At 38.8% G+C, this 57,671-nt stretch carries 49 protein-coding genes, 1 tRNA gene, 1 riboswitch and 1 other annotated feature (2 of these 52 cut by a window edge); of the genes, 44 read left to right on the top strand and 6 right to left on the bottom strand.

The features are described 5' to 3' along the window. The 4 genes from TY15_RS04660 to TY15_RS04640 form a co-directional block, all read left to right on the top strand. Nucleotides 1-284 carry the final stretch of an electron transfer flavoprotein subunit alpha/FixB family protein gene (locus TY15_RS04660; protein WP_040207727.1) on the top strand. 694 nt of this gene lie to the left of the window's left edge, so the window shows 284 of its 978 coding nt (coding positions 695-978); the start codon falls outside the window, past its left edge; the stop codon is at nt 282-284. Nucleotides 285-462: 178 nt separating this feature from the next. Continuing rightward, nucleotides 463-777: a thioredoxin gene (gene trxA, locus TY15_RS04655; RefSeq protein WP_040207728.1), complete on the top strand. Its 315-nt coding sequence runs from the start codon at nt 463-465 to the stop codon at nt 775-777. A 140-nt stretch (nt 778-917) separates the two neighbouring features. Then, nucleotides 918-2,690, top strand: coding sequence for an excinuclease ABC subunit UvrC (gene uvrC / locus TY15_RS04650; RefSeq protein WP_040207729.1), 1,773 nt, complete (start codon nt 918-920; stop codon nt 2,688-2,690). A 70-nt stretch (nt 2,691-2,760) separates the two neighbouring features. Continuing rightward, a riboswitch (Lysine riboswitch) is annotated at nt 2,761-2,938 on the top strand. Between the two features lie 168 nt (nt 2,939-3,106). Next, nucleotides 3,107-4,321 carry an aspartate kinase gene (locus TY15_RS04640; RefSeq protein WP_040207731.1) on the top strand — a complete coding sequence of 405 codons (1,215 nt, stop codon included), beginning with the start codon at nt 3,107-3,109 and terminating at the stop codon, nt 4,319-4,321. A gap of 55 nt (nt 4,322-4,376) precedes the next feature. On the opposite strand, the gene TY15_RS04635 is transcribed toward TY15_RS04640, so the two are convergent. After that, the gene (locus TY15_RS04635; RefSeq protein ID WP_392391360.1) at nt 4,377-4,829 is read right to left on the bottom strand and encodes a YslB family protein; all 453 of its coding nucleotides are present in this window, start codon (nt 4,827-4,829) and stop codon (nt 4,377-4,379) included. A gap of 425 nt (nt 4,830-5,254) precedes the next feature. Between TY15_RS04635 and TY15_RS04630 the strand changes: the two genes are divergently transcribed. From TY15_RS04630 to yihA, 19 genes are all read left to right on the top strand, one after another. After that, entirely contained in the window at nt 5,255-5,866 is a 612-nt protein-coding gene (locus TY15_RS04630; RefSeq protein ID WP_040207733.1) for a succinate dehydrogenase cytochrome b558 subunit, read from the top strand. Between the two features lie 95 nt (nt 5,867-5,961). After that, nucleotides 5,962-7,713: a succinate dehydrogenase flavoprotein subunit gene (gene sdhA, locus TY15_RS04625; protein ID WP_040207734.1), complete on the top strand. Its 1,752-nt coding sequence runs from the start codon at nt 5,962-5,964 to the stop codon at nt 7,711-7,713. A 21-nt stretch (nt 7,714-7,734) separates the two neighbouring features. Then, nucleotides 7,735-8,496 carry a succinate dehydrogenase iron-sulfur subunit gene (gene sdhB / locus TY15_RS04620; protein WP_040207735.1) on the top strand — a complete coding sequence of 254 codons (762 nt, stop codon included), beginning with the start codon at nt 7,735-7,737 and terminating at the stop codon, nt 8,494-8,496. A gap of 194 nt (nt 8,497-8,690) precedes the next feature. Beyond that, complete coding sequence (locus TY15_RS04615; RefSeq protein WP_040207736.1) at nt 8,691-9,272, top strand: class D sortase; 582 nt, start codon at nt 8,691-8,693, stop codon at nt 9,270-9,272. Nucleotides 9,273-9,466: 194 nt separating this feature from the next. Beyond that, on the top strand, nt 9,467-9,691 hold the full coding sequence (gene gerE / locus TY15_RS04610; protein WP_007087335.1) for a spore germination transcription factor GerE: 225 nt from the start codon (nt 9,467-9,469) through the stop codon (nt 9,689-9,691). A gap of 432 nt (nt 9,692-10,123) precedes the next feature. Further along, nucleotides 10,124-11,983, top strand: coding sequence for a PAS domain-containing sensor histidine kinase (locus tag TY15_RS04605; protein ID WP_052353696.1), 1,860 nt, complete (start codon nt 10,124-10,126; stop codon nt 11,981-11,983). 205 nt (nt 11,984-12,188) lie between these two features. After that, entirely contained in the window at nt 12,189-12,638 is a 450-nt protein-coding gene (locus tag TY15_RS04600) for a MarR family winged helix-turn-helix transcriptional regulator (protein WP_040207738.1), read from the top strand. A 15-nt stretch (nt 12,639-12,653) separates the two neighbouring features. Then, on the top strand, nt 12,654-13,448 hold the full coding sequence (racE, locus tag TY15_RS04595; protein WP_040207740.1) for a glutamate racemase: 795 nt from the start codon (nt 12,654-12,656) through the stop codon (nt 13,446-13,448). 258 nt (nt 13,449-13,706) lie between these two features. Beyond that, on the top strand, nt 13,707-14,762 hold the full coding sequence (locus TY15_RS04590) for a GerMN domain-containing protein (RefSeq protein WP_040207741.1): 1,056 nt from the start codon (nt 13,707-13,709) through the stop codon (nt 14,760-14,762). Between the two features lie 152 nt (nt 14,763-14,914). Beyond that, nucleotides 14,915-15,670 carry a ribonuclease PH gene (gene rph / locus TY15_RS04585; protein WP_040207743.1) on the top strand — a complete coding sequence of 252 codons (756 nt, stop codon included), beginning with the start codon at nt 14,915-14,917 and terminating at the stop codon, nt 15,668-15,670. Nucleotides 15,671-15,682: 12 nt separating this feature from the next. Beyond that, entirely contained in the window at nt 15,683-16,297 is a 615-nt protein-coding gene (locus TY15_RS04580) for an XTP/dITP diphosphatase (protein WP_040207744.1), read from the top strand. Then, entirely contained in the window at nt 16,290-16,802 is a 513-nt protein-coding gene (locus TY15_RS04575) for a metallophosphoesterase (protein WP_040207745.1), read from the top strand. Before TY15_RS04580 ends, TY15_RS04575 begins: the two co-directional genes overlap by 8 nt. A 107-nt stretch (nt 16,803-16,909) precedes the next feature. Next, nucleotides 16,910-16,986, top strand: a tRNA-Arg gene (locus TY15_RS04570). Between the two features lie 187 nt (nt 16,987-17,173). Then, entirely contained in the window at nt 17,174-18,190 is a 1,017-nt protein-coding gene (locus TY15_RS04565) for a tetratricopeptide repeat protein (RefSeq protein WP_040207746.1), read from the top strand. 168 nt (nt 18,191-18,358) lie between these two features. Next, the gene (gene tig / locus TY15_RS04560; RefSeq protein ID WP_040207748.1) at nt 18,359-19,636 is read left to right on the top strand and encodes a trigger factor; all 1,278 of its coding nucleotides are present in this window, start codon (nt 18,359-18,361) and stop codon (nt 19,634-19,636) included. A 460-nt stretch (nt 19,637-20,096) separates the two neighbouring features. Next, entirely contained in the window at nt 20,097-21,356 is a 1,260-nt protein-coding gene (clpX, locus tag TY15_RS04555) for an ATP-dependent protease ATP-binding subunit ClpX (RefSeq protein ID WP_040207749.1), read from the top strand. A 143-nt stretch (nt 21,357-21,499) separates the two neighbouring features. Beyond that, nucleotides 21,500-23,167 (top strand): ATP-dependent protease LonB, encoded by a 1,668-nt coding sequence (gene lonB, locus TY15_RS04550; protein ID WP_040207750.1) that lies wholly within the window; start codon nt 21,500-21,502, stop codon nt 23,165-23,167. Nucleotides 23,168-23,412: 245 nt separating this feature from the next. Beyond that, nucleotides 23,413-25,740 carry an endopeptidase La gene (gene lon, locus TY15_RS04545; RefSeq protein WP_040207751.1) on the top strand — a complete coding sequence of 776 codons (2,328 nt, stop codon included), beginning with the start codon at nt 23,413-23,415 and terminating at the stop codon, nt 25,738-25,740. Further along, on the top strand, nt 25,737-26,318 hold the full coding sequence (gene yihA / locus TY15_RS04540; RefSeq protein WP_040207752.1) for a ribosome biogenesis GTP-binding protein YihA/YsxC: 582 nt from the start codon (nt 25,737-25,739) through the stop codon (nt 26,316-26,318). Before lon ends, yihA begins: the two co-directional genes overlap by 4 nt. Before the next feature lie 71 nt (nt 26,319-26,389). On the opposite strand, the gene TY15_RS04535 is transcribed toward yihA, so the two are convergent. After that, complete coding sequence (locus TY15_RS04535; protein WP_040207754.1) at nt 26,390-26,878, bottom strand: LiaI-LiaF-like domain-containing protein; 489 nt, start codon at nt 26,876-26,878, stop codon at nt 26,390-26,392. Nucleotides 26,879-27,155: 277 nt separating this feature from the next. On the opposite strand from TY15_RS04535, the gene hemA reads away from it, so the two are divergent. From hemA to ysxE, 8 genes are all read left to right on the top strand, one after another. Further along, nucleotides 27,156-28,499, top strand: coding sequence for a glutamyl-tRNA reductase (gene hemA, locus TY15_RS04530; RefSeq protein ID WP_040207755.1), 1,344 nt, complete (start codon nt 27,156-27,158; stop codon nt 28,497-28,499). Nucleotides 28,500-28,511: 12 nt separating this feature from the next. Further along, nucleotides 28,512-29,345, top strand: coding sequence for a cytochrome c biogenesis protein (gene ccsA / locus TY15_RS04525; RefSeq protein WP_040207756.1), 834 nt, complete (start codon nt 28,512-28,514; stop codon nt 29,343-29,345). 15 nt (nt 29,346-29,360) lie between these two features. Then, nucleotides 29,361-30,299, top strand: coding sequence for a hydroxymethylbilane synthase (hemC, locus tag TY15_RS04520; protein ID WP_040207757.1), 939 nt, complete (start codon nt 29,361-29,363; stop codon nt 30,297-30,299). Then, nucleotides 30,293-31,078, top strand: coding sequence for a uroporphyrinogen-III synthase (locus TY15_RS04515; RefSeq protein WP_040207758.1), 786 nt, complete (start codon nt 30,293-30,295; stop codon nt 31,076-31,078). The genes hemC and TY15_RS04515 overlap by 7 nt, the downstream gene beginning before the upstream one ends. A 55-nt stretch (nt 31,079-31,133) precedes the next feature. Next, nucleotides 31,134-32,114 (top strand): porphobilinogen synthase, encoded by a 981-nt coding sequence (gene hemB / locus TY15_RS04510; RefSeq protein ID WP_040207759.1) that lies wholly within the window; start codon nt 31,134-31,136, stop codon nt 32,112-32,114. 25 nt (nt 32,115-32,139) lie between these two features. Then, nucleotides 32,140-33,426, top strand: a complete 1,287-nt coding sequence (hemL, locus tag TY15_RS04505) for a glutamate-1-semialdehyde 2,1-aminomutase (RefSeq protein ID WP_040207760.1) — start codon at nt 32,140-32,142, stop codon at nt 33,424-33,426. A 142-nt stretch (nt 33,427-33,568) separates the two neighbouring features. Next, nucleotides 33,569-34,672 carry a stage VI sporulation protein D gene (spoVID, locus tag TY15_RS04500; RefSeq protein WP_040207761.1) on the top strand — a complete coding sequence of 368 codons (1,104 nt, stop codon included), beginning with the start codon at nt 33,569-33,571 and terminating at the stop codon, nt 34,670-34,672. An 89-nt stretch (nt 34,673-34,761) separates the two neighbouring features. Continuing rightward, entirely contained in the window at nt 34,762-35,799 is a 1,038-nt protein-coding gene (gene ysxE, locus TY15_RS04495; RefSeq protein WP_040207762.1) for a spore coat protein YsxE, read from the top strand. A gap of 20 nt (nt 35,800-35,819) precedes the next feature. Here the strand turns inward: ysxE and TY15_RS04490 are convergent, their stop codons facing one another. After that, nucleotides 35,820-36,011 carry a hypothetical protein gene (locus TY15_RS04490; RefSeq protein WP_040207763.1) on the bottom strand — a complete coding sequence of 64 codons (192 nt, stop codon included), beginning with the start codon at nt 36,009-36,011 and terminating at the stop codon, nt 35,820-35,822. 160 nt (nt 36,012-36,171) lie between these two features. Further along, nucleotides 36,172-36,404, top strand: a binding site (T-box leader). A gap of 50 nt (nt 36,405-36,454) precedes the next feature. On the opposite strand from TY15_RS04490, the gene TY15_RS04485 reads away from it, so the two are divergent. The 4 genes from TY15_RS04485 to TY15_RS04470 all read left to right on the top strand — a co-directional run bounded on the left by TY15_RS04485 (nt 36,455) and on the right by TY15_RS04470 (nt 45,287). Further along, nucleotides 36,455-39,097: a valine--tRNA ligase gene (locus TY15_RS04485; protein ID WP_040207764.1), complete on the top strand. Its 2,643-nt coding sequence runs from the start codon at nt 36,455-36,457 to the stop codon at nt 39,095-39,097. A gap of 66 nt (nt 39,098-39,163) precedes the next feature. After that, nucleotides 39,164-40,486: a bifunctional folylpolyglutamate synthase/dihydrofolate synthase gene (locus TY15_RS04480; RefSeq protein ID WP_040207765.1), complete on the top strand. Its 1,323-nt coding sequence runs from the start codon at nt 39,164-39,166 to the stop codon at nt 40,484-40,486. A gap of 69 nt (nt 40,487-40,555) precedes the next feature. Continuing rightward, nucleotides 40,556-42,274, top strand: coding sequence for a sensor domain-containing diguanylate cyclase (locus TY15_RS04475; protein ID WP_081799333.1), 1,719 nt, complete (start codon nt 40,556-40,558; stop codon nt 42,272-42,274). Nucleotides 42,275-42,455: 181 nt separating this feature from the next. Next, complete coding sequence (locus TY15_RS04470; protein ID WP_040207766.1) at nt 42,456-45,287, top strand: vWA domain-containing protein; 2,832 nt, start codon at nt 42,456-42,458, stop codon at nt 45,285-45,287. Between the two features lie 45 nt (nt 45,288-45,332). Here the strand turns inward: TY15_RS04470 and TY15_RS04465 are convergent, their stop codons facing one another. The 3 genes from TY15_RS04465 to TY15_RS04455 are packed head-to-tail and all read right to left on the bottom strand — an operon-like array spanning nt 45,333 to nt 48,422. Then, entirely contained in the window at nt 45,333-47,366 is a 2,034-nt protein-coding gene (locus tag TY15_RS04465; RefSeq protein WP_142305392.1) for a hypothetical protein, read from the bottom strand. Between the two features lie 14 nt (nt 47,367-47,380). Further along, nucleotides 47,381-47,953 (bottom strand): PilW family protein, encoded by a 573-nt coding sequence (locus tag TY15_RS04460; protein WP_040207768.1) that lies wholly within the window; start codon nt 47,951-47,953, stop codon nt 47,381-47,383. Next, nucleotides 47,937-48,422 (bottom strand): type IV pilus modification PilV family protein, encoded by a 486-nt coding sequence (locus TY15_RS04455; RefSeq protein WP_040207769.1) that lies wholly within the window; start codon nt 48,420-48,422, stop codon nt 47,937-47,939. Before TY15_RS04455 ends, TY15_RS04460 begins: the two co-directional genes overlap by 17 nt. A 288-nt stretch (nt 48,423-48,710) precedes the next feature. Between TY15_RS04455 and TY15_RS04450 the strand changes: the two genes are divergently transcribed. The 9 genes from TY15_RS04450 to pilM form a co-directional block, all read left to right on the top strand. Then, nucleotides 48,711-50,096: a hypothetical protein gene (locus TY15_RS04450; protein WP_040207772.1), complete on the top strand. Its 1,386-nt coding sequence runs from the start codon at nt 48,711-48,713 to the stop codon at nt 50,094-50,096. Between the two features lie 78 nt (nt 50,097-50,174). Then, complete coding sequence (locus TY15_RS04445; protein WP_040207773.1) at nt 50,175-50,945, top strand: PRC-barrel domain-containing protein; 771 nt, start codon at nt 50,175-50,177, stop codon at nt 50,943-50,945. 19 nt (nt 50,946-50,964) lie between these two features. Then, nucleotides 50,965-52,323, top strand: coding sequence for a G5 domain-containing protein (locus TY15_RS04440; RefSeq protein ID WP_040207776.1), 1,359 nt, complete (start codon nt 50,965-50,967; stop codon nt 52,321-52,323). Nucleotides 52,324-52,344: 21 nt separating this feature from the next. Further along, a complete protein-coding gene (locus TY15_RS04435; RefSeq protein ID WP_040207777.1) occupies nt 52,345-54,006 on the top strand; it encodes a GspE/PulE family protein in 1,662 nt (553 codons plus the stop codon). Nucleotides 54,007-54,017: 11 nt separating this feature from the next. Continuing rightward, nucleotides 54,018-55,058, top strand: a complete 1,041-nt coding sequence (locus tag TY15_RS04430) for a type IV pilus twitching motility protein PilT (protein ID WP_040207778.1) — start codon at nt 54,018-54,020, stop codon at nt 55,056-55,058. 1 nt (nt 55,059) lies between these two features. Next, nucleotides 55,060-56,265 (top strand): type II secretion system F family protein, encoded by a 1,206-nt coding sequence (locus tag TY15_RS04425; RefSeq protein WP_040207779.1) that lies wholly within the window; start codon nt 55,060-55,062, stop codon nt 56,263-56,265. Between the two features lie 104 nt (nt 56,266-56,369). Further along, nucleotides 56,370-56,798, top strand: a complete 429-nt coding sequence (locus TY15_RS04420; protein WP_040207781.1) for a prepilin-type N-terminal cleavage/methylation domain-containing protein — start codon at nt 56,370-56,372, stop codon at nt 56,796-56,798. A 10-nt stretch (nt 56,799-56,808) separates the two neighbouring features. Beyond that, complete coding sequence (locus TY15_RS04415) at nt 56,809-57,549, top strand: prepilin peptidase (protein WP_040207783.1); 741 nt, start codon at nt 56,809-56,811, stop codon at nt 57,547-57,549. 12 nt (nt 57,550-57,561) lie between these two features. Continuing rightward, nucleotides 57,562-57,671 carry the beginning of a type IV pilus biogenesis protein PilM gene (gene pilM / locus TY15_RS04410; RefSeq protein ID WP_040207784.1) on the top strand. Its footprint extends 883 nt past the window's final position, so 110 of the gene's 993 nt are visible here — the first part of the coding sequence; the start codon lies at nt 57,562-57,564; the stop codon falls past the right edge of the window.

Genomic DNA, 57,671 nt, shown 5'->3' with positions numbered 1-57,671 from the left:
CTGTCGGTGCTTCACGTGGTGCTTGTGATGCTGATTATTGTGACTACTCCTTACAAATTGGCCAAACAGGCAAGGTAGTTACACCTGATCTATACATTGCCTGCGGTATTTCTGGTGCTATTCAGCACTTGGCGGGGATGTCCAACTCCAAAGTGATTGTGGCAATCAACAAAGATCCAGAGGCTAACATTTTTAAAGTTGCGGATTATGGAATCGTAGGCGATTTGTTTGAAGTTGTCCCATTATTAACAGAAGAGTTTAAAAAACTTAAAGTTCACTCATAATAGAATGAGGAAAAGATAAAAAGCGAGCTACCGTTTTGCTCGCTTTTTATCATGGATTTACATAGAATACTTACTGTCATAATGGGGAAATTATTTGCGAGACATATTATTAGCATGATATGACACACAAATGGTATACTTTCCGTAGTATTTCAGTATTCATTAGGAGGGCAATAAAATGGCTATTTCACATGTAACAGATCAAAATTTTGCAACTGAAACAGGTTCAGGCCTTGTACTTGTAGATTTCTGGGCGCCATGGTGCGGACCTTGTAAAATGATAGCTCCAGTTCTAGAAGAACTTGATGTTGATATGGGCGATAAAGTGAAGATTACAAAGCTTGATGTGGACGATAACCCACAAACAGCCGCTAACTTCGGTGTTATGAGTATTCCAACATTATTGGTATTCAAAGATGGCGAAGTGGTTGATAAAGTAGTTGGCTTCCAACCAAAAGATGCCTTAGCAAGTGTCTTAGAAAAGCACGTATAATCTTTCTAAAATATAAAAGCCTTAGCTAGAATTCGTTCTGGCTAAGGTTTTTTGTATTTACCAAACTCTCCTACTTCCCTTTATTGGTCATTTGCTTTAGAATTTTAACAGATATTATATGACGGATGGGAGTGGCCGGAATGAATGAAAATATTAAGCAAAAACTGACATTGCTGCCTGATCAGCCTGGCTGCTATTTGATGAAAGACCGTCAGGGGACGATTATATATGTTGGGAAAGCAAAGGTATTAAAAAACCGCGTTCGTTCTTATTTTACTGGGTCACACGATGGTAAGACACTAAGACTTGTCAATGAAATTGAGGACTTTGAATACATTGTTACCTCTTCTAATATAGAAGCCTTACTTCTCGAGTTAAATCTGATTAAAAAATATGACCCAAAATATAACATCATGTTAAAGGATGACAAAAGCTATCCGTTTATCAAATTGACGGCAGAGCGGCATCCGAAATTGATCATTACGAGAAAAGTAAAAAAAGATAGGGGTAAGTATTTTGGTCCATACCCCAATGTCGGGGCAGCAAATGAAACAAAAAAGCTGCTCGACCGAATTTATCCGTTACGAAAATGCTCCACCTTGCCTGACCGTGTCTGCCTGTACTACCATTTAGGACAATGCCTGGCACCATGTATCAATGATGTGAGCGAAGCACAATATAAGCAAATGACCGACGAAATTACACGTTTTTTAAATGGCGGCTACAAGGAAATTAAAAAAGAACTCACTGAGAAAATGATGGCTGCTTCGGAAGAACTTGATTTTGAAAGAGCAAAGGAATTTCGCGATAAGATTGTCCATATTGAGACCATTATGGAAAAACAAAAAATAACCATGACCGATTTTACTGACCGTGATGTTTTTGGTTATGCGGTTGACAAAGGTTGGATGTGTGTCCAAGTCTTTTTTGTCCGTCAAGGAAAGCTCATTGAACGGGATGTCTCGTTGTTTCCTATCTATAATGAACCAGAGGAAGAAATCTTAACGTTCCTGGGCCAATTTTATGCAAAAGCAAATCACTTTAAGCCAAAGGAAATTCTGATTCAGGACGAGGCAGACCTTCAGATGGCGGAGCAGCTCCTTGAAGTTAAAGTCTTGCAGCCACAGCGCGGGCAAAAAAAGGATCTCGTTAAAATGGCGATAAAAAATGCGAAAATTGCTTTGAATGAAAAGTTTTCTCTCATTGAAAAGGATGAGGTAAGAACAATTAAAGCAGTTGAAAATCTTGGAGAACTGATTGGCATTTATACACCACATCGGATTGAGTCATTTGATAACTCTAACATCCAGGGGACAGATCCCGTTTCGGCCATGGTTGTTTTTATTGATGGTAAGGCAAATAAGCGGGAATACCGAAAATATAAGATAAAATCAGTTCAAGGCCCTGATGATTATGAGTCCATGCGAGAAGTGACGCGAAGAAGATATACACGGGCGTTGAAGGATGATTTACCGTTGCCGGATTTAATTATTATCGATGGTGGCAAGGGGCATGTGGAGGCCGTACGAGATGTCCTTGAAAATGAATTAGGCTTGGATATCCCCTTAGCAGGACTCGTAAAGGATGAAAAACATAGAACTTCACAGCTACTGTATGGGAATCCGTTGGAAATTGTTCCGTTAGCGCGTAACAGTCAGGAATTTTATTTATTGCAACGAATTCAAGATGAGGTGCATCGCTTTGCGATTACGTTTCACCGGCAAATTCGTGGGAAGAGTGCCTTTCAATCCTTGCTCGATGATATTCCAGGCATTGGAGAAAAACGAAAGAAATTATTACTAAAACATTTCGGTTCGGTGAAAAAAATGAAGGAAGCTAGTTTCGAGGAATTTACTGCTCTAGGTTTACCCTCCGCCGTTGCAGAAGAATTAATGAATAAACTTCGTTCGTAAGGATTGTCAGAAAAAATAGAACATGCTATAATAGGTGAAAATTTAAATTACTATCACTTTATAGTACTAAAGTGAAGGTAGAGGTGCGAGCTTCAAGAGTAGTGGTTCTGAGGAGGATGAGCTTCGAAGATGGATCATGAAAGGGGATGTTCGCCGAAGTAATAAAAGTCTCATTTCTTTTATTGCTGGTTCTGTATTAAATAAATGCAGGATTGTCAAGACGATTGTCTTGGAGAGCTATCTTACGTTATTTGTACAGGAATTTATTTCTTCGTGTTCAAAAAGCAATGAGATGCCCTTCTCATTGCTTTTTTTATATGAAAATGAAAGAGCACATATAGCGAAGTGCGTTAACCGATTGGTGCCTTTACCTAAATAGTTGTTTGAGTTGAAAGTAATCGAAAGTAGGGGAAGAGATGGGTTTAGTAGTCCAAAAATTCGGAGGAACCTCCGTAGGTAGTGTGGAGAGAATATTAAATGTAGCAGCATGTGTAAAAGAAGAAACAGAGCGAGGGAATAAGGTTGTGGTGGTCGTGTCGGCAATGGGGAAATCTACCGACCAGCTTGTCAGTCTTGCAAAAGAAATTTCCGATCAACCAAATAAACGAGAAATGGATATGCTTCTTTCGACAGGAGAGCAAGTAACCATCTCCCTTTTGTCCATGGCCTTAAATCAACAAGGGCTAGATGCTGTTTCCTATACAGGCTGGCAGGCAGGAATCTTAACTGAACCTGTTCATGGAAATGCCCGAATTGCAAAAATCAATACAGAGGCTATTCAATCACAGCTCACAGAAGGGAAGGTTGTGATTGTTGCCGGATTCCAAGGAATTACAGAGGACGGTGAAATCACCACGCTTGGACGGGGTGGCTCTGATACAACAGCCGTTGCGCTAGCTGCTGCATTAAAAGCAGATAAGTGTGATATTTATACAGATGTTACCGGGGTATTTACGACCGACCCAAGGTATGTGAAAAAGGCACGAAAATTATTGTCAGTTTCTTATGATGAAATGCTAGAGCTTGCTAATTTAGGTGCGGGTGTACTTCATCCAAGAGCAGTGGAGTTTGCTAAAAACTATCAAGTACAGTTAGTTGTACGTTCAAGCATGGAAAAAGTAGACGGAACAGTCATAGAGGGGGAAGCAACAATGGAACAAAATTTAGTGGTGCGTGGGGTTGCGTTTGAAGATGAAATCACAAGGGTTACTGTCTTAGGCCTTACGAATTCATTAACAAGTTTATCAACGATTTTTACGACCTTAGCGCAAAATCATCTTAATGTAGATATTATTATCCAAAGCACGACAGAAGGAGGAACCGCTAATCTATCCTTCTCTATCCATACGAATGACTTGCTTGAGACAGTAAAAGTTCTTGAAGAAAATAAAACAGTACTGGGGTACGAACAGCTCGATGCAGAAAATAAATTAGCAAAGGTATCAATTGTCGGTTCAGGTATGATTTCCAATCCAGGAGTGGCCGCGAAAATGTTTGAAGTCCTTGCTGAAAATAATATCCAAATAAAAATGGTTAGTACATCGGAAATAAAAGTATCCGTAGTTATCGAAGAAAAAAATATGCTAAAAGCAGTAGAAGCCCTACACACAGCATTTGAACTAGGCGAATAGGAAAAATGGTGTCAGGCACCAAAACGGGTGCCTGACACCATTACTAACAACATGATTAAACGGGATCCTTTGTATCCCATTTAACTGTGAATTGAACTTTGTTCGACTTTTTGACAGGATGTTCAAAGGCTTCGGCGATGACTTCTTTTTGAAGTTCAATTTGCTGAGCAAGGAAACCTGCTTCAAGCTGGAAAAAATGTTCCGCTTTTGATTTCACCCGTGAGACAAGCAGAGGAGTGGTAAGTTCAATTTCAATTTCATTTTTTGCTTCTTTTTTTACTACTAGCTGCCCCCAAGAGGCATTGGAGAAGAATTCAATAATTTGATCAAAATCAGCTAAAGGAAATTTTCGTGCTAGACGCTTGCCCGCCCAATATAAGATTTCTGGAGTATCTTTCCCTAGAATCTCAGGTAAAAGGACTTCCCTGATTAATTCATAACCGAATATCGATATGGTTCGTGGTTCAGCATCATTCATAGTGACATTAACGACTGTACTTTCTTTCACATGTTTCCCCTCTTTCTATCATTCTATTATATACAATTTAGATAAAGTTTCAGTATGTTTTCCTTGGTGAAAACTTTATTATAGTACAATATTTACACCTATCTACCATCATAATTATCTTTTCCATTAATGTACAAAAATTCAACCGTAAGATGTTGGAAATAAAATGATTAATATTGGATGGATTGCAAATATAAACCAATGATATTTTAAATAGAAGCAGGTCTATTACAATATCAATATATTTTAAAAATTTTCTTTTTTTACTAAAGTTTGTGTATCCGTTTTCTTGACGCTCTAAAAGGATGGGAGTAAAATGGACATGTCACATTATTGTCACAGTGATGCTAGGTTAAGAATCTTTAAGGGGAATAAAAAGGAAGAAACTTAACATCATTTTTTTTAAATTAAAGGGGGGTAAAATAATGGCAGGGAATCGAGAGTTTGTTAATCGCAGATTACATTCATTGCTGGGAGTCATTCCAATCGGAGTATTCTTAATTCAGCACCTTGTAGTTAACCATTTCATCACAGGAGGACCGGAGTCCTTCAATAAGGCTTCAGATTTTATGGGGAGTCTTCCATTTAAAATTGTCCTAGAAACCGTAGTGATCTACTTACCATTGTTATATCATGCAATCTATGGACTTTATATTGCTTTTACTGCAACCGGCAATGTCAATCGCTTTAAAACCTACAGAAACTGGATGTACATTTTACAGCGTATAACAGGAGTTCTAACATTAATTTTTATCGCATGGCATGTATGGCAAACACGTGTGGCCGCAGCCTTTGGTTCCGAAGTTTCCTATGATATGATGCATGATATTTTGTCATCACCTTTTATGTTCGTCTTTTATCTTGTTGGTATACTTTCAGCAATCTTCCATTTTGCTAATGGATTATGGTCATTCCTTGTTAGCTGGGGAATCACAGTATCACCTCGGTCACAACTGATTTCTACATATGTAACAGTCGGTATTTTTGTTGTTCTATCAATTATTAGTGTTCAAACACTGATTGCATTTGCTTTTTAATAGAAAACGAATGTATTTATCTAAATATTCAATGAAATAAAATGTTTTATTAGTCGGAGAGTTATTGTAATTTGGATTAAGGGAGTGAGTCACGAATGGGTAAAGGTAAAGTGATTGTAGTCGGCGGCGGTTTGGCCGGCTTAATGGCTACCATCAAGGCTGCAGAATCAGGAACACCGGTAGAACTGTTTTCTCTTGTTCCGGTGAAACGTTCTCACTCTGTTTGTGCCCAAGGTGGTATTAATGGAGCAGTAAATACAAAGGGTGAAGGGGATTCCCCGTGGATTCACTTTGACGATACGATTTATGGCGGAGACTTCTTAGCCAATCAGCCTCCAGTAAAGGCAATGTGTGAAGCAGCACCTGGGATTATTAATCTATTTGACCGGATGGGGGTTATGTTTAATCGTACGCCAGAAGGTTTACTAGATTTCCGTCGCTTTGGTGGTACACAGCATCACCGTACAGCGTTTGCGGGTGCAACTACAGGACAGCAATTACTCTATGCTTTAGATGAGCAAGTTCGACGCCATGAAGTAGACGGACTTGTTACGAAATATGAGGGCTGGGAATTCTTAGGCGCTGTTGTTGATGATGATGGCGTTTGTCGTGGAGTTGTGGTCCAAAATCTAAAAACGATGGAAATTAAATCATTTGCCGCAGATGCTGTCATCATGGCAACAGGCGGCCCTGGAATTATTTTTGGTAAATCTACTAACTCTGTTATTAATACAGGCTCTGCTGCATCAATCGTGTATCAGCAAGGCGCTTCCTATGCAAATGGCGAGATGATTCAAATTCATCCAACTGCCATCCCTGGTGATGATAAACTCCGCTTAATGAGTGAATCAGCACGTGGTGAAGGCGGTCGTATTTGGACATATAAAGATGGTAAACCATGGTACTTCTTAGAGGAGAAATATCCTGCTTATGGTAACCTCGTACCTCGTGATATTGCCACACGTGAAATTTTTGACGTTTGTGTTCGTCAAAAGTTAGGAATTAATGGAGAAAACATGGTATTCCTTGATTTATCACACAAGGATCCACATGAATTAGATGTAAAACTAGGTGGAATCATCGAGATTTATGAAAAATTCATGGGTGATAATCCACGAAAAGTTCCTATGAAAATATTCCCTGCTGTTCACTATTCAATGGGTGGACTTTGGGTTGATTATGACCAAATGACGAGTATTCCTGGTCTATTTGCTGCCGGTGAGTGTGATTATTCACAACATGGTGCGAATCGTCTTGGGGCAAACTCCTTGCTTTCTGCAGTATATGGAGGAATGGTTGCTGGTCCCAATGCTGTCAAATATATTGAGGGACTTGAAAAGAGCTCTGAAGCTATTTCTTCTACAGTGTTTGATCGTCATGTGAAAGAGCAGGAAGAAAAATGGAATTCCATTATGTCACTAAATGGTACTGAAAATGCATATGTACTTCATAAAGAACTTGGTGAATGGATGACAGATAATGTAACGGTTGTTCGCTACAATGATAAACTTCTCCAAACGGATGAAAAGATTCAAGAACTTCTTGAGCGCTATCAAAATATCAACATTAATGATACATCAAAATGGAGCAACCAAGGTGCAGCATTCACAAGACAATTACAGAATATGCTTCAACTAGCACGCGTTATTACGATTGGTGCATACAACCGGAATGAGAGCCGAGGTGCTCACTATAAACCTGACTTCCCGAAACGGAACGATGAGGAATTCTTAAAAACAACAATGGCAAAATTTGTTGATTCTAAATCTGCTCCTGCCTTCCATTATGAAGAAGTCGACATCTCGTTGCTTAAGCCTCGTGAGCGCGATTATACTAAAAAGCACTAATAGAGAGGGGAGTAGGTTAGAATGTCTGAAAAGAAAAATGTGACTTTTATCATTACACGTCAAGATAGCCCGGATACTGCTCCTTATGAGGAGAAATTCGAAGTACCTTACCGTCCAAATATGAACGTTATTTCGGCGTTAATGGAAATTCGTAAAAATCCCGTAAATGCGAATGGACAGGCTTCTACCCCAATCACTTGGGAAATGAACTGTCTGGAAGAGGTTTGTGGTGCATGTTCAATGGTGATTAACGGCAAACCGCGTCAATCATGCTCGGCACTAGTTGATCAATTAGAGCAGCCAATTCGCTTAGCACCAATGCGAACATTCCCTGTTGTTCGTGACCTTCAGGTTGATCGCAGCAGAATGTTTGATTCTTTGAAAAAAGTTAAAGCTTGGATTCCAATTGATGGAACGTATGATTTAGGTGCAGGACCACGTATGCCTGAGAGAAAACGTCAATGGGCATATGAGCTTTCGAAATGTATGACATGTGGCGTCTGTTTAGAGGCTTGTCCGAATGTAAACAGCAAATCCGATTTTATGGGACCAGCAGTATTTAACCAAGTTCGTTTATTTAATGCTCATCCAACTGGTGAGATGAATAAGGCCGAACGTTTAAATGCGTTTATGGAGGATGGCGGTATGCAAGGCTGTGGGAACTCCCAAAACTGCGTGCAAGCATGTCCGAAAGGGATTCCTATTACAACCTCTATTGCAGCTGTAAACCGTGATGCTACTATGCAAGCATTTAGAAACTTCTTCGGAAGCGATCAAGGGTAAGAGATAAGCGAAAGTGTCTTGACTAGGGGCGCTGGAGCAAGACAAGTGATAAGCGAAATACTTTTAACCCTCCTTTTCTACAAAATAAAAGGAGGGTTTTGTCGTTATATAAAATAAGAAATTTAATAGTCCATTTGTGTGCCATTTGGTATACTTAAAGAAAATGTCCCTATGAAAAAGGAAGGTACTTGATAGTGAAAGCTAAGCTACCCCTGTTTATTATTTTGCTCGGACTTATTCTATTGGGTGTTGGATTGTGGCAATACGTTGATATGAAAGTACAAACAAAGACCTCGCTCAAGCATGCAAAGGAACTAGTCTCTAAACCACTGGGTGATAAACAAATAAATTCTAAAGAAAAAGCTGCTCCTCCAGAAATGGGTGATACAGTTGGACTATTAACCATCCCCAAGATTAAAGCGGAATTAGCGATCGTTGAAGGGACAGATCCAGATGATTTGGAAAAGGGAGTAGGCCATTACAAAGGCTCTTATTTTCCTGGCGATAAGGGGCAAATTGTTTTGTCCGGACATCGAGACACAGTGTTCCGTAAACTAGGCGAATTGGAAATAGGTGATTCACTCAAGATAAAAATGACGTATGGTTCCTTTACCTACGAGATCACCCATACAAAAATTGTAAAGTCTGACGACACCAGCATTATTACCTTACAAAAACAAGAGGAAGAATTGATCCTCACCACCTGCTACCCTTTCCGTTATGTAGGAAATGCGCCAAAACGATATATTATTTATGCAAAGTTGAAAAGTTCCTAAGCTGATGGGGGCTTTTTGTTTTTGAACAATCCAAAAAAGTGGGAATAGGATCTATAATTTTTTAGGTAAAATCAAACTCCAAATAGTAAAGTAAATATAGTCACTACATTTAGATCGTTTACATAAGATATGTTGACTAAATTTATACCCACCCCACGATTCATTACTGGCGAAGGCAAGGAGGGTTACAATACTTGAAGGAGAATGATTATAATCACAAGCCATTACTCACCAAACGAGAACGAGAAGTATTCGAACTTTTAGTCCAAGACAAAACAACGAAAGAGATCGCTGGTGAACTTTTTATAAGCGAAAAAACAGTAAGAAACCATATTTCAAATGCGATGCAAAAGCTTGGTGTTAAGGGGCGTTCACAAGCTGTTGTAGAGCTCCTTCGAATGGGAGAGCTAGAACTTTAATGATGATCGGCCTCCGAGATTTTGGAGGCCGGTTCATATTTCAATTAGGAAAATTCACAGGTTGATTTTCTATACCAATTGCTTTTTAGTGAAAAAAAGAACTTTTTCATCATAATAAGAAAAATCAGACGCCACTGATTGGATGGAAATTGAATATTTCTTACATAACTGAATGGAAAATAGTAGAAATATATTGAAAGTTTCCTCAGTAAAATTTACAATTGAAGTTAGGTTAAAAGAAAAATAGCATTTTCCTAATAAATTAATGATTCTTTTGGCATCTAATAAATACATATTAATCTGGCAAATTATATTAGAATAGAAGTGAATGAAACTTGTTTGAGCTAGACACAAGCCAAGATGGGAGTCTTTCTCATCTTGGCTTTTACTATTTCGTATATAGAATGGTTAGAAAGGAATTGATTGAGAAAGATGAACGGTTCTGTTGAGGCAATCAAAAATGAGAAGAAAGTGCTTTTATTAGATTATGTAGATGAAAATCTTGGTAAATATAAAACACTGTTCACTTCTAATCAAGACAGTATATTTACTGTAGATATCGAAGGAAATTTAGTTCAGGGGAATCCCGCCTTCGAAATGATTTCAGGATATTCAACAGAAGAAGCAAAACAACTAAAGTTACAATTACTATTTCCGCTAGATCACGTAAATAAGGTATTCCATCATTTTCATAAAGCAGTACTAGGCCAATTTGAAAATTTTGATTGTAAGATGACCAATAAAAGTGGACAGTTAATTGATCTTAATATAACAAATATCCCAATTAGTGTGAATGATCAAATCGTCGGAGTTTGTGCGGTTGCAAGGGATATAACCGAATTGAAGCGTCAGAAACAAGAGCTACGAAAAGTAGAAGAGATGCAACGCATCTTAACAAACAATGTCCTTGATCTGTTTATTTGCACTAACTTACAAGGGGAAATTCTTTATGTGTCTCCTTCGTGTGAACATATCCTAGGCTATACTGCGGAAGAAGTTCTCCAACAAAATTGCTTTTCCTTCCTCCATTTGGATGATACGGAAAAGGCAGTTATCAATTGTAAAAAAGTACTTGGCGGTATGGAAAATCGCAGGGGTAGTTATCGGATCCGGACAAAAGGCGGGGATTATATTTGGGCGGAAACCCTTAGTAAGCCAATTATTGATCCTGACACCCGTCATGTATTAGAGGTAGTAAGTGTGGTTAGGGATATATCAGAGCGACTGAAAGTTGAAGAAGAGCAGAATAAGCTCGAAGATACATATCGGGATCTCGTTGAATATTCGCCAGATGCAGTTATGATCGCTAGAGATAATGAGATTCTTTTTATTAACGATACAGGGGCAAGATTATTAGGAGCAATAAAAAAAGAGGATATTTTTAGCAAAAAAATAAATGAAATTATCCATCCTGACTATCATGAAATTGCAAAAGAACGGATTGATATCGTGACAAGTGGGGAAGTAACAAATTTCTTCGAGTACAAATTGATTCGACTAGATGGAACAATATTTGTAGCAGAAGTAAAAGAGATCCCTACCTTTTACCAAAATGAACCCGCAAGGCATATTATTATGAGGGATATTACAGAAAGGAAAAAAACGGAAGAATTATTACTTAACTCCGAAAAATTAAATGTGGCTGGACAGCTAGCTGCAGGTATTGCTCATGAAGTGCGAAATCCTCTCACTGCAATAAAAGGATTTCTTCAGTTAATGGAGACACAATTTGCGGGTAAACAAGACTACTTTGAGATTATTCAGTCAGAGATGGATCGGATAGAACTTATCCTTAGTGAGTTATTAGTCCTTTCAAAACCACATGAGTTAAAATTTGAAACAGTCGATTTAATTTCGCTTATTGAGAGTGTTAAAACATTAATTGATACACAAGCTATTCTGAATGGCATTCAAATAGAGACGATTCATACTTGTAAAAATCTTATTATAAAATGTGATAAGAATCAGTTAAAACAAGTTTTTATTAATATCTTAAAAAATGCGATTGAGGCCATGCCTGATGGAGGTCTCATCACTATTGAGTTGAAAAATTACAGTTTTAATAAGATAAAGATATTAGTTAAAGACACTGGAAAGGGCATGCCGCCTCATATATTAACTCGTATCGGAGAGCCATTTTTTACAACAAAGAAGGATGGGACAGGCTTAGGGATTATGATTTCTAAGCAAATTATCGAAAATCATGATGGAACGATTCATTTTTGGAGTGACAAAAAGGGAACAATGATCGAAGTAATATTACCGATGGCGAAGCGGGAGGCACTTAAATAAATTTCAAGAGAATCAGAGGCAGGGGGAACCGGTATCCGAAACAGGTACCGGTCTTCCATGTCTTCAATTGGACTTCATTTAATAGATTCAGCTTGAAATTTTGGCGAAAAAAGTGGAAAATAAGGACAGGCAATAAGAGTAATTCAGTTGGTCTTGTTGTTTTTTAGTTAGTCAAGTGGAACCTATTAATAGGGGTGTTAGATAAATGGAACTAGAAAATTCACAAAAAGTATCTGTAGATATTTTTGCCAATATTGAAAAGGATTTACGTTATATATCCGGAATTATCAAGCAAAAGGGTCGAGAAATGTTAAGTCATTATAAGATTACTCCTCCCCAATTTGTAGCCTTACAATGGCTTTTTGAAGACGGTGATATGACAATTGGTGAGCTTTCGAGTAAAATGTTTTTGGCTTGTAGCACGACAACTGATCTTGTAGACCGAATGGAGAAAAATCTATTGGTTGAACGGGTTAAGGATCCAAATGACCGTCGCGTTGTTAGGATTCACTTGCTTGAAGAGGGGAATAGAATCATTGATGAAGTCATTAAAAAGCGTCAAGTCTACTTGGAAGAAGTGTTAAAAAACTTCTCAGCGGAGGAAATGAAACTCCTCCAACTTAACTTGATGAAGTTACATCAGGAAATGCGTTAAAAAGAGGCGAGATTTTTGAAGCAACCAATAGGAGTTATCGATTCTGGAGTCGGTGGATTAACCGTCGCCAAAGAAGTTATAAGGCAGCTTCCAAATGAGAAAATTATCTACTTGGGAGATACTGCACGCTGCCCGTATGGTCCAAGAACAAGGCAGGAAGTAAAGAAATTCACATGGGAATTGACTACGTTTTTATTAGAAAAACAGATTAAAATGCTGGTAATAGCCTGTAACACTGCAACGGCAGCTGCTCTAGATGAGATCCGGAAGGAATTGTCCATCCCGGTTATTGGGGTCATTAATCCTGGGGCACGGGCGGCCATTAAGCGGACGAAGAACTATCGAGTAGGAGTTATTGGTACTGTAGGAACGGTTAAAAGTGGCGCCTATGAAAGGGCTTTGAAATCTCTTAATAGTCGTCTATTTGTCACTAGTCAAGCTTGTCCGAAGTTTGTTCCGCTAGTGGAGAGCGGTGAATATAATGGACCAATTGCCGAAAGAATTGTCAGTGAAGCGCTGAAGCCGTTATTGGATCAGAATTTAGACACATTAATTTTGGGATGCACCCATTATCCTTTGCTTGAGCCACTAGTTAAAAATGTTATGGGTGACGGGGTTCATGTGATCAGCTCAGGTGACGAAACGGCACATGAAATAAGTGCTATACTCCAGTACAATGGACAACTTGATACATGCGAAGAAGAGCCAGAACATGAATTTTTCACAACAGGCTCAAAGTCCATCTTCTCAAAAATAGCATCACAATGGCTCGGTGTTCCCATAAGCAACGTCGATAGTATAAAATTATAGCCATACCTAGAGCTCTGATTAACAAGATCGGAGCTCTTTTTATTGTAGAGCCCATCCGTGGACATTGTCCTTCACAGAAGGACGATGTCCACGGATGGTGCCTGACACCATTTGTAACTCTACTAATCTAACTAACTGGTTTTTCCTATCTTTTTTGAAATTTTTTTATTTTTATTCCGTTTTTCTTGCATCTCGCGGTCTAATTTCTCTTAAGGCTCGTATACATGATAGTACAAACTGTCTTAGGGGGGAATTTATGTGATTAAAAATAAAGTGAAAATCATTGGGGTGACGGTGCTAACTTCAACTGTGCTCCTTTCAGGATGCGGGTTGTTTGGTGCTGAAACACAAAAGAAAATTGATCCGCCAAAAACGGTTTCAGTTGCGGAGGAAAAAGCTAGCAAAGAAACAACGGCGAAGGAAAAGAGTGAGGTTGAAAATACTGTAAAAACAGAACTTTATTTGATCGATAAGGATGGATATGTGGTACCCAAAACGTTAGCACTTCCAAAAACCACTGCTGTCGCAAAGCAGGCCCTTCAGTATTTAGTAGCCAATGGTCCGGTCACGGATATGCTCCCGAATGATTTTAGAGCAGTCCTCCCCGAGGATACGGAACTTTCTGTTGATATCAATAAAGACAATGGCGTAGCAACTGTGGACTTTTCTAAAGAATTTAAAGACTATAAACCCGAAGATGAACAAAAGATTCTCCAGTCTGTCACATGGACTCTAACTCAATTTGATGGTGTCAAGTCAGTCAAACTAAAAATGGATGGTCATGAACTAGCAGAAATGCCTGTTAGTGGCACCCCAATTAGTGAAAACCTATCAAGAGCGACAGGTATCAATATTGATACAACCGATGTCGTTGATATTACCAATACAAAACCAGTAACGGTCTACTATATTGGTGGTGAAGAAGGTTCCTATTACTATGTCCCAGTCACACGCAGGGTTAGTAATAATGAAAAGGACCCATATGTTGCAGTCGTCAATGAACTGATTAATGGACCAAGTTCAAAATCTACGTTAGTATCTGAATTTATGTCGGACGTAAAACTACTGGAGGCTCCAAAATATCAAGACGGTACAGTAACTTTGAACTTTAATGAAAATGTCTATGGTAGTTTTGAAGAAAAAGAAATTTCTCAATCATTGCTAGATACACTTGTCCTGTCATTAACTGAACAGCAAGGGGTCGAAAAAATTGCCATTCAGGTAAACGGCAAGGCTGAAATAAAGAATGACAAAGGGAAAAAATTAACTGAACCAGTTACTCGACCAGAAAAAGTAAATACAGGTAGTTTTTAAAAAAAATTTTTTGTTATACTATATAGTGTCAATGAAAGAGGTTGGCTTGAAGGCCGCCTCTTCTTTATTTGTAAAAGGGCAGAGCGCGGCCCAAAATGGTGGATGAAGAAATGATTCAAATAGGAAAACAGATTACTAAAGGAGGTAGTTTCTTGAGGGTTGATGGAAGAGAACCATTACAATTAAGACCCATACATATTGAAACAAATTATTTAATGCATCCAGAAGGTTCTGTCCTTATTTCTGTAGGGAATACAAAGGTAATTTGTACGGCAAGCATAGAAGATCGTGTACCACATTTTATGAGGGGTGAAGGGAAAGGCTGGATCACGGCAGAATACTCGATGCTGCCGCGGGCAACTGCGTCGCGAAATATTCGCGAAGCCTCAAAGGGAAAGGTCTCCGGACGAACAATGGAAATACAGCGACTGATTGGTCGTGCCCTTCGTGCGATTGTCGATCTTAGTGCAATAGGTGAAAAAACCGTTTGGATCGATTGTGATGTGATTCAAGCTGATGGTGGTACACGGACGGCCTCGATTACAGGTGCATATGTGGCGATGGTCTTAGCCCTAAATGGACTTGCAGAGAAAAAGTCATTTTCAAAGTTTCCGATTACCGATTATTTAGCCGCCACAAGTGTGGGGATGCTTACAGGCGGCAATATCGTCCTGGATTTAAACTATGCTGAAGATTCCAAGGCAGAAGTTGATATGAATGTGGTCATGACAGGATCAGCTGAATTTGTCGAATTACAAGGTACTGGTGAAGAAGCCACCTTTTCCTATGATCAGCTTCAAGGTTTGCTACATGCTGCGCAAGAGGGTTTAATGGAGCTGTTTGAACAGCAGAAAACGGCACTTGGTGAAGAAATTATAAAAAAAATAGAGATAAGAAGAAAGAAATAAGAGGCGATTAGAATGAAAGAAGTTATTATTGCAACTAAAAATTCTGGAAAAGCAAGGGAATTTGAGCATATCTTCGCGTCAAGAGGGATTGAGGTCCGGACATTACTAGATTACCCTGAAATTCCCGAGGTGGAGGAAACCGGAAGTACCTTCGAAGAAAATGCTATTCTAAAAGCAGAAGCGGTAGCTCGGGCCCTCAATAAGATGGTCATTGGCGATGATTCAGGTTTAATCGTGGACGCTCTCGAAGGGAGACCAGGCATATATTCGGCCCGATATGCAGGCGAACCGAAGAATGATCAGAAAAATACAGATAAAGTACTGTCTGAATTGGCAGGTGTTCCTGTGGAAAAGAGAGCGGCTAGGTTTTATTGTGCTTTGGCGGTTGCGATACCCGGTCAAGAAACAAGGACGGTCTCAGGCACTTGTGAAGGTCTGATTCTCGAAGAGCGTCATGGAACAAATGGTTTTGGATATGATCCGGTTTTTTATGTGCCGGAAAAGGGGATGGCTATGGCAGAGCTGTCATCTGATGAAAAAAATAAGATCAGCCACCGTGCCCATGCTTTAGTGAAACTTGATTTGATCGTAGATTCGATTGTTGAAGGTGCTGAGCAGAATGGCTAAGGTACTAATTATTAGTGATAGTCATGGATTGACGAGAGAACTCGTGGACATTAGGGAAAGACATTTACAAGAAGTAGACTTACTGATTCATTGTGGTGATTCACAATTGATGCCAGATGATAAAGCCATTTCCGGATATTTAACCGTCATGGGAAATTGTGATTTTGAAAGCAGCTATCCACTCGAAACGATTTCAGAGGTTGAGGGAAGAAGGTTCTTTATTACCCATGGACATCGCTATTCGATTAAATCTACTTTAATGAATGTAAAATATAAAGCAGAAGAAGTAAATGCCGATATCGTCTGTTTTGGTCACTCACATATTTTAGGTGCAGAAGTGATAGATGGAAGATTATTTTTAAATCCAGGCAGTATTCGTCTGCCGAGAGAACGACTAGAAAAAACGTATGTTATCCTTGAATTACTGGACAAGAAAATCAAGATGACAGTTTTTGAAGTAAATGGTCGGGAAATAGCGGCTTTGGCACGGGAGTTTGTATTGTAACCATGGTGGGGGATTGCCCCGCCAGGTTACTTAAAATAATCACCTAAACCTGTTGACTTCTAGACATTAGGGTAATATAATAAATCTTGTCTTTGATAATTAATAATGTCCCAGTAGCTCAGCCGGATAGAGCATACGCCTTCTAAGCGTACGGTCGGGAGTTCGAATCTCTCCTGGGACGCCATTATCTTGTATCAGTTAATCTACATACCAAAATTTCAACTCACCTATAAAGGTGAGTTTTTTTTATAAGATAAGCGTATAAATTTTGACTTTGAGAATTGTCCAGCTCCAGGCGCCATTGGTGAGTTTTCTTTATTATTCCATTATGTTACACTATTTCTCAATGACATACTGAAGGACGGATTCTTATGAAAAAACGGGAACAAGTAAAACGAAAAGATAATCTGATTTTCTTTCCCGGACTTGACAAGAGATTAGCAGACAAAGGTCTTGAGAGCCTTGAAAAGAAAAAATTTAATGAAGCCATTCCTCTCTTAGAGGAAGCGCGAGAATTGGATCATGATAATGATAGTATTTTAGTCGGGTTGGTTGTAGCCTATTTTGAAGCAGGTTCATTTAAAAAAGCGAAAGTACTTGCAAACGAACTTTTATTAAGAGGGGTTGGCGACTATTTTCAAATGGTTGATCTTTATCTGACAGTACTTATTCAACTTCATGAATACCAGGAAATTGTATCGACGATTGAAGCATTAAAAGAAGAAAAAGAGATACCACCTGAAAAACATGATCATTTTTTAACAATCTTACAATTTAGCCAGCGAATGGCGGACAATCATCCCTCATTAGTAGAAGAACCTACGCCGGAGGTTCAAGCATTACATCTATTTACGGATAAAAGCCTTAATGAGCAAATGCTCTTAATTGCCGGTTTGGCAGAGAAAAATATCCGACCCTTTGTAGAAGAAATAGTGGATTATTTAAAAGCGGATACAGGTCACCCCTTTTTAAAAACGATGCTGCTGACACTTCTTAAAGAACAAGAAATTGATAGAGAAATAGTGGTAAAAAAGTTTGCATTAGAAGAAACGGTCAATCCTATATTACTTCCTGAGGTAAGAGTCCAGCCAAGAATCATAGAGGTAAAAGCGTTACTTGCGGATCAATTGGAAAGTACAAATCCAGGACTGTATGAAAATACGCTTGGAATGATCGAACAGACTTTTTTTATTAGTTATCCGTTCGAATTAGAACCAAAAGCAGCTACTTCATGGGCGGCAGCCTTCCATTTACTTGCTCATGAATATATGGGAATGGACCAAGAAATTAGTAGGATGGCAATTAAATATGATGCTGATACGCAGGAAATCATCCAAGCCAAGGAGCAAATCCAGGTAATTGAGAAAATTTCTTACCCTAATATTTAGGTCTCGCTGTTGAAAGAAAGTAAACCTATGATATAATGTAGGGGTTGCATTGTGTAAAAAACTATCTTTTACATTAAAAAAATGGAAAAGTGGCTTGATGGACAAGCCGTATTCCGACTCAAATTCGTTACGAATGAAATGAGAATAGATTTGTTGGAGGGAAAAGGAATGACAGCAAAATGGGAAAAGTTAGAAGGGAACCGCGGCGTTCTTACAGTTGAAGTTAGTGCAGAAAAAGTAAACGAAGGCTTAACTGCAGCCTTTAATAAAGTTGTTAAACAAGTAAATGTTCCAGGCTTCCGTAAAGGTAAAATGCCACGTGGAATGTTTGAAAAACGTTTCGGTGTAGAATCACTATATCAAGATGCAATAGATATCCTACTTCCTGAAGCATATGGAGAAGCGATTGATGAAACTGGTATTGAGCCAATTGATCGTCCTGATATCGACGTCGAGCAAATCGAAAAAGGCAAAGCATTAATCTTCAAAGCAACTGTACAAGTAAAGCCAGAAGTAAAATTAGGCGACTACAAGGGATTAGAAGTTGAAGAATTAGAAGTTGCTGTAACAGACGAAGATGTTGCAAATGAATTGAAAACAATGCAAGAGCGCCAAGCTGAGCTAGTAGTGAAAGAAGAAGGCACAGCTGTTAATGGTGATACCGTTGTTCTCGACTTCGAAGGATTCGTTGATGGCGAAGCATTCGAAGGCGGAAAAGCTGAAAACCACACACTTGAACTTGGATCAGGTTCATTCATCCCTGGTTTTGAAGAGCAATTAGTTGGAGTTGCAGCTGGGGAATCGAAAGAAGTAGAAGTAACTTTCCCTGAAGAATACCATGCGGCAGAGCTTGCAGGCAAACCAGCTGTGTTCAAAGTAACTGTTCATGAAATTAAAGGAAAAGAACTTCCTGAGTTAGATGACGAGTTTGCAAAAGACGTCGATGATGAAGTTGAAACATTAGACGCCCTTAAAGAAAAAATTAAAACTCGTTTAGACGAAAGCAAAAAGCATGAAGCAGAACATCACCTTCGTGATTCAGTTGTGGAAAAAGCTGCTGAAAATGCAGAAGTTGAAATTCCTGACGTAATGGTTGACACTGAAGTGAACCGTATGCTTCAAGAGTTTGAACAACGTTTACAAATGCAAGGTATGAATCTTGAACTTTACTTCCAATTCTCTGGTCAAGACGAAGCTGCGCTACGTGGCCAAATGAAGGAAGAAGCTCAAGGTCGCGTTAAGGTGAACCTTACTTTAGAAGCGATTGCTAAAGCTGAAAACCTTGAAGTAACAGAGGAAGATGTAAATGCTGAGTTAGAGAAAATGGCTGGCATGTACAATATGACTGTTGATACAATCATCCAAGCACTTGGCGGCGTTGATGGTATCATAGGAGATCTTAAACTTCAAAAAGCTGTAAACTTTCTTGTTGAAAACAAGAAATAATGAATAAAAAAACAAGGCGCGATAAAAATCGTGCCTTGTTTTATACATATTTTTCAATTACATATTATAATAAGGACAGGGAATCCTTTTTAATAACTAGCTGCAACATCTAGCGGTAATTTGAGTTACAGAATAAATTTTTGCGAGTTGCGCTTTTCTTTTAAAAAGGAAGGAAAAAACGCTTACGATATCGAATAATAATTTCCATAAGATGTTTTAGATTTATTATTCAATATAATGGTTAAGATGAATGGGTACATATGTTTATTAATTGACTTACACAAACAAAAAAAGAGAAAATGAAAACATAATGATCTAAAGCGTTTTATTTCCAGTCCCTAGGTTTTATGTGTTACAATGCAAAATACATACCAATGAGCAATGAGAAAAAACTCGGACTTTGTTTGTGTAATTCACGAGCTTCACAAGGGTTTTAACACGTTTTGAGAGGGTGAAAGGATTGTTTAAATTTAATGATGAAAAAGGGCAATTAAAGTGTTCCTTCTGTGGGAAAACACAGGATCAAGTTCGTAAACTAGTTGCAGGGCCGGGAGTATATATATGTGATGAATGTATCGAGCTGTGTACTGAAATCGTTGAGGAAGAACTTGGTACGGAAGAAGAAGTAGAATTTAAAGACGTTCCAAAGCCAAAGGAAATCTGCGAAATTCTTAATGAATATGTAATCGGTCAGGACCAAGCGAAGAAATCGCTGTCTGTTGCAGTTTACAACCATTACAAGCGCATCAATTCTAATAGCAAAATTGATGACGTAGAACTTTCAAAAAGTAATATTTGTATGATTGGACCAACTGGTAGTGGTAAAACATTATTAGCACAAACATTAGCGCGGATTTTGAATGTACCGTTTGCGATTGCGGATGCTACCTCTCTTACTGAAGCAGGATATGTTGGTGAAGATGTAGAAAACATCTTACTTAAACTAATTCAAGCTGCCGACTATGATGTAGAAAAGGCCGAAAAAGGTATCATTTATATCGATGAAATTGATAAAATTGCTCGTAAATCTGAGAATCCTTCGATTACAAGAGATGTATCTGGCGAAGGTGTTCAACAGGCCTTATTAAAAATTCTTGAAGGTACGGTTGCAAGTGTTCCGCCTCAAGGGGGAAGAAAGCACCCGCATCAAGAATTTATCCAAATTGATACAACGAACATTTTATTTATCTGTGGGGGAGCATTTGACGGTATTGAACCGATTATCAAACGCCGCCTAGGTCAAAAGGTAATTGGTTTTGGTTCGGATGTTAAGAAAGTGGAAGTTGATCAAAAAGAGCTACTTTCAAAAGTATTGCCTGAAGATTTACTTCGTTTTGGTTTAATTCCAGAATTCATTGGTCGTCTTCCTGTCATTGCTAGCCTTGAGCAATTAGATGAAAAAGCATTAATTGAAATTTTAACAAAGCCAAAAAATGCGCTTGTGAAACAATATCAAAAAATGTTGGAAATCGATGATGTGGAATTAGAATTTGAAGAAGGTGCATTAACGGAAATTTCTAAAAAAGCAATTGAGCGAAAAACAGGTGCTCGTGGTTTACGTTCGATTATTGAGGGAATCATGTTGGATGTTATGTTTGATCTTCCGTCACGTGAGGATATCACGAAATGTATTATCACAAAAGAGACGGTTTTAGAAAATAGTCTTCCGAAACTAGTGTTAGAAGATGGAACTGTTGTGGTCGAAGAAAAGTCCGCATAAGTATTGAAAAGACCTGGCTGATAAGCTGGGTCTTTTTGTGTACCCAGCCCATATGTTGTTTTTATATTTTATGGTTTATTCCGTGGTGATGCAGGAAATACTGATTAATATATATTTAGTATTTTGTTGCAGGAGGGAAAAGTATGAGTTGGACGGGGATTGCCTTATTTATACAGCTTTTTTTCGGGATTATCATTGGGCTGTATTTTTGGAATTTGCTGAGGAATCAGCGTACACAAAAAGTGTCCATTGATCGGGAATCCCGGAAAGAAATGGAACAGCTTCGGAAAATGAGATCGATATCTTTAACAGAACCATTATCTGAAAAGGTGCGCCCTACAAGCTTTAATGACATTGTAGGACAAGAGGATGGAATTAAATCTTTAAAAGCAGCATTATGTGGACCGAATCCACAACACGTCATTATTTATGGACCACCAGGAGTTGGTAAAACAGCCGCAGCACGCCTCGTGTTAGAGGAAGCTAAAAAGAATGTAAAATCTCCCTTTAAACCAGCATCTGTCTTTATCGAATTAGATGCGACAACAGCGAGATTTGATGAAAGAGGTATCGCTGACCCGCTTATTGGATCTGTACATGACCCTATTTATCAAGGAGCCGGCGCGATGGGCCAGGCTGGGATTCCGCAGCCAAAACAAGGAGCAGTAACCAACGCCCACGGTGGTGTTTTGTTTATCGATGAAATTGGAGAACTTCATTCAATTCAAATGAACAAGCTGCTTAAAGTATTAGAGGATCGGAAGGTTTTCCTCGAAAGTGCTTATTATCATGAAGAGAATAATCAAATTCCCACCCATATTCATGATATTTTTAAAAATGGACTTCCGGCAGATTTTCGTTTAATTGGAGCGACAACTAGAACGCCAAGCGAAATTCCTCCCGCTATTCGTTCCCGTTGTATGGAGGTATTCTTCCGTGATCTTAATCAGGAGGAGATTGTAACTGTTGCGAAAAAAGCTGCGGATAAAGTAAACATGCAAATAAATGAAACAGGTATTAACACCTTATCTACATATGCAAGAAACGGGCGTGAAACGGTTAATATGATTCAGATCGCTGCGGGATTAGCCATTACGGAAGACCGCAACTTTATTAAGGATGAGGATATAGAGTGGGTGATCCATTCCAGCCAAATGACTCCTAGAATGGAAAGAAAGATTAATGATATTTCACATGTTGGTCTTGTAAATGGGCTTGCGGTTTATGGGCCGAATTCTGGGGCACTGCTTGAAATTGAAGTAACAGTCATTCCAGCAAAAGAAAAGGGTTCGATTAATATTACTGGAATTGTGGAAGAAGAAAGTATTGGCGGTCAAGGGAAATCTATCCGTAGAAAAAGTATGGCGCGCGGTTCAATTGAAAATGTGATTACTGTATTGCGTTCAATGGGGGTGCCGGCAAATGATTATGACATCCATGTTAATTTTCCTGGCGGCGTGCCAATCGATGGACCATCTGCGGGAATTGCGATGGCGACAGGAATTTACTCAGCCATTTATAAAATTCCTATTGATAATACCGTGGCGATGACAGGAGAAATCAGTATTCATGGCAATGTGAAACCGATTGGCGGGGTATACCCTAAAGTAAAGGCAGCCCGTAAGGCTGGAGCCAAAACGGTCATTATTCCTGAAGAAAATATGCAAACCATCTTAAATGAAATTCAGGGAATCAATATTGTACCCGTTACCCATCTTCATGAAGTGTTTGAAATTGCATTAGTAAATGAATATCAAAAAATAGATGTTATTCCTGCTTCGGTTGAATTAACGAAAAAAGAGTCAATTTAACAAAAAAGCTTCGGTTTGTTGAAAAAACATTCCGAAGTTTTTTTATGAAAAAGTCGAGAGGTGCTATTTATGTTTTGGTCGAAAGAAAATTATATTATTGGGGAAAAATAATTATATTGAAAAAGAAATCAGACTCCATTCTCAAAAAATAGACACCTAAAAACAAATAAGATAGAATTGTACAACAAAGACTATTCTGCTTAACAGTGGAAAAACAGGATTTTTGCATGTGGAGGTGCAGTAATTTGGCGAAACAGAATGAATTGATCGTTCCCCTCCTGCCGCTTCGAGGATTGCTCGTCTATCCGACAATGGTTCTTCATTTAGATGTAGGCCGTGAAAGATCTGTGCAAGCACTTGAGAAAGCAATGGTGGATGACCATTTAATATTCTTAACCACTCAGAAGGATGTCTCGATTGATGAGCCTACCGCAGAGGACTTATACAAACTTGGAACATTAACAAAGGTTAAGCAGATGCTTAAGCTTCCAAATGGGACGATTCGAGTATTGGTAGAGGGCTTAAATCGAGCTGAAGTTATTTCTTTTTATGATGAAGAGGACTATTACTCCGTTAATATCGTTACCTATGAGGACCCTGAAACAAAAGATGTTGAGGATCAGGCCTTAATGAGAACGATGTTGGACTATTTTGAGCAATACATAAAGTTATCTAAAAAAATCTCTGCAGAAACCTATGCTTCTGTTGCTGATATCGAGGAACCTGGTCGAATGGCAGATATCATTGCATCCCATTTACCAATTAAATTAAAAGAGAAGCAAGAAATTCTCGAAATGATCGATATTAAGAAGCGAGTAAATAGTGTAATTAATACGATTCATAATGAAAAAGAAGTCCTTAATCTTGAAAAAAAGATTGGACAGCGTGTCAAGCGTTCGATGGAGAGAACACAAAAAGAATATTACCTTCGAGAGCAAATGAAGGCCATCCAAAAGGAACTTGGCGATAAGGAAGGTAAAACGGGTGAAATCGCGGATTTGACAAAGAAAATAGAAAATGCCGATATGCCTGAACATGCCTTAAAGGCCGCCATGAAAGAATTGGACCGTTATGAAAAGGTGCCAACAAGCTCAGCTGAAAGTGCGGTCATCCGCAATTATATTGATTGGCTTATTTCCATCCCATGGTCGAAAAAGACAGAAGATGACATTGATATTCTCCGTGCTGAAAAGATTTTAGACGAAGACCATTATGGACTTGAAAAAGTGAAGGAACGGGTCCTGGAATATTTAGCGGTCCAAAAACTGACCAATTCCTTAAAAGGCCCCATCCTATGTCTTGCAGGACCTCCGGGAGTCGGAAAAACAAGTCTTGCTCGTTCAATTGCTACCTCGCTTAACCGTAATTTCGTTCGAGTCTCTCTTGGTGGTGTTCGAGATGAATCAGAAATCCGCGGCCATCGGAGGACATATGTTGGAGCCATGCCAGGCCGAGTTATCCAGGGGATGAAAAAAGCGGGTACGATTAATCCTGTATTTTTACTAGATGAAATCGATAAAATGTCGAGTGATTTCCGTGGCGATCCTGCAAGTGCATTGCTTGAAGTATTGGACCCAGAGCAAAATCATAATTTTAGCGATCATTATATAGAAGAAACATACGATTTATCAAAGGTTATGTTTATCGCGACTGCTAATAATTTATCAACTGTTCCAGGTCCATTGTTAGACAGAATGGAGATCATTACGATTGCGGGCTATACGGAGCTTGAAAAAGTTCATATCTGTAGAGATCATTTATTGCCAAAGCAAATTAAAGAAAATGGGCTGACAAAAGGCACTCTCCAAGTCCGTGACGACGCCATTCTAAAGGTAGTTCGCTATTACACTCGTGAAGCAGGGGTGCGAAGTCTAGAGCGTCAAATGGCAACTCTTTGCCGCAAGACTGCGAAAATTGTTGTCTCTGGAGAGAAGAAGCGAGTTATTATTACCGAAAAAAATGTGGAGGAATTCTTAGGAAAATCAAGATTCCACTATGGAATGGCTGAGGCTGAAGATCAAGTAGGGGTTGCGACAGGTTTAGCTTATACAACTGTTGGCGGCGATACTTTGCAAATTGAGGTTTCTTTATCCCCTGGAAAAGGAAAACTTGTGTTAACCGGTAAGCTTGGTGACGTGATGAAAGAATCAGCACAAGCAGCTTTTAGTTATATTCGATCAAAAACACATGAACTTGGGATCGACGAGGATTTCCATGAAAAATATGATATTCATATCCACGTTCCTGAAGGGGCTGTTCCGAAAGATGGGCCATCAGCTGGAATCACCATGGCGACAGCGCTCGTATCTGCGTTAACCGGCCGACCTATTCGACGGGAAGTCGGTATGACCGGTGAAATTACTTTGCGTGGCAGGGTCTTACCAATTGGTGGATTGAAAGAAAAATCACTCAGTGCACATCGTGCAGGGCTTACTAAAATCATTATTCCAAAGGATAATGTGAAGGATCTAGATGATATTCCGGAAAGTGTTCGGAATGAATTAGCCTTTGTTCCTGTATCCCATGTCGATGAAGTTTTAAAGCATGCGTTATTAGAAGGAGACAACAGATGAAAGTAGTAAGTTCAGAGATCGTCATCAGTGCAGTGAAACCAGAGCAGTATCCGGAAACCGAGATTCCTGAATTTGCCCTTGCAGGTCGTTCCAATGTTGGTAAGTCTTCATTTATCAATAAGATGCTTAACCGAAAGGGACTGGCTCGAATTTCATCCAAGCCTGGAAAGACACAAACACTAAATTTTTATATTATTAATGAGATCCTTCATTTTGTCGATGTTCCAGGGTATGGATATGCGAAGGTTTCAAAGACTGAGCGGGCTGCTTGGGGGAAAATGATTGAGACGTATTTTACAAGACGTGAACAATTACGAGCGGTTGTCCTCATTGTGGACCTGCGCCATCCTCCAACCAATGATGATGTGATGATGTATGACTTTTTAAAGCATCATGAAATTCCTGTGATCATCATCGCTACGAAGGCAGACAAAATTCCTAAGGGGAAATGGCAAAAGCACTTGAAGGTTACTAAAGAAACCCTAGAGCTTGATCCAAATGACCATATCGTCCTGTTCTCTTCTGAAACAGGTCTAGGTAAAGATGAAGCATGGTCGATTCTTAAGAGTTATATGTAAACATAAGAAAGCCAGGTGCAAAATATGCGCCTGGCTTTACTATGTTTAAATGGATTTAAAAGATTGAGCTGTTATTTTTTCTTTTTTAGTAGAAAATATATACCAATAACGATTAGAAGTGCTGGCCAAAATTTCCAAATGAAATTCATCCCACTTTGGAGAAACCCTAGATATCCAGCAATTTTATCATAAAAAAGCATGAGTACAGAAATAATGAGGAAAAGGAATGCCTGGAATAGGCCATTATTCGTTTTTTGAAAACGAAGGAAAAATCCGACAGAAATGATGAGGATCAACATCCCAATCGTATTAGTGGGCCAAAAAGATACATGACCAGCAAGATGAAAATGAAGACCGAACCCCGTCATGATGACGCCAGGAAGAATGGCTTCGTATTCCCTTGCCGAAAAGCCTTGACCTAAAAAGGCGATACCGACTATAACGATTAAGGTAGGCCAAGAATAAAATTGTTGAAAAAGTGTTAGCTCAGTCTGCTGTAATAAAAAGTATGCTCCAAATCCAATTAGAATAATTCCTGGGAAAATCCGTTGATTTTTCATGAAAACACCACTTCCAGTAAGGTTCACTTGAATCTAGTCCGTTTTTTTGATACTGTACATAAGGAAGCATTTTGCCATATATATTTTATTATCGATTATAAATTTATTAAAGCAGTTTAGCTCTATCTAAGATAAAAAAGTCTGTAGATCGCGAGTTTCACTTTATCTTATCACATAGTTTCGTTTTCTGTTCACATTTTTCGAGCAAAAGTCGAATTTGCTCGTGATATAATTTTACTAGTTACTTTTGTAAACTTTTTGGGGGTGTATTAACTACATGCATATATTAGTCATCGGTATTAACTATAAAACTGCCCCTGTAGAAATCCGAGAGCGGTTAACATTCAATGAAAATGACCTTATGGATGCAATCAAAACGCTAAGTAAAAAGAAAAGCATCCTAGAAAATATTATTTTGTCTACATGTAATCGTACAGAAATTTATGCGGTCGTGGATCAACTACATACAGGCCGTTATTATATTAAGGAATTTCTGTCCGAATGGTTCGGAATTCCTCAAAAGGAATTCTCACCATTCCTATTTGTATATGAAGATGATGGTGCGGTTGAACATCTATTTAATGTGACCTGCGGACTTAATTCGATGGTTTTAGGGGAGACACAAATCCTTGGACAGGTCCGCTCAAGCTTTTTGTTAGCACAACAAGAAGAAACAATTGGATCGGTATTTAACCATTTGTTTAAACAGGCGGTTACCCTTGCTAAACGTGGTCATTCAGAAACAGATATCGGTGCTAATGCAGTTTCTGTCAGCTACGCGGCAGTAGAATTAGCCAAAAAAATCTTTGGTTCCCTTGAGAATAGACATGTGTTAATTTTTGGGGCAGGTAAAATGGGAGAACTAGCAGCTCAAAATCTGCACGGAAACGGCGTGAAAAAAGTTACCGTCATCAATCGTACCTATGATAAGGCCAAAGACCTAGCCAGCAGATTTAATGGGGAAGCAAGAAATATAGCTGAATTAGAGCGTTCTCTTGTTGAGGCAGATATTCTCATCAGCTCGACAGGTGCAAAAGACTTTGTCATTTCCAAAGAAATGATGGCAAAGGTAGAGAAAAAGCGGCGAGGCAAACCGTTGTTTATGGTTGATATTGCCGTGCCACGTGATTTGGATCCGAAGATTGCCGAACTCGAAAACGTCTTTTTGTATGATATTGACGATTTAGAGGGGATTGTGGAAGCAAATTTACAAGAGCGCCAAAAAGCAGCAGCAAAAATTATGCTCATGATTGAAAAAGAAATTGTCGATTTTAAACAATGGCTCGGTATGCTTGGGGTGGTTCCTGTTATTTCTGCACTTAGGGAAAAAGCCCTTGCCATTCAGTCAGAAACAATGGATAGCTTGGAGAGAAAACTACCAAACTTATCTGATCGCGATTTGAAAGTATTAAATAAGCATACGAAAAGCATTATTAACCAATTATTAAAAGATCCTATTTTACAAGCAAAAGAATTGGCAGCAAGACCGGATGCAAACCAAGCAATGGAATTCTTTATGAAAATCTTTAATATAGAAGAACTTGTTCAGGAACAACATTCGAAAATAGCCGAATCCAATTCGATAAAGGTTGGAGAAGTTCAGGCTTCTTTTCAGTCATAAGGGGTCCTAGCTATGTTTGACGTCTTTATGACAAGACTTCATGAATTAACGGTTGTTCTATATGCCTTCAGTGTGTTGTTATATTTTTTCGACTACATTCATCATAACCGGAAGGCAAACCGTATTGCCTTCTGGTTACTTGCATTTGTGTGGATTTTGCAAACGGTATTTCTATTTTTTTATATGACGAAAATGGGTAGGTTCCCTGTCCTAACTATCTTCGAGGGTCTCTATTTTTATGCGTGGATATTAGTGACATTATCAATTGTCATCAATCACTTATTACGTGTGGATTTTATTGTGTTTTTTACAAATATCCTTGGCTTTACCGTCATGGCCATTCATACATTTGCTCCAGTGCAATACTCATCCCATATTATGGCTAAGCAATTAGTTTCGGAATTACTGTTAATTCATATTACTATGGCTATTCTTTCTTATGGGGCATTTTCCCTATCGTTCGTATTTTCTTCCTTATATTTGCTCCAATATGATTTGTTGAAGAGAAAAAAGTGGGGAGCGAGACTGATCAGGCTGGCGGATTTAAATAAACTTGAAAAATCTTCTTACATATGTGCTGTTATAGGTGTTCCGATGCTCCTGCTTGCACTGATCTTGGGCTTACAGTGGGCTTTTCTAAAGGTTCCGGGAATGCCATGGTACGATATGAAAATAATTGGGTCATTTTTACTACTAACGGCCTATAGTATTTTTTTATATTTACGCAGTGTAAAAAATCTCTCAGGCAGAAATTTAGCATTGTGGAATACAGCATCATTCTTAATCGTTTTAATTAACTTTTTCTTATTTGGTCGATTATCATCATTTCATTTATGGTATGCATAACCTTAGGAGGCAATCATGAGAAAAATTATTGTGGGTTCTAGACGAAGCAAATTGGCTTTAACACAAACAAATTGGGTAATGGAGCAGCTTAACAAACTGGACCCTAATTTTGAGTTTGAAGTAAAAGAAATTGTGACAAAAGGTGATAAAATAGTAGACGTTACCCTTTCAAAGGTTGGCGGTAAAGGCCTATTTGTGAAGGAAATCGAACAGGCAATGCTGGATAAAGAGATTGATATGGCTGTTCATAGTATGAAAGACATGCCCGCTGTCCTACCTGAAGGTTTGACCATCGGCTGTATCCCATTTCGTGAGGACCACCGTGATGCCTTGATTTCTAGGGGTCATGTCAAATTAGCTGATTTAAAGCCCGGGGCGATAATTGGGACGAGTAGTCTTCGCCGCAGTGCTCAGCTATTAGTTCAGCGTCCGGATTTAGAAATTAAGTGGATTCGTGGGAACGTCGATACAAGATTAGCTAAATTAGAAACGGAAGAATACGATGCGATTATTTTAGCTGCTGCAGGACTTTCTCGCCTTGGTTGGGCTAAAGACGTTGTAACGGAATTTATCGATGCAGATATCTGTGTTCCGGCCGTCGGTCAAGGGGCATTATCGATTGAATGCCGCAAGGATGATACAGAACTACTGGAACTTTTTGAGAAATTCACCTGCAAGAAAACAGAAAGAGCGGTACGGGCTGAGCGTGCATTCCTTCAAAAAATGGAGGGCGGCTGCCAGGTGCCAATTGCTGGTTTTGCTCGAGTAGAAGAAAACAATGAAGTAGTATTAAATGTATTAGTTGCCTCACCTGAAGGGCATGAGGTCTTTAAAGAAGAGCTACGAGGGCAAAATCCGGAAGAGCTGGGAATTCAGGCTGCCGATTTATTGATTAAAAAAGGAGCCAAAGACCTAATTGATAAGGTTAAGCGGGAGCTTGAGGGTCAATGCTAAATACCAAACCTTTGCTTGATAAAAAAGTACTTGTTCCTAGAGGAAAAGATCAAGCAAAATCCTTTTCACAGCAAATTGCGAGGTACGGAGGGATTCCAATTGAAATCCCTCTAATTGCCTTTCGTCCGATTGAAAATAATCAGCATCTTCAAGACTGCTTGCAGGCTCTTAGTACATATGATTGGATCATTTTTACGAGTAATGTAACGGTTGAAACCTTTTTTTCTTTTTATAAAAAAGAGGAGGTCAACGAGAACTTTCCGAAAATAGCTGTGATCGGGAAAAAGACTGCCGCCGTTTTGAATGAGCTAGGGTTACCCGTGGCATTTGTTCCATCTGCCTATGTTGCCGAAGTATTTATTAATGAATTTTTGCCAATGATTGAGAGCGGTACAAAGATACTGGTTCCAAAGGGGAATCTCGCTCGTGAATACATTGCCAGTTCTTTAACGGATGTGGGTGCATTGGTGGATGAAGTGGTTATTTATGAAACCTATATGCCTGAGGAAAACAAATTAAGGCTTGCACAAATGTTGGCTGAACATCAACTTGATATTCTCACATTTACTAGTCCATCCACAGTGGATCATCTCATGTCTGTTGTCGAAGAGTTTCATTTGGACGAGCAACTGAAAGATTCTTTGATTGCCTGTATTGGACCGGTTACGGAAAAAAAACTTCTTGAGTATGGATTGACAGTTCATGCTTCACCACAGGAGTACACAGTGAATGAAATGCTTCATTGTACGATTGCCTTTTTAGAAAAAACGCAGGACTGATTGGATCATTTCATGAAAAATATGTTATTAGTTTATCAATTTTGGGGGTCATAATATGGAACAACAATTTAATCGTCACCGCCGTCTACGTTCAAGTGCAAGCATGCGCTCACTAGTGCGAGAAAATCACTTAAGACCAGAGGATTTTATTTATCCATTATTTATATATGAAGGTGAAAATATTCGTAATGAGGTTTCATCCATGCCTGGAGTCTTCCAAGTATCAATGGACAATCTTCAAGCTGAAATGGAAGAAATTGTGGCACATGGAATTAAGTCTGTCTTATTATTTGGTATCCCTAAAACGAAAGATGCTTGTGGGGAACAAGCTTATCATGACCATGGCATCGTTCAAGTAGCAACCCGTTATATAAAGGAAAAATTCCCAGAGATCATCATTGTGGCTGATACTTGCCTATGTGAATATACAGACCATGGGCATTGTGGAGTGGTTGAAGGGGACAAGGTCCTAAATGATGAATCACTGGAATTGCTTGTTAGAACAGCCGTTGCTCAGGCGAAGGCAGGGGCAGATATTATTGCACCATCTAATATGATGGATGGCTTTGTTACTGCGATTCGGGCAGGGTTAGATGAAGCCGGGTTCACTGAGATTCCAGTTATGTCGTATGCCGTGAAATATGCATCTGCTTTCTATGGTCCTTTCCGTGAAGCAGCAGAAGGTGCACCGCAATTCGGTGATCGTAAAACGTATCAAATGGATCCAGCAAATCGGATGGAAGCATTTAGAGAAGCAGAATCGGATGTCGCAGAAGGTGCTGACTTCTTAATCGTGAAGCCTGGTATGCCATACCTTGATATTGTTCGCGATATGAAAAATAATTTTAATCTACCTATTGTTATTTATAATGTGAGCGGCGAGTATGCCATGATTAAAGCTGCAGCGCAAAACGACTGGATCGATGAGAGAAAAACGGTGCTTGAAATGTTAGTTGGGATGAAGCGTGCAGGCGCAGATTTAATTATTACCTATCACGCCAAAGATGCATGCCGCTGGTTAAAAGAAGAGGAATAAACCATATTTGAAAAGAGGGAATAAAATGCGTTCGTATACAAAGTCGATTGAGGCATTTAAAGAAGCCCAAACCTTAATGCCAGGCGGTGTTAATAGTCCGGTGCGTGCCTTTAAATCCGTAGATATGAGTCCGATTTTTATGGAAAGAGGCAAAGGGTCTAAAATTTATGATATCGACGGCAATGAATATATTGATTATGTGCTTTCATGGGGACCGCTCATTTTAGGTCACTCTAACGACCGTGTGGTGGAAGCATTGAAAAAAACGGCAGAGCAAGGCACAAGCTTTGGCGCACCGACTTTATTTGAGAATAAATTAGCACAGCTTGTCATTGAGCGCGTGCCATCTATCGAAGTAGTTCGAATGGTAAACTCAGGAACGGAAGCAACGATGAGTGCGTTACGCTTAGCTCGCGGCTTTACTGGTCGTAATAAGATATTAAAATTCGAGGGCTGCTACCATGGTCACGGTGATTCATTGTTGATTAAAGCTGGTTCTGGCGTTGCTACACTGGGCTTACCTGACAGCCCTGGTGTTCCAGAAGGGATTGCAAAAAATACAATCACAGTCCCATACAATGATTTAGAGAGTGTCAAATATGCATTCGAACAGTTTGGGGAAGATATTGCTTGTATTATCGTCGAGCCTGTTGCCGGAAATATGGGACTTGTTCCACCACTCCCTGGCTTCTTAGAAGGATTGCGCGAAATTACAACAAAAAATGGTTCCTTGCTGATTTTTGATGAGGTTATGACTGGTTTCCGAGTAGGTTATAATTGTGCTCAAGGATATTTCCATGTAACGCCGGATCTCACTTGTCTTGGGAAGGTAATCGGCGGTGGACTACCTGTTGGAGCCTATGGTGGTAAAGCTGAGATCATGCAGCAAATTGCACCAAGTGGTCCAATCTATCAAGCAGGAACCTTATCAGGTAACCCACTTGCCATGACAGCTGGGTTAGAAACCTTAAGTCAATTAACACCTGAGCACTATCAAGAATTTATCCGTAAAGGTGACCTGCTTCAAAAAGGGTTTGAGGCAGCTGCTGCAAAGTATGATATTCCAATTTCGTTTAATCGCGCGGGTTCGATGATTGGTTTCTTCTTTACGAACGAAGCAGTTATCAACTATGAAAAAGCGAAGAGCTCTAATTTGGAATTCTTTGCGGCCTATTATCGTGAAATGGCTAATCAAGGGGTGTTCTTACCGCCTTCACAATTTGAAGGCCTATTCCTATCAACAGAGCATTCTGATGAAGATATTGAAAAGACAATTAAAGCTGCTGAGGTTGCCTTCTCACGGCTCAAATAAGAATTGGTCCCAGACACCCACTTTTATTAGTGGGTGTTTTTTTATTACGACAAAGGTATTTTTAACATAATTAGAAGCTTTACCTCATAGAGTGTAAGTGACATAGTGATTTTGCGTGGAGGATACGAAAGGAGGAGTCGCTTTGTCCCAGGAGAATCAATCGTGCCTACGATTTTCCTTGGAGGAGTCGTTGTGGTTTAGAAAAGGACAGGAAGTCGAGGAACTAATCTCGATTTCTCTAGACCCAGACATCACCATCCAGGAAAACGATCAGTACGTAACCATACGTGGTTCATTGGAGCTAACCGGTGAATATAAAAGTTACGATGCCAATGAGGTAAGTGAAGATGAAGGGTTAACTTCACAAAAATTTGTCGAGAGGGTTGCAGAACGAGAGGAAGAGGGGAGCTGTGAATTTTCGCATCGCTTCCCAGTTGATATCACGATTCCGAATAATCGGATTCAAAGTATTTATGATATTGATGTCCTCGTAGAATCATTCGATTATACCCTGCCAGAACGAAGTTGTTTGAAATTATCAGCAGAGCTGACGATTAGTGGTTTATACAGCACTGAGCAACAAGAGGAGCAAGCGCAGGAACAAGTTCAGCAAGAACTGGAGTATGAGGTCCTTCACCGTTCTGAATCCGAATATGAAGAAGACACTTTGGAAGAAGTGGAAATCGAACAGCCTTCAGTTCAGAGTAGTTTTGAAGACAACTTTTTATTTGAAGCAGAGGCAAGAAAACGGCAGGAGGAAGAACCTGTTGAAGTATTTCCGAAATTTCCAACCTTCAACTATCAGCCACAGGTTGATGATGAGGTGGAAGATTACGAGCCTGCAGTGAATTTCCAAGAGGCTAGAAATGAAGATAGACCGCATGAGGATGAAGAAATTGTAGTAATTGTCGAAGAAGAAACCAATCCTCACTTTGAAGAAGAAGTCATAATTTTAGAAGAAAGCTCATCGTCTTCTTCTGATGAGGCTCCAAAACAAGTGAAAAAGAAAAAGGCTTCTAAAAAGAAGAGTATGACCTTAACAGAGTTTTTTGCTCGGAAGGATGAAAGTTCCGCCCAAACCAAATTAAAGGTATGCATCGTGCAAAAAGGAGATACCGTTGATAGTTTGGCAGACCGCTATGATGTGTCTGTACCTAATCTGCTTCGCGTTAATAATCTCGAATTAAATCAAGATATTTTTGAGGGTCAGGTATTATACATTCCTGATGCCCTTGCCAAAAAATAAACCAAACTGAAAAGATGAGCGGGTTTCTTTGACCTGCTCTCCTTCTTTTAAAGCAGACCGCTGTTTATTTGAAAGAGAGATGAGATGTCATGAGCGACTCAAATCGAATTGAAAGTGTTATGCCCATCTTAAAAAATTATTTGGTTGAACCTTATTTTGTTGAGGATTACGGGATCGTTCAAAAGGTTTATTCGAATAAAGGGACCTTTGCTTTAAAGAAAATCCCACCTACGATCGGAACTGATTTTATTCGTCATGTCCACCTACTTTATCAAAAAGGATTTAACCGTATTGTCCCGATTTATCCAACGATGGATGGGCGATACGCAGTGCTTCATGAAAATAATCTTTATTATTTAATGCCCTGGATGCCGAATGATCAAAAAGAAGATCGGGAGCACAAAAATCAGCAGCTATTCCGAGAATTGGCACGCCTCCATACCCTGTCTGCTAAAGAAACTACAGTCAGCAAAGAAGAAAGAACAGAGCACTATGATATGACCATCCAACAGCTTGAAAAACATCAAGAATTCCTTGATGGCTTCGTTGACGAATGTGAAAAAAAGACTTATATGTCCCCCTTCGAATTATTATATTGTTTATACTACAATGAAATTAGTCAGGCCTTACGATTTTCGAAATCAAAGTTTGAAGAATGGTATGAGAACACGAAGGAAAGTGAGAAAGCCCGGATGGTGATCACCCATGGGAAATTATCGTCAGAGCATTTTCTTTATGATGATCGGGGGTACGGCTTTTTTATTAACTTTGAGAATGCCCGTTATGGCTCCCCCATTCACGATCTCCTCCCCTATTTATCACGTGCACTAAATACAAATCCAAAACGGAATGATACCGCCCTTGATTGGGTGTATCATTATTTCAAATACTTTCCCTTTAAAGAGGATGAAAAGCTGCTCTTCTACAGTTATTTAGCCTTGCCAATCCCGATTATACAGGTGGCAGAAAGCTATTACCGTAAGAAACGACCTAAAAATGAAATGAAATTTGTACGCCAGCTGCAACACCGGTATTGGCACTTGAAAAATTCTGAATATATCGTGATGCGGATGACAGAAGTTGAGAACCAACAGAAGCAAGCAAAAGAAGGAGCCCAGCCGCAGTAGTCACCTGCATAATGGGCTCCTTAAAAAATGTCAAAATAAAGTGACACAGCAATAACAAGAAAACAGGTTAATAATAGCACATCTAGGACGGTCGGTAAAAATAGTGTGCGGATAAATTGAAAAATGCTAAATGGGACAATCAATTGTGCCGCGATTTTTCGGCAAGTGATAAACCAAGGACGGTATTTGTATTTGTGGAAATTACGCTTCAAGCGAGATCCTCCCCATATAGAAATGACATTTATTTTATATATATTCCTAAAGCCTATAGAAGTTCTCGACAATCATACATATTGTATAAAATATAAAAAAAATGGATATCATGTTGACGTCTACCCCGTTTTTTCGGTAGTATAACAATATAATTTAAAAAGTAATGCGAAGACAGGGAAGAGTACGATGCACTCCTGCTTATAGAGAGGGAAATCATTTGCTGGAAGATTTCCTAGGCAGAACGTTGGAAGGTCGCCCTAGAGCTTCTTCTGCGAACGGAGGAATCCTAGTAGTGGAAGACGGATAAAATCCGTTATCTAAGTTAAGAGCCAATCGTGCTTTTGGATTGGAAAAAAGGTGGTACCGCGAAGCAAACTCCATTCGTCCTTTTATGACGAATGGGGTTTTTTGTATTTACCGGAATTTTGAAGGAGGAAACAAAATGGAAACAAAGGAATTAACAATGCCGACAAAGTACGATCCGCAAACGATTGAAAAAGGTCGATATGAATGGTGGCTGAAGGGTAAGTTTTTTGAGGCAAAGGACGATGAAGGGAAACTGCCGTATACCATCGTAATCCCGCCGCCAAACGTTACTGGGAAACTTCACTTAGGTCATGCTTGGGACACAACACTCCAGGATATACTGACACGTATGAAACGGATGCAAGGTTATGACGTATTATGGCTTCCCGGAATGGACCATGCTGGAATTGCGACACAAGCGAAAGTGGAAGAAAAGCTACGCAATGAAGGCAAAAGCCGATACGACTTAGGCCGTGAAAAATTCGTGGAGGAAACGTGGAAGTGGAAGGAAGAGTATGCATCCCATATCCGGGAGCAATGGGCAAAATTAGGCTTAGGTCTTGACTACAGCCGTGAGCGTTTTACCCTTGATGAGGGACTTTCGGATGCTGTGAAAGAAGTATTTGTAACGCTTTATAATAAGGGACTCATCTACCGTGGAGAGTACATTATTAACTGGGATCCTTCTACCAAAACAGCCCTTTCTGATATCGAAGTAATTTACAAAGACGTTCAAGGCGGATTCTATCATATGAATTATCCACTTGAAGATGGGTCTGGCCATATTGAAGTGGCGACCACTCGCCCAGAAACCATGCTTGGAGATTCAGCGGTGGCCGTTCACCCAGAGGATGACCGTTACAAGCATTTAATTGGTAAAACCGTGATCTTGCCAATTGTTGGCCGTGAAATCCCGATTGTCGCGGATGACTATGTGGATATGGAATTTGGCTCTGGGGCAGTGAAAATCACGCCTGCTCATGATCCAAATGACTTTGAAGTAGGGAACCGTCACAATCTAGAGCGTGTCCTCGTTATGAATGAAGATGGTACCATGAATGAAAAGGCTGGTAAATATCAAGGACTTGACCGTTTCGAATGCCGGAAGCAGATTGTCAAAGACCTGCAAGAATTAGGCGTACTTTTCAAAATCGAAGAGCATCCACATTCTGTTGGTCACTCAGAACGGAGCGGTGCTGTTGTAGAACCATATCTTTCAACCCAATGGTTCGTTAAAATGCAGCCACTTGCTGATGAAGCGATCGCTCTACAAAATAAAGAAGAGAAGGTAAACTTTGTTCCAGATCGCTTTGAAAAAACTTACCTTCGCTGGATGGAAAATATACGCGACTGGTGTATTTCCAGACAACTTTGGTGGGGACATCGCATTCCAGCATGGTACCACAAGGAAACAGGAGAAGTTTACGTAGGTCTTGAAGCTCCAGCAGATGCGGAGAACTGGAAACAGGATAATGATGTATTAGACACGTGGTTTAGTTCGGCATTATGGCCTTTCTCCACGATGGGCTGGCCAAATAAAGATGCAGCTGATTACAAACGCTATTTCCCTACAGATGCCCTTGTTACTGGTTATGACATCATCTTCTTCTGGGTATCACGGATGATCTTCCAAAGCATTGAATTTACAGGCGAACGTCCATTTAAAGATGTTCTTATACACGGTCTCGTTCGTGATGAACAAGGACGCAAAATGAGTAAATCGCTTGGAAACGGCGTCGATCCAATGGATGTCATCGAAAAGTACGGTGCCGATGCCTTGAGATACTTCTTATCAACCGGCAGCTCACCGGGGCAGGATCTTCGCTTTAGTTATGAAAAGGTAGAATCAACCTGGAACTTTGCTAATAAAATTTGGAACGCCTCACGTTTTGCTTTAATGAATATGGATGGAATGACCTTTGAGGAAATTGACTTTAGCGGTGAAAAGTCGGTTGCAGATAAATGGATTCTAACGCGCTTAAATGAAACCATTGAACATGTGACAAGACTTTCCGAACGTTATGAGTTTGGTGAAGTAGGCCGTGCCCTTTACAACTTCATCTGGGATGATTTCTGTGATTGGTATATCGAAATGGCGAAGCTGCCGTTATATGGTGAGGATGAAGCCGCTAAGAAAACAACACGTTCTATTCTTGCCCATGTTTTAGACAATACGATGCGTTTATTGCATCCATTTATGCCATTTATCACCGAGGAAATTTGGCAAAACCTTCCTCATGCTGGTGAGTCCATTACAACTGCTGCATGGCCTAAGGTAAATCCAGATCTTTCCGATGAGCAAGCAGCTGGAGAAATGAAGCTTCTCATGGAGATGATTCGCTCCGTCCGAAATATTCGTGCCGAAGTTAATACACCAATGAGTAAGAAAATCAAAATGCTTGTCAAAGCTAAGGATGAACAGGTTCTCAAAGCGATCGAAAATAATCGCAGCTATATAGAACGTTTCTGTAATCCTGAAGAATTGCAAATGGGAATTGAGCTCGAGACTCCTGAAAAAGCCATGACCGCCGTTATTACAGGGTTAGAAATTATCTTACCACTTGAGGGCTTAATTAATATTGATGAAGAAATTGCCCGGCTTGAAAAAGAATATGAAAAATTAAATAAAGAAGTAGACAGAGTTCAAAAGAAACTAAGTAATGAAGGCTTTATGAAAAAGGCACCTGAGAGTGTCGTTGCGGAAGAACGTGCCAAGGAACAAGATTACCTTGAAAAGAGAAATATTGTTGAAGCACGGATTAAAGAATTAAGAGGTTAATGGGCAAGGTGAGGCGAATTCAGCAATGGATTCGTCTCGATTTTTTACAAAGGGGTGTTACAAAAAATGTTTACTACATATAATGAGGCCCTTGAATGGATCCACGCGCGACTAAGACTAGGGATTAAGCCAGGTTTAAGCCGAATGGAATGGATGATGAATAAACTTGGGTCTCCAGATAAGAAAATGAAAGCAGTCCATGTGGGCGGGACGAATGGCAAAGGCTCAACTGTAACCTTTTTAAGGTCCATTCTTGAAGCAGGCGGATATACGGTCGGAACGTTTACTTCTCCTTATATTGAACAGTTTAATGAACGGATTAGTGTCAATGGAAAACCGATAACGGATGAAGAACTTTTGTTGCTCGCCAATATCATTCGTCCATTAGCAGATGAATTAGAAGAGACTGAACTTGGAGGACCGACAGAGTTTGAAGTGATTACCGCTATGGCATTCTACTATTTCGCTAACGTACAAATGGTTGATCTTGTTATTTTTGAAGTAGGACTGGGCGGAAGATTTGACTCTACCAATATCATTCAACCACTAGCGTCTATCATTACAAATATTGGTCTTGATCACACAAACATCCTCGGTAACACGTATGAGAAAATTGCCTTTGAAAAAGCGGGAATCATCAAGGCGAAAACGCCAATTATTACGGCTGTAAAACATCCTGGTGCATTAAAAGTGATTGAAGAGCAAGCAGAAGTAAAAGAAGCGCCTATTTTTAGATTAAACAAGGAATTTTCAATAAGTGGACATGAGTCACTAGCAAGAGGTGAAGTATTCAGCTTATCATCGTCATTTAATGAGCTCGAACAGCTTGAATTAACCATGATCGGTCAACATCAAACAGAAAATGCGGCAGCGGCTGTCATGACAGTCCAATTATTACATCATGCCGGTTTATTTAGCATTAATGTTATGGCCATTCGAGAGGGACTTAAAAAGGCATATTGGCCGGGTCGATTTGAAGTCCTATCTGAAAAACCACTTGTAATTATTGATGGCGCGCATAATGAAGAAGGGATCACTTCATTAACGAATGAACTTGTCAGTAGATTTCATGACCGTAACATTCAAATAGTATTTGCGGCTTTAAAGGATAAGAAATTAGACGAAATGATTGCAAAGTTAGATAAAATAGCGAATAAAATTTCTTTTGTTAGCTTTGATTTTCCGCGTGCTTCAACAGGGGAAGACTTACTCAAATTGAGCCAATCAGCGAATAAACTGGCTGTTACCGAATGGCCAACCTATCTCTTAGAGGAGATGAAAAATTTGAGGGATCATGACATGCTAGTTGTGACAGGTTCCCTTTATTTTATTTCAGTAGTGAAACCAGTATTGTGTAAAAATTTAAAAAACATAACCATTTCCTTATGACAAGCTAGATAAAAAATGGTAATATTATGTTATCTTAATAGGGAATTGCTGTCGGAGAGGGGGATTGTGATGGATGTTAATCCACAAATGAAAAAAGTGATTGTGTTAGTATGGTTCTTGATGGTTCCGGCAGGATTGTGGTTTACCTTTCATCATTATCCCCCTTCGATTTCACTGCAATGGTGGGATGTTTTAGCCTTTTTACTATTAACAACTGCTGTAGCTTCAATGCCAATCGTCATAAATGATATTTATATATTTTTAATACAATGGGTGGCGCTTGCTACCTTTTTAAGGTTCGGGTTATTTGTTGAAATTATTTTTGCGCAATTTGCAGTTGTCGTTTTACTTTTAAAATTAAGGATTCTTCGAAAGGGTGAATTTTTTCGCCTGCCACTTAATTTAAATATGTTTTTCCTCGTTTCTTTTTTTAGCGGTTTCCTTTATTACCTTTGGGGTGGGAAAACAGGCACGAACTTAGTTTTTGACTCTCACTCTGTCTGGCTTGCAGTTCTATATGTAGTTACTAATTATGCTTTAAATCAAATCATTCTATCGTGCAATCTTTATTTTATTTATAAAAGAAAAGAATCCTATTTTGGGAAGGACTTCGTCGTCGAGACGATAACAACATTCATTACACTACCAATTGGATTTGTATTATACATACTCTATAATCAGCTTGGGGTGCTGTCACTCTTATGTGTAGGGATCCCATTTGTCAGTCTAGCGATTATATTTAACCTCTATTATTCTAGTGAGAAAATAAATGATTATTTACAAAAGGCTGCGGAAATTGGTCATCAAATGGCGGAGTGTCTCCATGTGAAGGATGTTCTGGATCTATTTATCGAGAAATTATGTGAAATGCTCCCAGTCGATTATGCCTACATACTGGAAGCTGAAGGGGATAAACTTAAATTAATTCGACGAATTGAAGCAGGAATGGAACATTCAAACGATACCGAATTGTTAAAAATAAACGAAGGAATTTCTGGTATGGTGTGGGCTTCCCAAAAAGCCTTCCTATTTAAAACGAGGAAAGAATGGACTCGTTTTACAAGCGACTATATTCCGAATGATGTAGAAAGTATTATTGGTGTACCTATTGTAAGAAGCAATAAATTAATGGGGGTATTACTCCTGGCCTCAAGGCGAAAACGAGCTTTTGAAAAATCGCAGTTGATGATTATTGATATTCTGTGCTCACATTTTGCGGTCGCGATTGAAAATGCGACTAATTATGAACAAACAAAAAGACAAAGTGAACGCTGTGCCTTAACACATTTATATAATTATCGATATTTTGAGAACTTGCTAACGGATGAATATGAAAAGCTGTCTCATTTCGATCGTGGTGCATTATCTTTAATTATTCTCGATATTGATCACTTTAAACAGGTAAATGATACATATGGACACCAAAGTGGAAATGAAATTCTGTTTGAGCTAGCAAGTAGGTTAACTAAGCTGGTAGGTGGAACTGGAACGGTTGCCCGGTATGGTGGAGAGGAATTTGTTGTTCTATTACCAGATATGCCGAAAGAAGGCGCTATTCATATGGCTGAGCTGATAAGGCAGTCCATCGCAAACTGGCCATTTATACTTAGTCAATCCATGGATATTGACAAAAAAACACAACAAGTTAAGATAACAGCTTCGATTGGAGTGGCGACGGCACCTGAAGATGCGGATGATCCTTTAGCGTTGATACGACATGCAGACAGGGCACTTTATGTTGGTGCGAAACGGGCTGGAAGAAATCGTGTCGCAGAATATGTTAAATAACACAAACCCTTTGTACCGTTGAGTACAAGGGGTTTCGACATTTTAACATAAATAAATACAAAATTATATTATTTTCCTTTGCAAATGTAGTCTTTTTGGTATACTATAATTAGTTACATTACTAGGATAATAGGTTTAATTTAATAAAAAATGATTGTAAAGAAAGGGGGAAATGGTACAAATGTTAAAGAAACTACCACTATTTGTATTTGCTCTTATTTTTTCACTAATTCCTTTATTTTTTAGTTCAGAACATGCCTATGCAGCAACGAATTCCTCTCCTCAGGTGAATTTTAGTGTAAAGCCATCGCAAACTACAATAGTTAAGCCGCAAAGTGGGAATGCACAAGGCAATCTCGATGTACACTTAACTGGAACTGGGATGGCAACAAGTGCTAATCGGGATCCGATTGACGTTGTTTTTATTTTCGATAAATCTGGCTCTATGAATGAATCAGGTAAGAATCCGAAGAAATTTCAAAGTGCAAAGGACGCTATGTCAGAAGCTGTCACTTATTTTAAGAATAATGCAGGTCCCCGCGATCGATTTGCGTTCGTTTCATTTAGTTCGGATGTTGAACAAGTAGTCAATTTTTCCCCAACAACCGTTAATGCTGGATTAGATACAATTAATCAGACTGTGAAGAATCTTAGTGCAGAAGGCGGTACCAACTATACACAATCGTTCGAGAAAGCGATTGACCTTTTTGGTCCATCGCAAAATAATAAATATATTATCTTTATGACAGATGGGGAACCCACCTTTTCAATAAATACTGAGCAAACCACATATACCAAAAAGAAATGTTATCTGGGCTTTATTTGTTTTGATGATAAGAAAGTGACTGAAACCTTGCCTATTCACTATGAGTTATATGGGTCTGGTAATTCTATGTCTAGTTCAGTTTATTTTTACGATTCAGATGGAAATAAATATACAAAAAGTCTCAGTGTTGCTCAAACCCAAGCTAATATTAAAACACATGGTACTAACCTAGCGAGCAAACTTGCTGAAAAGAATATAAAACTTTTTTCTATAGGCTTTGGGAGTAACTCTGAAGTTGACATGAGTTATTTAAATAACTTATCTTCTTTAACAGGCGTAACGGCTCGTCAAGCAAATCAGGATAATATTACAAGTATTTTTCAAGATATATCAAAGGATATTGCGACTCCAGCGATCGATGCAGAGGTACGAATTGATCTAAGTAAATTCAATGGGAAAGTAAATCTAATAGAGGGTTCTGATGCAAGGTTGGAGGGGAATGTAGCCATATATAAAGCAAATTTTGGCTTTCCAATTGGTCAAGCCGTTAACCAACCGCTTGATATAAGTTTGCCTTTCAGTTTCTCTGATATAGCGACCTACACCTTTGATAGTATTAATTTGACTTATAAAAACTTAGATGGGCAAACAGTTCCATTAACACATGCGCCTGTTTCCATTGAAGTGAAGGCGGATGCTCCATCCAGTTTTAAAGGAACGATGAGCTTAACAGGTGTAACGAACACCGTAGATAATTTAATTAAAGTTTCAAATGAAAGTCAAACAACTAACCAATTTAATGTAACATATAGCTTGTCACCATACGGGCTTGTAAATAATCAAGTGTCGGGTACCTTAAAGAATTTGATATTAATTCAACCGTTACCTGCGGGGGTATCATTGGCTCAAACCACTGGAGTTCAGTCTATTACCTATAACGGGGGGAAAGCAGCTCAAATTGACCTAACTCAGACGATAAATTATAAAACGGGGGTATTTTCCCCAACTCAGGTGACCACTTCATTAAAATTACAAGCTGATTGGGCATTAAGTAATACAAAAATGCCTAATGCAATTTTGCAATACAAGGATAGTCGATTTACATCCAATCCAGAACCTGTTACTATTCCAGCGTCAAACCAAAGTATAAATATGAAGGTTAGATTGAATGAATTTCCTAGCAATGTATACGATGGTGAGGCATCAGGGATCATTACGAAAATGAATGACAGTACAAAAAAAATTCTCTCACAAACCGAGTTTCCGAATGACTATGGATTACAGAGTAAACCAATCCAAGATATGATTTTTGCACCGGGTTCATCAAATAAGACGATCGAGGTCACTTATTTTGACGGTGAAAAAGTGCTCCTTTATCTAGTTCCTGATTTTGAATTAATAGGTAAGGATACGAGAAAGACTTATAATAGTGGTGATATTGCGAACGAGGTTGTGAATGTAAAATTATCGAAGCTCGTTGCGGGCAAAGATGTGAAATATTATTATTCCATTAATCAAGAGAATGCAAACTGGACAGAATTTACTGCACGTGATTCAATTCCGTTAACAACTCCAGGAGTAAATACGATAAAAGTAAAAGCTGTCGGTGGTTTTGCCTTAGATGTCCCACCTGTTGAGAAGACAATCACCATACAAAGGAAGGTAACATCTATTACTGTTGATCCAGCATCGATTGAAGTCGAAGTAGGAAGCACTGAATCATTTACCATTAATTTACTTCCAACTGATGCAACAAACAAAGACTTAGAACTGACTGTAGCTAATACGAGTGTTGCTACGTTAGCTGATAACAATCGAATTTACGGTGTATCGGAAGGTACTACAAAATTAGTTATTACAACAAAGGATGGTTCGAACCTAACCTTTGTTGTACCGATTCACGTGAAGGATCCTTACATTGCTTTATCATCAATAAAATTTAAAAAATCAATCTTCCAGCTTCAAAAAGGTGAAAAGGTGGCCCTTAACGATATTCTGATTTTCAACCCGACGAATGCCACCAAAAAGGCAATTACGTCAGCCACTTCCTCTGTCTCAGATAAAGTAGAGGTCGTGAAGGAAGGCGGTCAGTGGTATATTATGGGGAAGGCGATTGGCTACTCAACTGTTAAAGCAATCGCTGAAGAACAGAAGGATAGTAGTAAGCCGGAGGCGTCTGCCTTATTTGAAGTAATAAAAGAAGGTACTGACAACAATACTGGTTCAACCGGAGATGGCCGTTGGTAAAATGAAGAAGCCTCGTTTCTTAACAAATAGAAACGAGGCTTTTTATCATTCCATAATGAGTTCATCAGAATAGATTTGTAGTTGTTTGACAATTGGTAAGGCATCAACCCGATGGAGAAGGACATCACTATTAAAATCGACAATAAATCGGGATAATTTATCTTCTTGGATCGACTCCAAGTTATTGATGTTTTTTACTTCCCCCCTAATGGCATTGATTTCTAACCTGTTCTTTGCAAACAGCCCTCCCTCAATGTAAAAGAGAGATCCTACTCCGTAAAGCTCTGCTTTAGATTCGGTGTAGAAAAAGGCTTTTAAAGGTTTGATCACGTTATCTTCTTGCGGTAAGTAATTTGCAGTTTCTTCAGTAAGTGGCTTAAAATTATTAAATTCATTCATTCTAGTAATCATGAGATCCTTATTTGCAAGTAAGACTAATTCTTTTTCATTGTTAGCTGCACCTAATATATTAACATTTGAGATGGTGGCGGTATTTCCCACGTAAACAACGGAATCAAAGACTAAATCATCATTTTCAGCCTCAGCCGTTTGCAAATCTAGTTCATCATCTCCCTTAATATTCAAGGAGCCGTTGATTACCATATTTTTGTTGATCTTGATTGCCGTATTGATAGGATTAAGATGTAAATCACCGCCTGCAATCATATCACCATTTACTTCAATCCCTTTTCCAATCTGATCTGGTGCTTTAGATTCCATATATACAGTGTCCCCACAATATATATTGGCAGCACTATTCGAAGATTCTACTGTAGGACCAACCGTTAAGGAACCATCAAAATTGACCAAATGGATATTCCCTGTAACGTAAATATTTCGTAAGGCGATATCATCATAACTGACAACATAGAGATCACCATCGACATAAAGGTCATCCTTAAAGGTAATATTATTTCCGGAACTCATCACATATAAATCTCCGGTAATTTTCACTGGATTTGGAATTTCGATTGGTTCAACGTCACTCTCGATCAAATAAATGTCATGGAGTGTTTGATCTGATTTTCCAAAAATAGAAATTGGTTTTTGAATGACTCCTTGCTGAATAATTCCGCCACTTTCTTTTATGCTTCCTACCTTACTTTTTATTTTAGTATTAAGATCACTTTTAAAATCAGCACCAATTTCAATATCAGAGTTAATTGTAGTTAATTTCCCATTGGCTAGAATCCTATTTGCCTGATCGTTAAATGTTGCTGAGAAATTGATATCAATAAATTGGCTATCATGCTTCAGTGGTGGGACCTTTTGTTTATAAAACTTATCCGCTTGGTTCATGATTGGCAGTAAATTGGCCGTACTACTATACATATCACCCATAATAGATGGCATGGGGGTACTTATAGATTTCCAGCTTGTGTCTCTTAACTGGTAACGAGCTTTTTCGTCAATCGTTAATTTATTTGCGTAAGTATTGCCGTTTATATTAGGGGAACCATTAAGGATCAGACCTGAATCATCATCGTCCGAATTCGACCCAACCGCATATTTAAGGAAACTTGGCAGTGGCGAAAGGATAATCCGCTTGCGAATAGTTCGCTTTATTTGTCCTTCTTGTTTATTGGGGTTTTTTGTAATTAGAACAATTTCAAAGACCCTTGTAAAATCCTTGTCAGTTTCAATATCATTGGCAGTAAATTTAGATAAATTATTAATACAAGTTCCCGATGTTCCAATCCTTTCAGGAGTGGAACCACTTTCATCGATAATGGCAAGGCAGTCAATTTGTTCTTGATGATTCTTTCTTATCGATATTAAAGAATTTTCCATCAGTCCTCTTAGTTCAGGGTCAAATTGTGGAAAAATGGTAATGTTACTTGGTGATGTTTTATCCATATAAAAATCAAGATTCATGGTATTTAGTGATTTGGTAATATTTGTTGTTACTTCCTCGACTACTTTCATGGCGTTGAAGGATAAATTGATATCGGTCTCTCTATTTTCGACACGTTTTGCCCCGCTGATGGAGGAGGACACAATTGCCAAACCGAGAGTGGTAAAAACTAATGAAATCAGAAGAACGGTAATAAGGGCATTACCCCTTTGGTTAGTGATCAACAAACACTCACTCCCTAGAAGCCGAATCGGCTTGTTAAATTAAAAGGCTTGTTTAGCCGGTCATTGTTTAGTTGTAAATCGATTTGTATCATACCATCATCGCAGTTACCTGGAATGGATCCCTGTTTATTGCAAGAATAGGATATTTCTAAATGTTCAAAATAGATACCATCAAGTATTTTTCCGTCTATTTCAAGCTGTTGACTTGCTTTGCTGGTCTCGTTTGTTTCAACCACTTTAATTTGAATGGAGGTTGTCTCGGTGCTTAGTAATTCTTTATCTTTTTCAATTTGGTAAAAGTCTTGACCTGGTACCTGTTCCACCTTAGTCTCCTTCTTATTGACTAATTCAAGACAATTTCCACCACAGTCTTTCACCTCATCAAAAGGGTATGAATAGAAAGTGTTCATAATCATGGTTACAGCGTAATCGGCGTCGTCTCTTAATTGACCTTCAACTTGAATTTTGTTATATAGCTTTAATCCCGATGAAAATACACCGTAAATAACAGGTAACACGATCATTAGGACTGTTATTGTTGCTAGAAGCTCTATTAAGGTTACACCCTTTTCATCGAATATCTTCACTTTTTATAACTCCCTCAAGTTCAGTTGAATATTTCTTTTGATTAATACTCCATTCCACCTTCACAATTAGTGGAAGAATAAAGGCTTTATACTCTTCCTCTTTGTTGGAGCGGATGCTTACTGTGTAATCAATTTTATTAATCGAGATGGGTATACAACCTGTATCAATCGGATCCCCTTTCCAGAACAATGTATATCTTTCATTGCAAATGAATAGGGCACGTTCTTTGGTAGGATGATCTTCAAAGTCCTTCATCGTTTGAATGAAACTTTGTTTTTCCATGTACATCATGGCATTTCGTGCAACATTAATGGCATTGGTTTTTTTTTGATTAGAATTAGTAAAGGAATAAGCCTGGGAGAAAAAATTCATAATTCCGATTGAAATAATTCCTAAAATCGTGAGTGATATTAATACTTCAATTAATGTTAGGCCTCTTGAATTGCATAGTCTTTTCTTAAACTCCATAATATCTCCCTTTCTTAAAAAGGCGAACTGATATGTATTTAGGTTCTAGGTACTTTAGCATACTTGATGATAGTCAGTAAATTAGTTCATATATCCCGTTATTTGGGAATCAAAGTAAATTTTCCGTTTAAACCACTGAAGAGTCTTTCAAATTTTCTATTATTATTATACAATATTTTAGAGTCATTATTTGTCTGTTAATGCAGAAATTAAGCGAAAAACAATGGAGAAAAGTAAAATTTTGTTGCTTTTATAATTCTTTTATACTATTTGGAAAGAGGTGAGGCAATGAATGCATATGTAATTGCACTACTATCAATGATTATACTAGCTCCAATCATTTTCTTTTTACGATTAGGATTTACAACTAAAGGGAAGATGTTATTCTTAGGACTCTCGTTCGTTTTCGCACTATTAGGAATACTCTCAAGGTCAATATTCGCTCTTTGGCAAACTATTTTATTATTGTTTTTATTTGTCACCCTTACCACTTTATGGGGGATGAAGAAATTAGCTCCAGCTATTTTTATTCAAAAAGATGAGGATCATTCAACATTGATGGAAACGAATCTAAATCCAGAGACACCCTTACGTGAAATTAATCATATTCATGAAGATCTTCCGGTTAAGCTGGATCTTGAAAAGGTAGAGAATCAAGAAATATTTCAAGAGGAACAAAATGAGCACTTATTTGAGGACATTTCAGTTCTCATGGAATCGGTACAGTTAGAGAAACAAGAAGTGAATGATGAACAATCACTTTTGGAACAACTAAACGAAATTGAACCATTCACTGATGAGGGAACTATAATAGATGACGATGAGGAATTTTTCAAGTTTTCAAAGGAGGATGTAAACGTATCTTCCACAGAACTAGGGTTAACAAAGTTGGAACAGACTAATACGCTTGAGAACAATTTACAAGATGATCAACAAGTTTTGGAAAGCAGTTACCTGGCTGAACTTGAACAACTAATGTTTGAGGGTGGATTGACAGACCTTGACGATGGAAATGTACATATCGACCTAGGAAAAACTGATGTAGAAACAGAAGATATGGACGATCTAATAGTAGTAGAGGAAATAGAGGTTGAAGACGTAGACGAAGTAGCGGAAATAACAGGTGTAGATGACGTAGTCGAAGTGGCGGAAATAACAGATGTTAAAGACGTAGACGGAGTAGCGGAAATAACAGGTGTAGATGACGTAGTCGAAGTGACGGAAATAACAGATGTTGAAGACGTAGACGAAGTAGCGGAAATAACAGGTGTAGATGACGTAGTCGAAGTGACGGAAATAACAGGTGTAGAAGACTCAGTTGAAGTAATGGAAGAAGTAGAAGAGAAAATAGAAACAAGGGTTCAAGACCAGAAAACGCTAGAAAATGACGAGCTACATAAGCAATTATTTGGAACGTTCATTTCACAGCTCCAATTGTCCCGAAAGCTAATGAACTCAGAACAATACGAACAATTATTGGTAGACTATTTACATCCAAATTTACCTGTTTCTGAATACTACACGATTGCCATGATATTAGTTCGACACTATCTATCCGAAAAACAATATACTCAATTATCGCCTGTTTTGTCCCAATTGGAGGAAAAAGTGTCAAATCATCCTGTTTTATTACAAGAAATACAATTTTTAAACACATTATATGCAGAAAAATAACGAAATTTGTTATAAAGTAGTGTATGGTTACATTATATTGAAGAAATGAAAAATTAAACTTTAGGTGTGGTGACTTAAATGAAAAATAGCTCTCAGATTACAGGATTACCAATTATCAGTATTACAGATGGAATCCAAGTAGGTAAAGTCAAATCATTAGTGATTAACCCGGATAAAGGATCGATTGATTTTTTAACGATTGATAACGAAGATTGGCAGGTTAGTATTAAAGCAATTCCTTTTAAGAAGGTCGTTGGGATTGGAGAATATGCTCTAACGGTCGATAGTGAAAATGCGATTATAGATTTAAATGAAATTCCGATTACAAGTCAACTTGTTAATAAAAAAATTAAAATTTCTAATACTAAAGTTATGACAAGAAAGGGAGAACTCCTTGGTGAAGTTACAGAATACTTTGTAGATGAAAATTCAGGAATGATCCTCGGTATGGAATTAATTGTTAATGGTCATCAGGTTGCCCTTTCTGCTGAAAATGTTCTGACGTATGGAAAAGACATTATTATTGTAAAAGAGGACGCAGGAAGTCAATTTTTAACAAGTACAAGTGAACTAGATCCTGAACGTCTGCAGCCAGTTGTAGTTGAGGATGAAGAAAAGGGAAATGAACCTGATGTATCTCAAAGTACAGGTGAAGATGTTGAAATCCTTGCCCTTAAAGAAAAGCAAATAGAAATCCTAAAAGGAAAAAAACTTTTGAAGGATATTTATGACACAAATGGAAACCTGTTGCTTCAGGAAGGGGCGATATTATCAACAGAAGATATCGTAAAAGTCCAGAAACAATTTCCAAGTGTACTTGTTGAACTGTCAATGAATGTTCAAGCTTAATTGAAGGGGGTAACTCCACATGAGAAATTCCCAGGGGACGAAGTTTTTTTTGACTCTGCTACTTTGTACAGTCTACACTTTTGGCTTTTCCAATTATGGCGCTTTGGCCTATGATCATCTGTTTAATAACCAATTTAAATCAGGTACAAAAATTAGTACTGTAGATGTCTCGGGCCTAAGTGAAAAAAAAGCTCTTTCTTTATTAAAGGATCAACAACAGGAATGGGAAAGCAACACTGCCATCATCATGAAATACAAGGAAAAAGCCTTACGATTAAACCTAAATTCTTTTGACTTTCATTTAGAGGAGTCTTTAGAAATAGCTAATTCACAGCAAAAATCAGAGTTGCAAGTGGGGATTAATGATAAAAATCTTGATTCCTTTCTTGGTCAACTATCACCAGATCTGGTTGGAAATAAGTTGTTTGATAAGGCTTCCCTTAAAAAGGAATTAATCAGCTATGCCTCCAAACTAGATAAAGGCAACCATGTCATTCAAGTTAATAACTTTTTCTCAACGCAACAAAAGGGAGACGTAATCTCTGAGTCGACAATCCCATTTCAAGATCAGAATGGTGAGTTTGATCAATGGGTACAGCAATTTCCATCAATAGTCATTGGTCCGCAAAGTTCCTTTTCATTATTAAATCAGCTGGAAATTGCGGAATCCTATTCTTCTGAAACGTTAGGAAAGATTGCCGGTGCCATCTACAAGGCAATCATACCAACGAATTTTGTTATTACTGAGAGACATATTAGTAGGGAATTACCGAGTTATGCTGAAGAGGGATTTGAAGTAAAAATCGATTCCAGCAATAATATGGACTTTGTGTTCACAAATCCAAATGATCAAACGTTTACATTAAGCTTCAAAAAAATGGATCAATTACTTTATGTATCAGTAGAAGGGACAAAATTACCGTATAGCTACAAAGCAGTTCAAAATGATAAAGAGACCTTTCCACCAAAAACGATTATTCAGTATGATGCGAAACTTCCTTTATATAGTGAAAAGATAGCTATTAAAGGAAAAGAAGGCGTAATCATTAAGGTATTCCGTGAAAAAATGGACAAGGACGGAAGCCTATTGGATAAAACGTTACTAGCTGAGGATTTTTATCCACCAATTAATCAAGTAATTATTCATAGTTTATTAACGAAAGGTACGGCATCTTCTACTAATACAAATAATACCAATCAAACGGGCGAAATTGGAAACTCCACGAGTACTCCCGATCCTGCCAATCCATCTACTGACACAGATACGACAAATGATGGAAATATAAACGAAAATACTGGGACATCTGAGTCGGACACTACGGAAAATAATCAAGATTCCAGTGATTTATGGGGAAAGCCAAATGAAGAGGCTAAATAAGGAGAAAAAGCAGGGATAATAATGAATCAGAGAAGGAAAAGACTTGGAGATATGCTGGTTGAAGCAGGTTTGATCTCTGAAAATCAGCTTCAATCCACTCTGAAGGACAAAAACCCTAATCAAAAACTAGGAGATGCATTGCTTCAAAGGGGATTAATCACAGAACAACAGCTCATTGAAGTGTTGGAAGTTCAATTAGGAATCCCCCACGTAAGTCTATACCGCTATCCCTTCGATACAAATATTTTTTCAATTGTTCCTAAAGATATTGCAAAAAGAAAATTAATTATTCCGCTTAAAAAAGAAGGGGAAAAACTGCTCGTTGCCATGGCAGATCCAATGGACTTTTATACCATTGATGACTTAAGGCTTTCCACAGGCTTTCATATCGAAACAGCCATTGCCACGAAGGATGATATTCTTCGTGCTATCAATAAATTCTATGATATGGATGAGGGCTTTGAAGAGCTATTAATAGAGCAAGGAACCACCAAAGCAGGGGAAGATGATAAAATTATTGACCAGGATTCCCCAATTGTTAAGCTGGTCAATCAAATTTTAACGAATGCCGTTACTTTAAAGGCAAGTGATATTCATTTGGATCCACAGGAGACAAAGGTAATTATCCGCTATCGCGTGGATGGGGTGCTTAGAACGGAAAGAAGTTTGCCGAAGCATATGCAAAGTGTTCTTACGGCAAGGATAAAAATTATGGCCAATTTGGACATTACTGAACACCGTATTCCACAGGATGGTCGGATTAAAATCAACTTAGATTTTCACCCAGTCGATCTACGTGTGTCAACCTTACCCACTGTTTTCGGCGAAAAGATCGTCCTCCGTCTATTGGATTTAGGAATGGCCATTAATGATATAACCAATCTGGGCTTCAATAAAATTAACTTGAATCGATTTTTAAAGCTAATTGAAAAACCAACTGGAATCGTCCTCATTACTGGACCTACTGGATCGGGGAAATCATCCACTCTCTATGCTGCCTTAAATCGGCTGAATGGCGATGATGTCAACATAATAACCGTTGAAGATCCTGTCGAATTCCAGCTTGAAGGAATCAATCAGATACAAGTAAATCCAAATGTAGGAATGACTTTTGCTGCAGGGTTACGGGCTATCCTTCGACAGGACCCGAATGTGATCATGGTTGGGGAGATCCGTGATAAAGAAACAGCAGAAGTCTCGATTCGTGCCTCTTTAACGGGTCACTTAGTTCTAAGTACACTCCATACGAATGATTCCCTTGGTTCCATCACTCGCTTAATTGATATGGGAGTAGAACCATTCCTTGTTGCTTCATCCATAAGTGGGATTGTCGCACAGCGCCTAGTTAGACGGGTTTGTAGAGATTGTGCGGAACCGCAAGAGCCGACTAGACGAGAAATGGAAATATTTGAGAAGCGTGGGTTGAAAATTGATACAATCGTGCGGGGAAAAGGTTGCTCTTCTTGCAATATGACGGGATACAAAGGTCGGATTGCGATTCATGAAGTATTAGTGATGGATGATGTGATGCGACGAGTCATTATGAATGGTGAATCCTTTTCACGGCTGAGAGAAATTGCCTTGAAAAATAAAACGATCTTCTTGATTGATGATGGGCTATTAAAAGTGAAGCAAGGGATCACGACAACTGAAGAAGTTTTACGTGTAGCCATTCCCGATTAGGAGTCATTTCTATGAAAACAAAAATTGACCTATTGCTTAGAACTGGATTTGAAGTGAAGGCATCAGATATACATTTGACTGTTGGGGTCCAACCCATTATGAGAATTAATGGTGAGTTAAAGCGTGCGGGGAAGGAAGTACTCCTTCCACAAGACACGGAGGAAATGGCAAAGGCGATTATTCCCGATCATTTATGGGACACTTTTAAGACAAAAGGAGAGCTTGATTTTTCGTATGGTTTACAGGGCGTATCACGATTTAGGGTCAATGCCTATCATCAACGATCATGCATTGCTTTAGCAATCAGGGTCGTACCAACAAAAATTCCGACACTTGATGAATTGGAGCTCCCAGCCATCCTTAAAAAATTGGCGTTAAAGCCTCAAGGGCTGTTGCTTGTCACTGGACCTACTGGGAGTGGAAAATCAACCACACTTGCTGCTTTAATCCATCATTTAAACCAAACGCAACGGAAGCATATTATAACGCTTGAGGATCCGATTGAGTATTTGCATAAGCATGGAAACTGTATTATCGATCAACGTGAAGTAGGATTGGATACGCATAATTTTGCGAATGGTTTACGGGCTGCGTTAAGACAAGACCCTGATGTGATTTTAGTAGGAGAAATGCGAGATTTGGAAACCATTCAAATTGCGATTACCGCAGCTGAAACCGGGCACCTCGTTCTTGGAACGCTACATACATCGAGCGCACCGGCGACAATTAATCGGATCATCGATGTGTTTCCACCAACACAACAACCACAAATAAGAATTCAACTAGCATCGGTGTTGGTTTCCATCATTTCGCAACGATTATTTCCAACAATTGATCGAAAAGGCCGGAAAGCCGCAACCGAAATCCTAATAAATAATCCAGCAGTTTCTAATTTGATTAGAAACGAAAAAATTTATCAAATAATCAATGTTATGCAAACATCAAAATCTATGGGTATGCATACATTGGAGGCAAATATCAAAGAATTAGTTGAAACAGGTGCTGTTGCGATGGATTCAGTCACCCCGTTTTTACAGGAAATGGGGGAATAACATGGCACGTTTTAAGTATCAAGGACGCGCTAAAAGTGGGAAAAAGTCAGGTATAGTGACAGCAGCTTCAAAACGTGAGGCTGTGGTTCAGCTAAGGGACAAAGGCATTAAGGTGCTAGAAATAAGTGAAATACCTGAAACATTACTAACAAAAGAATTGACCCTGGGCAATCCGGTGAAGTTGCATGATTTTGTTATTTACTTACGGCAATTTGCGACATTAATACGGGCTGGAATTTCTATTGTTGAAGCAACGTCCATTTTGGCGGAACAGACAGAAAGTAAATCGTTGAAAAGAGCATTACTACTAGTCGAGCAAGATTTAAGAGAGGGTACGCCCTTATCTACTGCTGCGGCGAAGCACAAAAAAATATTTTCTAGTATGTTTGTCAATATGATTCGAGCGGGTGAAGCGGGGGGAAACATGGATGAAACCTTGGAAAAGCTCGCGGTTCACTTTGAGAAGCAGCATTTTACGAAGCAAAAAATTGTTTCAGCGCTAGCATATCCAGTTGCTGTTGCCATTATTGCTATTGGAGTGGTGATTTTCCTCCTCGTCAGTGTCGTCCCGACTTTTGTGGATATGTTTAAGGATTTTGGCGGTGAACTCCCGGCGATTACGAAATTTGTCTTAAATGCCAGTAGTTTTATGCAGAAATTTTGGTGGCTGGTGGTCCTCTTTATGGTTGCCTGCTTTGTCGCGATTATTTTAATCCGAAACAATAAATCGACAAAGTACTATCTAGATTATTTTCTGTTAAAAATGCCGATTTTTGGAAAGATGCTTCAAAAAGCAGCCTTGGCAAGAATGACAAGAACATTGAGTTCCTTATTCGCGAGTTCTGTTCCAATTTTACAAGCACTGTCCATCGTGGAAAGCATTGTTGAAAATGAAGTCATTGCCAAGGTGATTGTCAAATCGCGTCACTCGCTCGAACAGGGTCGGTCATTAACAGAGCCGATGAAGGAACATTGGGTATTTCCACCGTTGATAACGCAAATGATTGCGATTGGCGAGCAAACGGGGGCATTGGATTCGATGCTAGCCAAGGTCGCGGATTTTTATGAACGGGAAGTGGAGAGTGCAACGGACCGGTTAAAGTCGCTGATTGAGCCGTTAATGATTGTCCTGCTGGCCGGATTAGTCGGAACAATTGTTACATCGATCATGATTCCGATGTTCGACATTTTCCAACATGTAGGATAAATAAAATAACCTATAAATTTACAATTTCTTTTATTATTTTTATCTAGTATAATAGTATTACATGACAAAGGTCATAGATCTTACTACACAAAAGGAGAATGATTATGATTAAAAAAATTGGACAAGCACTGAAGAATGAAAAAGGATTGACATTAATTGAACTTTTAGCCGTTATCGTTATTTTAGGGATCATTGCTGCGATTGCGATTCCAAGTATTGGAAGTATCATTCAAAAATCGAGAGTTGATGCTGTTAAATCAGATGCGATGCAAATAATAAATTCAGCAAAAACATACGTATCAGCGAATGGAATTCCCGAAGGTGGAACATTAGATGAAACTGAATTAGGCACGTATATTGAGGATTCACAAATAGAAGAATACACAGTTACAATTACCGTAACTGATGAGAAGGCTACTTATACTATTTCTACTGATAAAGATGTAAAAGCTGGTAATAAAGATGTTACTATAACTAACGCAAGTATTGCTGATCTAAAGGCTAAAACTTCAACTACAGTAACAATAGATTAATATTAATTATATGTATTCACTAATATTTATTTACGGAATTACCCTAGGTTCCTTCTACAACGTAGTCGGTCTAAGAGTTCCATTAAACCAATCAATTGTCAAACCGCGTTCCCATTGTCCAACATGTAATCATACTTTAACATCTATAGATTTGGTTCCGGTTTTTTCATATGTCTTTTTAAGGGGGAAATGTCGGCGTTGCAAGGCGCCCATTTCGCCCTTCTATCCTATTGTCGAATTAGTAACGGGTTTATTATTCGTGCTTGCCCCGATTGTAATCGGCTGGTCGTACGAGTTAATCGTTGCCTGGACCATTATTTCCTTAATGGTGATCATCTTCGTATCCGACATTCACTACATGATCATCCCAGATAAAGTATTACTTTTCTTTGGACCAGTAATTTTACTTGAAAGAATCTTTATCCCGCTTAATCCATGGTGGGACACATTAGCAGGCGCAGCTCTAGGCTTTGGTCTGCTGCTAGTCATTGCCCTCGTCAGCAAAGGCGGTATGGGTGGCGGTGATATCAAGCTTTATGCAGTAATCGGGCTTGTCCTCGGAATGAAACTAGTACTTATTTCCTTTTTTTTAGCTACCTTATTTGGAGCATGCTTTGGCATTATTGGCATGTTGATGGGCAAAGTAAAAAAAGGAAAACCAATGCCTTTTGGCCCCTATATTGGATTGGGGACCATCATAGCGTATTTTTTCGGCGAACCTCTACTTCGGTGGTATATTCATTTTATGTAAGGAGTACTCCAAATGGCGTTCAATCTAAATTTTGCTAAAAACCGGACGGTTAACATAACAATTAAAGACCATGCAATCCGTTATGTCGAATTGAAGAACGTCCAATCTTCGATCATTCAGCG

The sequence above is a fragment of the Neobacillus jeddahensis genome (assembly GCF_000612625.1).
GTDB classification, from domain to species: domain Bacteria; phylum Bacillota; class Bacilli; order Bacillales; family Cytobacillaceae; genus Neobacillus; species Neobacillus jeddahensis.
Note: the sequence above shows the minus strand (reverse complement) of the source record. Positions and strands in the feature narration are given on the sequence as shown.

Coding starts and splice junctions, on each gene's coding strand:
- trxA (WP_040207728.1), top strand. CDS start 463: ATGGCTATTTCACATGTAACAGATCAAAATTTTGCAACTGAAACAGGT.
- uvrC (WP_040207729.1), top strand. CDS start 918: ATGAATGAAAATATTAAGCAAAAACTGACATTGCTGCCTGATCAGCCT.
- TY15_RS04640 (WP_040207731.1), top strand. CDS start 3,107: ATGGGTTTAGTAGTCCAAAAATTCGGAGGAACCTCCGTAGGTAGTGTG.
- TY15_RS04630 (WP_040207733.1), top strand. CDS start 5,255: ATGGCAGGGAATCGAGAGTTTGTTAATCGCAGATTACATTCATTGCTG.
- sdhA (WP_040207734.1), top strand. CDS start 5,962: ATGGGTAAAGGTAAAGTGATTGTAGTCGGCGGCGGTTTGGCCGGCTTA.
- sdhB (WP_040207735.1), top strand. CDS start 7,735: ATGTCTGAAAAGAAAAATGTGACTTTTATCATTACACGTCAAGATAGC.
- TY15_RS04605 (WP_052353696.1), top strand. CDS start 10,124: ATGAACGGTTCTGTTGAGGCAATCAAAAATGAGAAGAAAGTGCTTTTA.
- TY15_RS04600 (WP_040207738.1), top strand. CDS start 12,189: ATGGAACTAGAAAATTCACAAAAAGTATCTGTAGATATTTTTGCCAAT.
- TY15_RS04580 (WP_040207744.1), top strand. CDS start 15,683: ATGAAAGAAGTTATTATTGCAACTAAAAATTCTGGAAAAGCAAGGGAA.
- TY15_RS04575 (WP_040207745.1), top strand. CDS start 16,290: ATGGCTAAGGTACTAATTATTAGTGATAGTCATGGATTGACGAGAGAA.
- TY15_RS04565 (WP_040207746.1), top strand. CDS start 17,174: ATGAAAAAACGGGAACAAGTAAAACGAAAAGATAATCTGATTTTCTTT.
- tig (WP_040207748.1), top strand. CDS start 18,359: ATGACAGCAAAATGGGAAAAGTTAGAAGGGAACCGCGGCGTTCTTACA.
- lonB (WP_040207750.1), top strand. CDS start 21,500: ATGAGTTGGACGGGGATTGCCTTATTTATACAGCTTTTTTTCGGGATT.
- yihA (WP_040207752.1), top strand. CDS start 25,737: ATGAAAGTAGTAAGTTCAGAGATCGTCATCAGTGCAGTGAAACCAGAG.
- TY15_RS04535 (WP_040207754.1), bottom strand. CDS start 26,878: ATGAAAAATCAACGGATTTTCCCAGGAATTATTCTAATTGGATTTGGA.
- hemA (WP_040207755.1), top strand. CDS start 27,156: ATGCATATATTAGTCATCGGTATTAACTATAAAACTGCCCCTGTAGAA.
- ccsA (WP_040207756.1), top strand. CDS start 28,512: ATGTTTGACGTCTTTATGACAAGACTTCATGAATTAACGGTTGTTCTA.
- hemC (WP_040207757.1), top strand. CDS start 29,361: ATGAGAAAAATTATTGTGGGTTCTAGACGAAGCAAATTGGCTTTAACA.
- TY15_RS04515 (WP_040207758.1), top strand. CDS start 30,293: ATGCTAAATACCAAACCTTTGCTTGATAAAAAAGTACTTGTTCCTAGA.
- hemB (WP_040207759.1), top strand. CDS start 31,134: ATGGAACAACAATTTAATCGTCACCGCCGTCTACGTTCAAGTGCAAGC.
- hemL (WP_040207760.1), top strand. CDS start 32,140: ATGCGTTCGTATACAAAGTCGATTGAGGCATTTAAAGAAGCCCAAACC.
- ysxE (WP_040207762.1), top strand. CDS start 34,762: ATGAGCGACTCAAATCGAATTGAAAGTGTTATGCCCATCTTAAAAAAT.
- TY15_RS04485 (WP_040207764.1), top strand. CDS start 36,455: ATGGAAACAAAGGAATTAACAATGCCGACAAAGTACGATCCGCAAACG.
- TY15_RS04480 (WP_040207765.1), top strand. CDS start 39,164: ATGTTTACTACATATAATGAGGCCCTTGAATGGATCCACGCGCGACTA.
- TY15_RS04475 (WP_081799333.1), top strand. CDS start 40,556: ATGGATGTTAATCCACAAATGAAAAAAGTGATTGTGTTAGTATGGTTC.
- TY15_RS04470 (WP_040207766.1), top strand. CDS start 42,456: ATGTTAAAGAAACTACCACTATTTGTATTTGCTCTTATTTTTTCACTA.
- TY15_RS04455 (WP_040207769.1), bottom strand. CDS start 48,422: ATGGAGTTTAAGAAAAGACTATGCAATTCAAGAGGCCTAACATTAATT.
- TY15_RS04450 (WP_040207772.1), top strand. CDS start 48,711: ATGAATGCATATGTAATTGCACTACTATCAATGATTATACTAGCTCCA.
- TY15_RS04445 (WP_040207773.1), top strand. CDS start 50,175: ATGAAAAATAGCTCTCAGATTACAGGATTACCAATTATCAGTATTACA.
- TY15_RS04440 (WP_040207776.1), top strand. CDS start 50,965: ATGAGAAATTCCCAGGGGACGAAGTTTTTTTTGACTCTGCTACTTTGT.
- TY15_RS04435 (WP_040207777.1), top strand. CDS start 52,345: ATGAATCAGAGAAGGAAAAGACTTGGAGATATGCTGGTTGAAGCAGGT.
- TY15_RS04430 (WP_040207778.1), top strand. CDS start 54,018: ATGAAAACAAAAATTGACCTATTGCTTAGAACTGGATTTGAAGTGAAG.
- TY15_RS04425 (WP_040207779.1), top strand. CDS start 55,060: ATGGCACGTTTTAAGTATCAAGGACGCGCTAAAAGTGGGAAAAAGTCA.
- TY15_RS04420 (WP_040207781.1), top strand. CDS start 56,370: ATGATTAAAAAAATTGGACAAGCACTGAAGAATGAAAAAGGATTGACA.
- TY15_RS04415 (WP_040207783.1), top strand. CDS start 56,809: ATGTATTCACTAATATTTATTTACGGAATTACCCTAGGTTCCTTCTAC.